This is a genomic window from Micrococcus terreus, assembly GCF_900116905.1.
Taxonomy (GTDB): domain Bacteria; phylum Actinomycetota; class Actinomycetes; order Actinomycetales; family Micrococcaceae; genus Citricoccus; species Citricoccus terreus.
The window spans coordinates 114,768-172,240 of sequence record NZ_FPCG01000007.1; the positions used below are offsets into that span (position 1 = coordinate 114,768).

Here is a 57,473-nt window from a genome sequence, read left to right on the forward strand (position 1 = left end):
TCGCGGCGCTGGTTGTCATGCACGTCCCAGGTGACCACGGGGTTGTCCGGGTCTCCGGTGTAGTAGTCCTGCGTGTAGATCTCCACGCGGTGCCCGTCCGGGTCACGCAGGTAGAGGTAGAACGCGTTGGACACACCGTGACGGCCGGGGCCGCGCTCGATCATGTCCGAGCGGCGCAGGGCACCGAGCTTGTCGCAGATGGCCAGGATGTTGTGCTTCTCATGGGTGGAGAAGGCCACGTGGTGCATGCGGGGGCCGTCGCCACCGGTCATGGCGGTGTCATGCACGGTGGGCTTGCGGCGCATCCAGGCGGCGTAGACGGTGCCCTCGTCGTCCTGGATGTCCTCGGTGACGCGGAAGCCCAGGTCCTGCATGAACTTGGTGGCGCGCGGCACGTCCGGGGTCACCTGGTTGAAGTGGTCCAGGCGGACCAGGGCCCCGGGGGTGTAGAGGTCGTAGCGCCAGGCCAGACGCTCCACGTGCTCCACGTCGTAGAAGAACTCGTAGGGGAAGCCCAGCGGGTCCTCCACACGCACGGAGTCGCCGATGCCCTTGGTGAAGCCCTCGGCCTTGCGCTCCACGCGGCAGCCGAGCTCCTCGTAGAAGGCCACGGCCTTGTCCAGGTCCTCGGGGCTGCGCACGCGGTAGGAGAACGCGGCGACAGCGGCCACATCGCCCTGGCGCAGCACCAGGTTGTGGTGGATGAACTCCTCGATGGAGCGCAGGTAGACGGTGTTCTCGTCCTCCTCGGTCACGGTCAGGCCGAGCACGTCCACATAGAACTCACGGGACTTGGCCAGATCGGTGACCACCAGCTCCATGTAGGCACAGCGCAGGATGTCCGGCGCCGGTGCCGACGGGGTCTGGATGGGGTTGTCCGTCTCGATGGGCGCCTCCTGGGAGACATAGAAGCCCGAGGACGTCTTCGTCCGGTCAGCGGGGTTCGTCATGATGATGTCCTTCTCAACGAGGGGGGTGGGTACGGGGTGATGGGGGCGGCTGGAGCCAGTGGCTCAGGCGTCCATCTTGGCGGCGGCGTCTTCCTGCTTGCCGAAGACCGGGTTGTGGACCTCGCCGAGGTTGATGTGCACGGCCTGCTGATCGGTGTAGAAGTCGATCGAGCGGTAGCCGCCCTCGTGGCCCAGGCCGGAGGCCTTCACGCCGCCGAACGGAGTGCGCAGGTCACGCACGTTGTTGGAGTTCAGCCACACCATGCCGGCCTCCACGTCCTGGGCGAAGTTGTGCGCACGCTTGAGGTCGTTGGTCCAGATGTAGGCGGCCAGGCCGTACTTGGTGTTGTTGGCCAGCTCCAGGGCCTCCTCGTCCGTGTCGAACGGGGTGATGGCCACGACCGGACCGAAGATCTCCTCCTGGAAGATTCGGGCGTCCGGGGAGACGTCGGCGAAGACGGTCGGCTGGACGAAGTTGCCCTCCGGGAACTCCTCCGGACGGCCGCCGCCGGCGGTCAGACGAGCCTCGGACTTGCCGATCTCCACGTAGGACATGACCTTCTCGAAGTGCTCCGGGTGCACCAGGGCGCCCACCTCGGTGGTCTCGTCCTGCGGCAGGCCCATCTTCACGCGCTTGGCCTGAGCGGAGTAGCGCTCCACGAACTCGTCGTAGATGTCCCGCTGGACCAGGATGCGCGAGCCGGCGGTGCAGCGCTCGCCGTTGAGGGAGAAGACGCCGAAGATGGTGGCGTCGATGGCGGCGTCCAGGTCGGCATCGGCGAAGACCACGGCCGGGGACTTGCCGCCCAGCTCCATGGACAGGCCCTTCAGGTACGGGGCGGCGTTGCCGAAGATGATCTGGCCGGTGCGGGACTCACCGGTGAAGGAGATCAGCGGGACGTCCGGGTGCTTGACCAGGGAGTCCCCGGCGAAGCCCTCCTCGCCGTAGCCGTGGACGATGTTGAACACGCCCTTCGGCAGCCCGGCCTCCTCGAAGATCTCCGGCCACAGTGAGGCCGAGAGCGGGGTGAACTCGGCCGGCTTGAGCACGACGGTGTTGCCGGTGGCCAGGGCCGGGCCCAGCTTCCAGGACTCCAGCATGAACGGGGTGTTCCACGGGGTGATGAGCCCGGCCACGCCGATCGGCTTGCGGTTGACGTAGTTGGCCTGGCGACCCGGAACCTTGAAGGCGTCGTCATGCTGGGCGACGATCAGGTCCGCGAAGAAGCGGAAGTTCTCGGCGGCGCGGCGGGCCTGGCCCAGGGCCTGCTTGATCGGCAGGCCGGTGTCGAAGCACTCCATCTCGGCCAGGTCGTCACCGCGGGACTCCACGATGTCGGCGATCTTGTGCAGGATGCGGGAGCGCTCGCGCGGCAGCATCTTCGGCCACGGGCCGTTCTCGAAGGCGTCCTTGGCGGCGGCCACAGCGGCGTCGATGTCCGCGACCTTGCCGGAGGCGGCCTGGATGTAGGCCTCGTTGGTGACGGGGTTCAGGACGTCGAAGGTGTCGCCGTCGATCGAGTCGACGTGCTCACCGTTGATGTAGTGCTGGATCTTCTCCGGCAGGTTCTTGGGACGGAAGCTCTCGGTCTTCTGCTCGCTCACAGTGTGTCCTTTCGGTGGAGGCTGGTCAGTACGGGTAGGTCAGGAAGGGTCAGTGGGTCAGTGTCCGGTGCCGGAGGCGTGCTCCGGTCCGGACTCCACGGAGTCGATGTAGGCGGTCAGGGTATTGGCGCGGTGCTGGCGAGCCGCAGACTCGATCACCTCGAAGGGGGCGCGGTCCCGGATCAGCTCGAGCAAGTGATCGTGCTCGTCCACCGAGGCCGCGGCCCGTCCGGGGACGTAGGCGAAGGTGGAGGAGCGCAGGGCGGCCAGGCGGTTCCAGCCTCGGTGCACCAGGTCCAGCACATGCGGGTTCTGATGGTGTTCGAACAGCACCGAGTGGAACTGCTTGTTCAACGCGGTGAACTCCACCGGATCGAAGTCCTCGAGCAGCTCACGCATGCGCTCGTTGATCTGCCGGGCCCGTTCCAGGTCCTCGGCGGTGACCAGCGGGGCGCACTGGGCGGTGGAGAAGCCCTCCACCAGGGCGAGGGTCTCCATGGTGTGCAGGTACTCGATGGGGTCGATCCCCACCACGGTGGCCCCCACGTTGCGTTCGTACGCCACCAGGTTGTCCTGCTGGAGCCGGCGCACGGCCTCGCGCACCGGGACCACGGACATCCCCAGCTCCTCGGCCAGCTGGGCCAGCACCAGGCGACTGCCCGGGGCGAAACGGCCCTGCTGGATGCCGCTGAGGATGGTCTGGTAGGCCAGATCCGCCTTGGAGGTGACCGGGCCCACCTCCTCCGCCCGCCGGTCCTGCTGGGTCATGGTCATGGGATCAGGCCGTCCCCTGGCCGTCCTGCTGGGCCCGGTACTCGGCGTACTTGGCCTTCCACTCGGCGTTGGGCGGGAACAGCCCGTCCACCGGGTGCCCCTCGGCCACGCGGTCGTAGACCCAGGCGTCCTGCTGCTCCTGCTCGTAGGCGGCCTCGACCACCTCGTGCAGCAGGGCCGGGGGGACCACGACCACGCCGTCGTCGTCGCCGATGATGATGTCGCCGGGCTGGACGGTGGTGCCGCCGCAGGCGATGGTCCCGCCGACCTCCCAGGGCACGTGGCGACGGCCGAGGACCGCCGGGTGGGCACCGTTGGAGTAGACCTGGATCCCGACGCCGGCCACGGCCTCCGAGTCCCGGACGCCGCCGTCGGTGATGACCGCGTTGGCGCCGTTGACCTGGGCGCGCAGGGCCAGAACGTCCCCGAGGGTGCCGGTGCCCTTCTCCCCGCGGGCCTCCATGACCACCACGTCGTCCTGCTGGACGGAGTCCATGGCACGCTTCTGGGCGTTGAACCCGCCGCCGAAGGCCTTGAACAGGTCCTCACGGTTGGGCACGTAGCGCAGGGTCTTGGCGTAGCCGAGGATCCGGCGGCCCGGGTGGGTGGGGCGCACGCCGTCGATGGTCGCGTTGTTGATCCCCTGTTTGCGCAGCTGGGCGGTGATGGTGGCCACCGCGGTCTCGTTGATCTTGGCCTTGAGCTCCTCGGTCAGCAGGGAGCGGTCCGCCACCGGAGCCGAGGGGACGTAATGGTCACTGACCTGCTCAGGTGCGGGGCCGTCGTCGTTGGCCTTCTCCGGAGCGGCCGACAGGCCAGCGGCCTCACGCGAGCCCCAGGCCTCCTCGCGCTGGGTGTCGTCCACCTGCGGCTGGGCGCCATAGGGGGCCATCTCGTGCTCGCCGGCCACCACGCGGGTGACCAGTCGGCCGGTGCTGGGGGCGCCGGGAGCGGTGGGGGCGTCCACCTCCACCTCGACGACGTCGCCCGGCTGGGCCACGGAGGATCCGGCGGGGGTGCCGGTCAGGATGACATCGCCCTCTTCGAGGGTCATCAGCTGCGAGAGGTCGGCGACGAGCTGGCCGAAGGGGAAGACCAGGCCCTCGGTGGTGTCGTCCTGGACGAGCTCGCCGTTGACCCAGGTGCGCACGCGCAGGGCCTTCGGGTCCAGGCCCGCGGCCGGCAGCACGGCCGGGCCGAGCGGGGTGTAGCCGTCACCGGACTTGTTCTTCACGTTCGAGCCCTTGTCCGCGTGGCGGAGGTCGTACAGGCCCCAGTCATTGGCGGCGGTGATGCCGGAGACCTTGGACCAGCCCTCCTCCGGGGAGACCCGGCGGCAGGTCTCACCGATGATCAGGGCGATCTCGCCCTCGTAGGCCAGCAGCTCGGTGCCGGCGGGGCGCTCGATGGAGTCGCCGGTGTTGGCGATGGAGGTGCCGGCCTTGATGAAGTAGCCGGGGAACTTCGGCGAGCGGCCACGCTGCTCGATCCGGGAGGGGTAGTTCAGGTGGAGTGCCACGACCTTGCCGGGGCGACTGGCGCGCTCGGTGAAGTCGACGGGCTGGGGGACGATCTGCTCTGACGCGGAGGTCATGTCTGGTGTGCCTGCTTCCCTGATGGCGGAGTGCGGACCTGCGGCTGTGACACCGCTCACCGACGATCGTATACGATCCTGACTCGCTCGCCTAGGGGTGTGGTGCAGGCAAGGTCAGAGCCTCAGTCGACATCGCCGTCGCGGTAGAGCCAGACCCCAGCCCGCTTCACGAACTGGGAGCGCTCCCGCTGCTGGCGGGTGCCGCCTGGGGTCTGGAAGTGGGCGGTGAAGGTGACGGAGCCGTCGTCGTGGAAGGGACCGCCGCCCTCCACCTGCTCGATGTCCAGACGGACCCAGTCCAGCGCCTCGTCCGGCCCCTGGCCGGGCGCGTCCAGGGCCAGCTCCCGCGGCCGGGTCTCCGGGGTCCAGGTGGCCAGCAGATACTGCTCCGCCTGGGCGAACGTGCCGTGCGAGGCGAGCGCGAAGGCGGTGTACCGCGAGCGCATCAGCGCCTCCGCGGTGGGAGCGGTCAGCTCCTGGGACTGAGCGAAGGTGCCGTGGAAGCGACCGCAGCACGAGCTGTAGACCTCACCGGTGCCGCAGGGACAACGCTCGTCCTGGGGTGCGCTCATGAGGAGGCCCCAGTGCCCTTCGCGGGCGGGACAGCGCTCAGCTGCGAGGTCTGGGTGTCCTGGGGCAGCTTCTCGGCCGAGATCCGGGCGACATCGCGCCCGTTGCCGGGACGGCGGATGCCGGCTGCGCGGTCCTCGCGGACGGAGCGGCTGATGGCCACCACGCCGGCCAGCACGGCCCCGGCCATCAGGGGCAGCAGGACGGAGAAACCGGTGGCACCGGTGGGGCGAGAGGAGTTCTTGGCTGACATGGACCCAGCCTAAGTGCCGCCGGCTCACAGGGCACGGGGTGTCCGGCGCCGCCGGTAGACTGGACGGGCAAGCTCGCGGAGCGTCCGAACAGACCGGGAACGGTGTGCGTTCGGCGTGAGACGGCACCGGGCACCGGATGCCCCTCCCCCCTCCTCCACGGGCTGCACACCACCCATACATCGGTCTGCCAGAGACTGTTCTTCCACACCAGGAGCGCTGGATGCCCACGATCGTCGTCGACGTCATGCCCAAGCCCGAGATCCTTGACCCGCAGGGCAAGGCGATCGCCGGAGCACTGCCCCGACTCGGCTTCTCCGCCTTCTCCGGAGTGCGCCAGGGCAAGCGCTTCGAGCTCACCGTGGAGGGCGAGGTCACCGAGGACGTGCTGCGCCAGGCCCGGGAGGCCGCCGAGCAGATGCTCTCCAACCCCGTGATCGAGGACGTGGTGAACGTCGAGGTCCAGTCCTGATGACCGCCCGTTCCGACCTGCCCCTGATCGGGGACTACTCCTCGCCCGAAACCCCGCTGTCCGGTGCCCGCATCGGCGTGGTCACCTTCCCCGGCACCCTGGACGACCGTGACGCCGCCCGCGCTGTGCGCCTGGCCGGCGGTCAGCCCGTCTCCCTCTGGCATGCCGAGCCCGACGCCGCCGCTGCGCTGGGAGCGCTGGACGCCGTCGTGATCCCCGGTGGCTTCTCCTACGGCGACTACCTGCGCGCCGGGGCGATCGCCCGCTTCGCCCCCGTGATGGACGAGATCGTCCAGGCCGCCGGCGGCCGCGACGGCTCCTCCGGCTCCGGTGCAGGACTGCCCGTGCTGGGCATCTGCAACGGCTTCCAGATACTCACCGAGGCCCACCTGCTGCCCGGCTCGATGATCAAGAACGACCACCTCAAGTTCCTCTGCCGCGACCAGGTGCTGCGCGTGGAGAACAACACCACCGCCTGGACCCGGGACTACGCCGCCGGCGAGGAGATCACCGTGGTGCTCAAGAACCAGGACGGCCAGTACGTGGCCGATGAGAAGACCCTGGACGAGCTCGAGGGCGAGGGCCGCGTGGTGTTCCGCTACGTGGGCTGGAACCCCAACGGCTCACGGCGGAACATCGCCGGGATCTCCAACGCAGCCGGCAACGTGGTCGGCCTGATGCCGCACCCCGAGCACGCCGTGGAGGCCGGATTCGGTCCCGACTCGGCCGAGGGCATGCGCCTGGGCACCGACGGGCTGGGCGTGTTCACCTCCGTGCTGGCAGGACTGGCCGGAGCAGAAGCAGGAGCGAACGCAGGAGTGAGCAAGTGAGCGAGCAGTTCAACATCGACACCGTGGAGAACGCCGCCGCCACCCCGGATGTCGAGCTGCCCTGGGCCGAACTGGGCCTGAAGCAGAACGAGTACGAGGAGATCCTGACGATCCTCGGCCGCCGCCCCACCGCGGCCGAGCTGGCCATGTACTCGGTCATGTGGTCCGAGCACTGCTCCTACAAGTCCACCAAGGTCCACCTGCGCCAGTTCGGGCAGAAGCTGACCGAGGAGATGAAGAAGGACATGCTCGTGGGCATCGGCGAGAACGCCGGCGTCACCGACCTCGGCGACGGCTGGGCCGTGACCTTCAAGATCGAGTCCCACAACTCCCCCTCCTTCGTGGAGCCCCACCAGGGCGCGGCCACCGGGATCGGCGGGATCGTCCGGGACATCATCTCCATGGGCGCCCGCCCCGTGGCCGTGATGGACCCGCTGCGCTTCGGGGCGATCGACCACCCCGACTCCCAGCGCGTGGTGCACGGCGTGGTCTCCGGGATCGGCTCCTACGGCAACTCCCTGGGCCTGCCGAACATCGGCGGCGAGACGATCTTCGACCCCGTGTACCAGGGCAACCCGCTGGTGAACGCGCTGGCCGTGGGTGTGCTGCGCCATGAGGACCTGCGCCTGGCCAACGCCTCGGGTGTGGGCAACCGGATCGTGCTCTTCGGCGCACGCACCGGTGGGGACGGGATCGGCGGTGCCTCCGTGCTGGCCTCCGAGTCCTTCGACGACACCAAGCCCTCCAAGCGTCCCGCCGTCCAGGTGGGTGACCCCTTCGCCGAGAAGGTGCTGATCGAGTGCTGCCTGGAGCTGTTCAAGAACTCCCTGGTGGAGGGCATCCAGGACCTGGGCGCCGCCGGCATCTCCTGCGCCACCTCCGAACTGGCCTCCAACGGCGAGGGCGGCATGCAGGTGGAGCTGACCGACGTGCTGCTGCGTGACCCCACCCTGACCCCGGGCGAGATCCTGATGTCCGAGTCCCAGGAGCGCATGATGGCCGTGGTCCGCCCGGACAACGTCGAGGCGTTCGAAGCGTTCATGGCCCACTGGGGCGTGGAGTACTCCTGGCTGGGCGAGGTCACCGACACCAACCGGCTGATCATCACCTGGAAGGGCGAGGTGATCGTGGACGTGGACCCCAAGACCGTCGCCCACGACGGCCCCGTCTACGACCGCCCGTACCATCGCCCCTCCTACCAGGACGCTCTGGTGGCCGATCGCTTCCGTGACTCTGCCGCGGGAGCCGACCTGCCGTCGTCGGGAGAGGACCTGCGCGCCGCGGTGCTGGAGCTGATGGCCGCACCCAATATGTGCGACAAGTCCTGGATCACCCGCCAGTACGACCGGTACGTGGGCGGCAACACCGCCCTGGCCGCACCGGACGACGCCGGCGTGATCCGCGTGGACGAGGAGACCGGGATGGGCGTGGGCCTGGCCACCGACGCCAACGGCCGCTACGCCTACCTGGACCCCTACGCCGGCGCCCAGTTGGCCCTGGCCGAGTCCTACCGCAATGTGGCGACCACCGGCGCCGTGCCGATGGCCGTCTCCGACTGCCTGAACTACGGCTCGCCCGAGGACCCGGAGGTCATGTGGCAGCTGGCCGAGGGCATCCGCGGGCTCTCCGACGCCTGCATGGAGCTGGGCGTGCCCGTCACCGGCGGCAACGTCTCCCTGTACAACTCCACCGGGTCCACCGCCATCCACCCCACCCCGGTGGTGGCCACCCTGGGCCGATTCGACGATGTCTCCCGCCGCACCCCCTCCGGCTTCACCGCGGACGCGGACGGGCAGGCCGTCTACCTGATGGGTGTCACGCGTGATGAGCTGGACGGCTCTGAGTTCGCCCACCTGCGCGGGCACCTGGGGGGAGTTCCCCCGAAGGTGGACCTGGCCGCGGAGAAGCTGCTCGGCGACCTGCTGATCAACGCCTCCCGGGACGGGATGATCGACGCCGCGCATGACCTCTCCGAGGGCGGCCTGGCCGCGACCCTGTCCGAGATGGTGCTGCGCTTCGGCGTGGGCGCCCGGGTCTCGCTGGACGAGGTGCTCGAGCGGGACGGCGTGGACCTGTTCACGGCCCTGTTCTCCGAGTCCCAGGCCCGCGCCGTGGTGGCTGTGCCGCGCACCGAGGAGGTCCGGTTCAAGGACATGACCTCCGCGCGGAACTTCCCGGTGGCCCGGATCGGCGTTGTGGACCGGGCGTCCGAGGCGCTCGACGTCCAGGGCGCGTTCAGCCTGCCGATCGCCGAGCTGCGTGAGGCATGGGAGTCGACCCTGCCGACGCACTTCGGCTGAGTCCGGCCGCTCACCGACCCGTGGATCCGTTCAGTCCCTGCTGAGCGGCTCCACGGAGCGCACCGCGGACACCGGGACGGGCCCGCCGTACACGTGCGGGAACAGCTCGCTGTCCGGGTCCTGCGGGTCGCCCGGCTCCAGGAGCACCCGCAGCCCGTGCGCCGCCAGCTCGCCCTCGTCCAGGGTGAGCAGCACCAGCGGCTCGGTGACGTCCGCGTAGACGAATCCCAGCACGCTGCGCACCTGGTCCATGGTGGCGCTGCCGTGCAGGTATCCCACCTGGGCGATGCTCGCCCCACGGGTGGAGCGGTCGTAGACGCCGGTCTGCTGGGCGGCCTCCCAGTCGGACTGTTCGGCGATGTGCAGCAGTGCCATCAGCGCCTCGCCTCGATCACGGGGCAGGTGTCCATCACCACGCCCAGCCCGGCGTCCCGGGCGCGTTGCGCGGCGGCCTCGTCCACCACGCCCACCTGCAGCCACACGGCCTTCGCCCCCACCTCGATCGCCTGATCGACGATCGCCCCCACCTTCTGGGAGTTCACGAAGCAGTCCACCACGTCGATCTCCCCGGGCACGTCCGCCAGCCTCCGGTAGCCGGTCTCCCCGTGCACCTCCTGAGCGCCCAGATTTACCGGGATGATCTCCATCCCCAGGGTGTCCCGCACGAACAGGGAGACGCCCACCGCGGCACGCCGCGGATTGGGGGCCCTTCACAGATGAGCATGGGTAGGGGTCTTGCGCCACGGCCGGTGTCCGCCGGCGGCGAGCAGGGCGCGTAGGCGGTAGTTGCCGAAGTTCCGGAAGCCGCGGGCGACCCGGCGCATCGTCTCGATCACCCCGTTCACGGCCTCGGTGGGCCCGTTGGAGGCCCCGGCGGTGTCGAAGTAGGCCAGGATCGCGGCCTTCCACCGGCGCAGGGTCCGCCCGAGGCGGGCGATCTCCGGGATCGGGCAGGACGGGAAGGCGGCAAGGATCTCGGCGACCAGCCGGCGGCTGTCCCCATCCACGCTCCTAAAGAGCGTCGGCAGGGGTGGACAGCCCAGATTCCGCTAGAGGTAAGGCACCCAGCGCCAGAAATTTCTGGTGGACGGGGAACGCCTCGATGTCGACACCCACGGCCGGTTGAAAACCGATCCATACCCTGCCTTTGCGCGCTTCCCACGACCCTTATTGAACGGTGACGGGAATCACCAGGCCGGTCGGCTCCACATGACCAGGGAACCGTATTTCCGCTGGCCACGGGTCTAAAATTGTGGGGAGAAGGGTCTCACACCGGAGCGACACTCGGAGGCAGAAATGTCCGGCCATCAGGTTGATTCCACCCACGAATCCAGAGCCATGAGTCGGGACACCGTCTCCATGCTCTGGAAGTTCGGACTGATGGTGCTGGTGGGAGCGGTGATCTTCTTCATCCCCGCGCCGGAGGGCGTGGACCCCCGCGGCATGCACATGCTCGGGATCTTCGTCGCGACCATCCTGGGGCTCATCCTGCAGCCCCTGCCCACCCCCTCGGTGGCGCTGATCGGTCTGGCCACCGCCATGATCACCGGCGCCATGGACGTCAAGAGCGGGGAGGCCCTGAGCGGGTTCTCCAATTCCGCGGTGCTGCTGATCGTCGCGGCATTCTTCATCGCGGACGGCTTTCTGCTCACCGGGCTGGGGCGCCGCGTGGCCCTGATGTTCCTCACGATCCTGGGCAAATCACCCCTGGGCATCGCCTACGGCATGGCCGTCACGGACCTCCTGCTCGCCCCGGCCACCCCGTCCAACACGGCCCGCGCGGGTGGTGTGATCTACCCGATCGTCCGCTCCGTCGCGGAGGTGCAGGGCTCCACCCCGGACACCGACGAGTCCCGCAGGAAGCTCGGCTCCTACCTCACGTTCACCGCCGCCCACGTCAACGTGATCACCAGCGCCATGTTCATCACCGCGATGGCCGGCAACCCGCTGGCCGTGGCCTCCGCCGAGAAGCTCGGCGTGCACATCTCCTGGGGCCAGTGGGCCCTGGCCGCGCTGATCCCCGGCCTCGTGAGCCTGGCGGTGGTCCCGTGGCTGCTCATGAAGGTCTACCCGCCCACGCTGAAGAGCACTCCGGAAGCACCCACCATGGCCCGCAGCGAGCTGCAGAAGATGGGGTCCATGACTCGCGGTGAGATCATCATGGCGGCCACGTTCGTGCTGCTCCTGCTGCTGTGGGTCTTCGGCACGGCCATCGGTGTCAACGCCACCACGGCGGCCTTCGTCGGCATCGCGGTGCTGCTGGTGACCAAGGTGCTCACCTGGAACGACATGGCCAAGAACGGCTCCGCCTGGAACACCCTGATCTTCTTCGCGGTCCTGGTGGGCATGGCGGAGAACCTGAACAACCTGGGCGTCATCACCTGGATCGGCTCGGTGGTTTCCGGCGCCGTCGGCGGCATGCCCTGGGCTGTTGCCTTTGCCATCCTGGCGCTCGTCTACTTCTACGCGCACTACTTGTTCGCCTCGAACACCGCGCAGATCGTCGCGATGTACGGCGTCTTCCTGGGTGCGGCCATCACCGCGGGTGCCCCGCCGATGTTCGCGGCCCTCGCCCTCGGCTACATCGGCAACCTGTTCGGCGCCATCAGCCACTACGCCTCGGGCCCGTCCGGGGTGGTCTACGGTTCCGGGTACGTCAAGGTCTCCGAGTGGTTCAAGGTCGCCTTCATCATGTCCGTGGCCATCATCATCATCTGGACCGTGGTGGGCAGCGGCTGGATGTGGATCCTCGGCGACCTCGCCATGTAGTCCGCCCGGCAAACCCTCCCCGCACGACGACGCTCGGTGCCCTCCCAGGGGCACCGAGCGTCGTCGTCTGTCGACGGGGGAGCGGGTCAGTCGTCCTTGTTGCGCAGCACCTGCCGCAGCTTCTCCTTGTTGAGACCGGCAATCGCGGTCAACGGGATCCCAGCGGGGCACACCTCCGCGCACTCGCCGTAGACCGAGCACGGACCGAACTCCTCCTCGGCCGCGCGCGTGATGCCTTTGGCCCGGCGGCCACGCTCCTTCTGGCTGGAGGGCAGCGTGGCCAGGTGCATCGTCTTGGACCCGGCGAACAGCTGCGCGGAACCGTTGGGGCACGCGGCAACGCACGCACCGCAGCCGATGCACGCTGCCAGGTCCAGCGCCCACTCCGCGGCCTCGTGCGAGACCGGGATGGCGTCCGCGTCCGGCGCCGTGCCCACGGAGGTGGAGACGAACCCGCCGGCCTCGATCACCCGGTCCAGCGCGCTGCGGTTCACCGCGAGGTCCTTGACCACGGGGAACGCTCCGCTGCGGAACGGTTCGAGCTGCACGGTCGCGCCGTCCTCGAAGGACCGCAGGTGCTGCCGGCACGACGGCGTGTTCTTCTGGGGGCCGTGCGGAGTGCCGTCCACGGTCACGCCGCACGCCCCGCAGATGCCTTCGCGGCAGTCCGAGTCGAACGCGATCGGCTCCTCACCACGGGCAACGAGGTCGTCGTTGAGCTTGTCGAGCGCCTCCAGGAGGGAGAACTCGGGTCCGACCTCCTCCAGCAGGTACTCCTCGAAGTGCCCTTCCTCGGCGCCGGACTCCTGACGCCAGACTTTCAACGTGAGTTTCATGAGGATGGTCCTCTCATCGGTAGTCGCGGGTCTCGGGCGGGACGCTGGGGAACTCCAGGGGCTCCTGGTGCCTGATGTAGCGCGGCCCCGTTTCGCCGGTCTCGCCGGAATCAGCACGCTCCCACGCGGACGCGAACAGCCAGTGCTCGTCGTCGCGCTGGGCCTCGCCGCCCTCGGTCTGGTGCTCCTCGCGGAAGTGCGCGCCGGCGGACTCGTCCCGGTCCAGCGCGTCCAGGCACATGAGCTCTGCCATGTCCAGGTAGTCGGCCACGCGGCCGGCGCGCTCGAGCTCCTGGTTGAAGCCGTCCGGGCGCCCCTGCACCCGCAGGTCGCTCCAGAACTCCCTGCGCAGCTTCCGGATGCCTCGCAGACCCTCGGCCAGCCCCTCGGCGGTGCGCGTCACCCCGCACTTCTCGTACAGCAGGTCGCCCAGCCGGCGGTGGAAGCGCTCCGGGCCCTGCGTACCGCCGATGTCGACCAGCGCCTGCACGCCCGCCTCGGCCTCGGCAACCGCGGCCCGCACGACGCCGTCGTCCGGTGAGAGCTTCGACCTGCCCAGCAGCGGCGCCAGGTAGTTGGGCACCGAGTAGGGGAGCGTGAACCACCCGTCCACGCACGCGGAGAGCAGCGAGTTGGCGCCCAGGCGGTTGGCGCCGTGGTAGCCCCAGCCGGCCTCGCCGCCCACGAACAGCCCGGGGATCGACGTCATCATGTCGTAGTCGCTCCACAGCCCGCCCATGGCGAAGTGCGCGCCGGGTGCAATGCGCATGGGCTCCTCGTACGGGTCCTCGCCGGTGGCGTCCGAGTACATCTCGAAAAGGTTGCCGTAACGCTCCGCGATCACCTTGCGGCCCAGACGCTCGATGGCGTCCCGGAAGTCGAGGTAGACGGAGTTCTTCAGCGGCCCGACGCCGCGCCCCGCGTCGATCTCGGTGCGCGCGGCCCGGCTGGCGACGTCGCGCGGTGTGAGGTTGCCGAAGGCCGGGTACCGGCGTTCGAGGTAGTAGTCGCGCTCGTCCTCGGGAATCTCGTTCGGGGGCCGGTGGTCCCCGGCCTTCACGGGAACCCAGATTCGGCCGTCGTTGCGCAGGGACTCGCTCATGAGAGTGGTCTTCGACTGCCACTCGCTGGAGACCGGCAGGGCCGTGGGGTGGAACTGGATGAAGCACGGGTTGGCGAACAGCGCGCCGCGCCGGTGGGCCCGGAATGCGGCGGTGACGTTCGAGTTCTTGGCCAGCGTGGAGCGGTAGTAGACGTTGCCGTAGCCGCCGGTGGCGAGCACCACGGCGTCCCCGGTGACCGCCGAGATCTTCCCGGTCACGAGGTCGCGCACCACGATGCCCTGGGCGCGGCCCTCCACGACGATGAGGTCCAGCATCTCGGTGCGAGTGTGCAGGTTCACCTGTCCCGTGGAGACCTGCCGCAGCAGCGCCTGGGCGGCGGCAACCTGCAGCTGCTGACCGGTCTGCCCGCGCGTGTAGTAGGTCCGGGAGACCTGCACGCCGCCGAACGAGCGGGTGGCCAGCCCGCCCCCGTACTCGCGGGCGAAGGGCGCGCCGATCGCGTTCATGTGGTCGATGACCCGGATGCTCTCCTCGGCCAGCCGCCAGGCATCGGCCTCGCGGCCGCGGAAGTCGCCGCCCTTGACGGTGTCCTTCACGAACCGGGCGATCGAGTCGTTGTCCACCGTGCGGGCGCGTGCGGCGTTGATGCCGCCCTGGGCGGCCACCGAGTGGGCGCGGCGCGGGGCGTCGTGGAAGGTGAACGACTCCACGTTGTAGCCGAGTTCGCCCAGGGCCGCCGCCGCACCTGCACCGGCGAGTCCGGTGCCCACGACGACCACGGTGAACTTCCGACGGTTGAGCGGGCCCACCATGCGGTAGTGCAGCCGCCGGTCCGCCCACGTCTGGGACGGGGGCACGTCCGAGCCCAGACCAGGGAGGTCCGAGCCCACGGTGCGCAGCTCGTCCAGCAGGGCGTGCGGCTGGGTGGTCGAGGATGCCGTCATCACTGAATCACTCCCAGGAGAACCAAGACGGGGATCGAGATGTTGCCCAGGCAGATGGCCATGGCGACCAGTCCCGCCACCCACGCGGCGAGCTGCCGCAGCCGCCTGCCGGTGGCGCCGAGGTCGTTGGCGGCGGTCCACGTCCCGTGGGCCACGTGCACGGTGAGCACCAGCATGGTGAGCATGTAGAAGAGGGCCACGACGGGCCGCTGGAAACTGGCGACCAGATTGGCGTACGCCGATCCGCTCTCGAACGCCCCGGATGCGGCCGGCTGGACACCCAGCGTGAGGTCCAGGATGTGGAAGATCACGAACAGCAGGATCACCAGGCCGGTCCCGAGCATCGAGCGCGCCATCAGGGCGTCGCCGCGGCGCAGCCCGGTGCGTTTGAACGGCCCGCGGGCTCGACGGGCGCGCGTCCACAGCAGGAGCCCGCAGCCCACGTGCAGCACCAGGCTGATCAGCAGCACGACGCGCAGCACCCACAGGACACCCGCGTAGGGCATGAGCGGCATCAGGATCTCGCGCAGCCAGTGCGCGTAGTGGTCGAACTCCTCCTGGCCGCGGAAGATGTGCAGATTGCCGTACATGTGCACGAACACAAATCCGACGAAAATGAGACCGGTGACGGCCATGGTGGTTTTCGCGGCGAAGTTCGACACCGGCAGCCGTGTGCGCGGCGGGGCTGACGTGCGTTGTTTTCGCTGAATGGTTGCCGTCATCGTTGCCCCTCGTCAGTGGGTGAACCGAGTGCTGAACTCCGGGAGTTCATCATCCTCAATTCTACGCCGGGAGGGGCATTGCAAGACGCGTTCCGGGGCGTTTCCGGTACTGCCGCCAGAAAGGGTTGCGGGCCCTTCACAGATGAGCATGGGTAGGGGTCTTGCGCCACGGCCGGTGTCCGCCGGCGGCGAGCAGGGCGCGTAGGCGGTAGTTGCCGAAGTTCCGGAAGCCGCGGGCGACCCGGCGCATCGTCTCGATCACCCCGTTCACGGCCTCGGTGGGCCCGTTGGAGGCCCCGGCGGTGTCGAAGTAGGCCAGGATCGCGGCCTTCCACCGGCGCAGGGTCCGCCCGAGCCGGGCGATCTCCGGGATCGGGCAGGACGGGAAGGCGGCAAGGATCTCGGCGACCAGCCGGCGGCCGGTCTCGGGGCGGGCGTGGTAGATCGCACGCAGCTTCTGATAGCAGTGCCAGGCCAGGGTCACCGCGTGGTGCGGGTCTCCGGCCTCGAGCTTGGTGTTGAGCCGGGTGATCTGTTTGGCGGTGAGGTGCTCGGCGCCGATCTGCAAGGTGCGGCGGATCCCGTAGAGCGGGTCCCCGGCCCGGCCCCGGTGGCCCAGGGTGTCCTGCTGCACCCGACGACGCACCTCGTCCACGACCTGCCCACCGAGTTTCACCACGTGGAAGGCGTCCAGGACGGTGATCGCCTCAGGGAGTTCGTCGCGGATGGCGTTGGCGTAGCCGTGGAACGGGTCCAGCGTCGCCGTGCGGATCCCGCTCGTGAACGCCGGACCCTGCTCGGTGAGCCAGTCGCCGTAGGCCGCCCCCGTGCGCCCCTTGACCAGGTCCAGCAGTCGCGCCCGGGGCCGGCCGTCCTCGCCGCGGGAGTGGTCCACGATCCCGGTGACCAGCCCGGTGCCGGGTGGACCCACGTGGCGCCACACGTGCTCGTCGACACCGAGGGCGTCCACCCCGGCCAGCCGATCCTCCGCGGCCAGCTGGCCTTCGATGACCGGGGCCACGGCGTGCCAGACGGTGTTCCAGGCGACTCCGAGCATGTCCGCCAGGGCGGAGACCGCGATGTCGTGGGAGCGCAGCTGCGTCACCGCCCAGGCGATCGCGCGGGTGGTGAGCTTGGCCCGCGGCGCGGCCAGCTCGTGGACCTCGCTGAACGTCACGACCTCGCAGGCGTCCTCCCGGCACCTGAAGATCCGCTTGCGCCACACCACCCGCACGGTCACCCCAGCGCAGGGCAGATCGTGGAGCACGACCTCCCGGCGGCCGTGGCCGGTGGCGAGCACCCCGCAGGACGGGCACCCCACCAGCGTCGGAGAAGCCTCCACCACCACGGTGAACGAGCGTGGTCCGCGTTCCACGGCCCTGACATGGACGTCGGGCAGGTCGAAGAGCGCGCACGCGGGCGCGCAGATAGCAGGAGACACGTCGAGGCCTTCATGGATCGGGTTGCTTGGTCGCTACCCATCCTGGAGGCCTCGACCTCTACCCAGACCTCACAACACACCCCTCGAGACGCCCACGCGCACACCGCTACCCATGCTCATCTGTGAAGGGCCGGATTGGGGGTCAGCCCGACGACGGCCCAGCGGCTTCCGCGGGCGTCCATCAGTCGGCGGATGGTCGCCGGATCGTTGGTGTGCGGTGCTCCGGCGGTGCCGGTCGAGTCGTCCATGGGACCACGGTAGCGCGCGGCCCAGACAGCGTCAGGGGTCAGTCCCCGGTGATGATCAGGGCCACCAGCTCGTCCTCGGTGACGGTCTCGTCCTCGTCCGGCATGGGGACCGGCTCCACGGCGTTCCACTCGGAGAAGGCGAACCAGGCGTCCAGGGTGTCGGCGTCCGGCCGCGCGCTGCCCGCCCCCTCAGAGCCCACGGCGGACTCCCCCTGCCGCAGCCCGGCCAGGGACCGGTCCTGCGCATCGAAGAGGATCACGCCGCGCCGCTCGGTGTCCGGATAGCTGTAGAGCGTGCGCCCGTCCTCCTCCACCACGGTGGCCTCGGTGTACTCTCCGTCCCAGGTCTCGCCCTCGGGCAGGTTCTGGGTGATGTCCTGGAACAGGATCTCCACGCCCACGCCCAGGCTGGACTCCGGCTGCTGGACACGCTGGCCGTCCAACATCTCCTTCACCCTGCCGGGAGGGCCCATCCGGTCCAGGGCGGAGTCGGGCAGGTGCGCGTGGGCGATCTCGCCGTCGCTGATTACATCCACCACATCTCCTCCCTCGGTCTTCACCACGGTGTGATAGTTGCTGCCGTCCAGCTGGCCCCGGTAGTCGATGTCCGCGTGGTCCCGCCCGGAGGGCATCCTCCCGGTGATCCGCACGCTGGTGGCCTCATCCAGCTGCTGCCGCGCCTCCGGCCAGACCTCGGACAGCCGGGGCGCCTGGTCAGCGTCCGACTCCGACTCCGGGGACGGCGTGGGAGCTGCCGCAGCCGAGCTGTCCGTGCCGGACGGCGAGGCACCCCCGCCAGCATCCTGACCGCCGTCGCCGCCGGCCCCGCAGGCCGTCAGCCCCAGGGCCAGCACGGCGGCCGCACCCCATCCGATCGGTCGAGTCCACACGGTCTGCTCCATGACGTCCCTCCACTCCAGGCGACGTCCCGGCGGCCGCTCCGCCGGTCCCTCCCGTCCACCTGCATCCGCTCCCACTCTGCCAGAGGGATCAGATCACCGCCCGGGAGTCCCCAGCCTGTCCTGGCGGCGGCGCGCGGCCTGCTCGGCCGGGCCCGGCCGGGGCAGCACCCGCCCGATCACCCGCAGGGTCACCCTGCCCATCAGCCGGGTGAGTGCCGGGGCCGGGGTCCCGCGCAGTCCGGTCAGCTCCCGGTGCCGTGCCGGAAGGGAGTCGACGACTGCCAGGAACAGTGCCCGGTACCCGGGCTTCAGGTTCGCCTCCAACGGCGGGTCCTTCAGGAAGCCGACCACCTCCTGCACCCGCGCGCCCCCGGCCAGCTGCCGGTCGTCGTCGTGGTCCTGCAGGCGCTGCCTCAGCGCCGCCCGGGTACGCGGCGGATCCTGCACCCCCATCAGCTCGCCGGCCACCGCCCACTCGGCCACATAGGCGTCCGCACCGGAGACGCCCTCCGGCGTTCCCGGCGGGGCAGGGACCGGCCCCACGAAGTGCTCGTAGCTGGACAGGAACGCGTCCGTGAACGCCAGGTGCACCCACTCCGAGAGCCCCGGATCGTTGGCGGAGTACCGCCGCCGGCTGCCGTCGCCGGCGGTGTACTCGCCCCGGACCGGCACGTGCAGCCGCCGCACGTGCTCGCAGGCCTGACGCGCCTGCTCGCGGGAGCCGTAGGTGACGGTGAAGATCCAGCGGATGGTCCCGGCCAGCCGGGCGAAGGGATCGGCCCGGTAGTCCGAGTGCTCGGCCACGCCGGCGAGCGCCCCGGGGTGCAGCGCCTGGACCAGCAGCGCCCGAATGCCCGCCGGGATGGTGGACATCCCGCCGTGCACCGTCCACACCGCCGAGTCCGGTCCGAAGTGCCCGGGATCCCCTCCCTGGGCGAGCTCCAGCTGCCAGGCGGGCACCTGACCAGACCGGTCCCCGGAGAAGGTGTAGAGCAGGCTGCCGCGGAGCCGCTCCAGTGGTGCCGAGAACAGTCCGGTGGTCAGCCGCATGTCTCGAGGGTACCGGCCGCCCGCTGCTCGAACAGGACCAGCTGTCTCAGTCGGTGCGGATCATGCACCAGGCGTGGTCGAAGCGGCGCTGGGCCAGGTCCGAGGCGCGCATCCACACCTCCAGGCTGGACGCGTCCCCAAACCACCCGTTCAGCGTGGTCCACGACTCGATCTCCAACACCAGCCGGTGTTCGTCCTCCCCCTCCAGGGGCAGTGCCTCCGGCAGAACCTCGTCCAGGGGCACGGCGGATCCGGAGGAGCTGTGCCCGTAGACGTGCGTGAACGGGATCGTCCACCCCGGGGTGGGCTCCAGTCCGCGCTGGACCTGCCAGCTGCCGGCCAGTTCCTCGACCAGCTCGTCATGCTGTTCGAAGGAATGCGCCTGATCGTCGCGGTGCTCCAAGGACGAGGGCAGGGTGAACCCGGGCATGAACAGCCCGGGCTGGCACACCTCGCTGGGAACCTCCACATCCTCCGGCGGACGGACCAGCGGCCGGCGAGAGGCATCCTGCTCGGGACCGGGCAGCCACTGGACGAGCCAGCCGCGGGCCTGGCTGTCCTCGAGCTCGTACCCGTAGGTCTGCAGATCGTGGAACACCTGGAGCACCCCCTCCGTGGGCAGGCCCTCCTGGATCTGCTCCTGCGGCCAGGCGCGGCGGCTCTCCACATGCAGGGCGTCCACGCCGCCCAGATGGAACGTGGCCACATGGGCCAGTGGCCGCCCCTCGGCGTTGCATGGCCACCCACCCGGGTCCACCGCCGGGCCACCGAGCCAGCTGATCCAGGCACCGGTCTCCCAGAACTCGGCCAACTCCTGGGTGCCCGGTGCCAGGCTCTGCTCGGAGAAGACCGCGCTGTACCGCAGGTCCGGTGCCAGCCCCTCGGCGCCACGCTGGGTCAGCCAGGCAGCCACCTCAGGGAACATCGAGTGGATCGGGGCGGGAATCGATGAACTCACCGCGCTGGACCTCGTGCTCTGGATCAGAAGGAGGGGACCAGGGTGTTGTTGGCCTCGAGGAACTCCTTGACCTCGTCCGAGGTGAAGGCGTCCTTGAGCACCTGGATCTTCTCCGAGTCCACGTTGTCCTCGCGGGCCACCAGGGAGATGGAGAAGCGCTGGTCCACGTTCTCCTCCAGCACCACGGCGTCATCCGGGGTCAGCCCCACCTTGGCGATGTACGAGGGGTAGCTGTAGACCAGGGCGATCCCGTCCTCCTCGTAGGCGCTGGGCAGGTTCAGCAGGTCCACCTGGACCCACTCGAGGTCCTTGGGGTTCTCCTCCACATCGCCCACGCGGCCCTCGAAGCCCACGCCCTCCTTCAAGGTGATCAGCCCGTGGTCGTCCAGGATCGCCAGGGCGCGGCCCTCGTTGGAGACGTCGTTGGGGATGGCCACCTTGGCGCCCTGCGGGATCTCCTCCAGAGAGGTGTAGTCCTTCGAGTAGTAGCCGACCTTGGCGTCGTAGATCGGCGCTACGTGCACCAGGTCCGCGTCATTCTCCTGGTTGTACTTCTCCATGAACGGCTTGTGCTGGGCGAAGGAGGCATCGGCCTCACCGTCGGCCACCAGGCGGTTGTACTGGACGTTGTCGCTGACCTGGACCAGCTCCACGGTGTAGCCCTCCTCGGCGGCGACCTCACCGGCCTTCTTGACCACATCGGTCATGGGCGGCAGGTGCGAGGCCACCTTGATGACCGTGTCCTGACCACCGCCGGAGCCGCCTTCGCCTGCAGACCCTGCGGCGCCGTCGTCGTTGGCTCCACCGCCGCAGGCGGTCACGGCCAGCAGCGAACCGGCCAGCACCGTGGCGGCCAGAGCTCGGGCGCGCAGCGGGGCGCGGCGGGAGTACGAGCCGGCAGATCCGGAGGAGCGGTCAGAACGGGAGAACAGCACGGGGGTTACCTCTTTCAGGGATGTGAATGATGCGGTCGAGTGATTCAGGGGAAACGGTCAGCGGCGGCGCCGGTCCAGTCCGCGGGCGATCGTGCTGCCCAGCAGCTGCACCAGCATCACCAGCACGATCATGATGAGGATGGTCAGGTACATGATCTCCTCCTCGTAGGTCTGGTAGCCGTAGCGGATGGCGAAGTCGCCCACACCGCCGCCGCCCACCACGCCCATGATGGTCGAGTAGGAGATCAGGGAGATGGTCACCGTGGTCAGGCTCAGCACCAGACCGGACCTGGCCTCAGGGTAGAGGAAGCGCGTGACGAGCTGGCCGGTGGTGGCGCCCAGCGAGTCGGCCAGCTCCACCGTCTGCTCGGGCACGTCCAGCAGGGTCTGCTCCACCCACCGGGCGTAGAGCGCCACCGCAATGAACGCCAGCGGGACCGAGGCCGCCGTGGTCCCGAACGAGGTCCCCACCAGCCACCGGGTGAACGGGATCAGTGCCACCACGAACAGCAGGAACGGGACCGAGCGCACCACGTTCACGAACCCGTTGGCCACCGCGTACACGGTGCGGCGCGGCTGCGGCCCGTCCGGGCGGGTCAGGTACATCAGCGTGCCCAGCGGCAGCCCGATCAGCACCGCGGCCAGCAGCGCGTTGCCCAGCATCACCCCGGTCTCCAGGATGGATCCGAGCATCTCCGACTGGTAGCGGTCCAGCTGGTCGCGCAGGTTCTGCAGGATCTGTTCCATCAGCCCTCACCTTCCGGGGCGGCTGGGGCCTCGGCGGCCGGGGTGTGCGGGCCGAGGAACCGCTGGGCGCGCTCGGCGTAGGAGTCGAAGGCCTCGCGGGCGTCCGGCGGGGCCACGTCCACCAGCGCGGTGAGCCGCCCGCCCTCCAGCACCGCGGCCCGGTCACAGATCCCCTTGATCACGTCCAGCTCGTGGCTGACCAGCAGGATGGTGGTGCCCAGCTCGGTCCGCACCCGGCTGAGGATCCCCATGACCTCCTCCGTGTGATGCCCGTCCAGCGCGGACGTGGGCTCATCACACAGCAGCACGTCCGGTTTGGTCACCAGCGCCCGGGCGATCGCCACCCGCTGCCGCTCCCCACCGGAGAGCTGACTCGGATGCTTGTCCGCATGCGAGGACATCCGCACGAAGTCCAGCAGCTCCATCACGCGCGCTCGCTCAGCGTCCCGGCGTGAGGGTGCGCTCAGCGCCTGCGGCGCTGTCTCCCGACGACGGCCGCTCACCTCACTGCCTCGCTTCGCCAGGCGCAGGGGCATGGCGGCATTGGCGTACACGGTCTGGTTGGCCAGGAGGTTGAACTGCTGGAAGACCATGCCGATCCGGCGGCGGCGAGCCCGGGTGGCGGCGGCGGAGAGCGTGGCGAGGTCGGTGCCGTCCACCAGGACGCTGCCCTGCGTGGGGGTCTCCAGGCGGTTGACCAGGCGCAGCAGGGTCGACTTGCCGGAGCCTGATTCGCCCACCACCCCGAAGACCTCGCCCGGAGCGATCTGCAGGTCGATGCCCTGCAGCGCGTGCACGGTCCCGGCCCGGCGCCGTGCGGGGTAGGTCTTGGAGACCCCGCGGAACTCGATGAACGGGGTGGTGTTCGGCGCTGCGGCGGGCTGCGGGGCTGCGGTGTCGGGCTGGTCGGCAGATGCGGGCTGCGCGCTCACCGAGCCTCCCCTGCGCCATCGGATGCGGGGCCGGACTGCTCCGACCCCCTTCCCGGGACAGATCCGCCCGTCCCCGAGGTCCGCCCTGTCCCGGGAAGGGGGTCATCGACCTGAGCGCGCGTGTCCGTCACCGTTCCTGTGACCGTTTCAGTACTCTCCGGGCCCTCTCCGGTCACACGAACAGGGTCGCCCACGCGGTGAGCTCCTCCCTCGGCGTCCTCGGCGTCCTCGGCGCCCTCGGCCCCCTCGTCCCAGGCAGCCGCCCGGACCACCACCGGATCCCCGCGTCCGGTCAGCAGCTTGGACACCGGGCACCGCGCATGCGCCGCCTGCGCCACGTCCTGCAGCTCGCCTTCGGACAGGCCGGCCGACTCCTCCACGGACACGGTCGCCTCCGGGACGAACGCGTACTCCCCACCGGGCTCGCGGATCAGGCTGAGCTGCACGCTCACCCGGCTGCGCACCGGAGCACCGTCCGCCCCCAGCACGCCGCGGTCACGCAGCACGGCCTCCACGGTCGCATTCAGGCAGGTGCTCCACGCCATGCCCAGGAACTGCTCCGGATTCACCCCCTGCGAGGGATCGCTCGGCGGACCGGTCTGCACCTGCGGACCGTCACTGACCCGTACCCACCCGGCGGTGCCGCCGTCGTTGGTCACGGTGGTGCTGTAGATCCGCTGGGCCATCCGGCCAGGCTACTCCGTCCCGCGCGGAGCCGGCGTCCACCCAGGTCCCCGTGCGTCATCCTCAGGGATGACCCGGGCGTGCCCCGGATTCGCCCCGGAGAGGGAGGGCGCGGCGCTTCCCTGGCCACTACTCTCGAGGGTGGGCCGCACCGCGCTGTGCCCGCATCGCATCCACCCGCCGGCACGGCACCCGCACCGGGTTGCACCGGCACCACTGACGACCGACAGCAGCACCAGGGGGACATCGCACGTGAGGCGCCGACAGGACAGCGAGCCGGACCGTGACGTGCCCCCCGGAGTGACGGACCTGCGCACCGCTGACGCCTCCCCCCTCGGCGCCCACGCCGAACACGAGGACGGCGCCGACCTGCACCCCCACGAACAGAAGCGCCGCCACCACCTGGGTCGGCGCGGAGTGCACGGCCTGACCCGGCCCGGGGACCACGTCCTGGCCGGACGCGGACTGGACGGGGCCGACATCGTGGTCCGTGAAGAGGCCGGACTGACCAACCGTCAGCCCAAGGACACCTCCCGCTCGATCTGGAAGATCCTGCGGGTGCACGTGCTGACCCTGTTCAACCTGGCGATCGGGGCCTGCGCGGTGGCGATCATCGTGCTGGGGCGCTGGTTCGACCTCGTGTTCTGCCTGGCCGCCGTGGCCAATGTGGTGATCGGCGTGATCCAGGAGTACTCGGCCAAGCGGAAGCTGGACCGGATCGCGCTGCTGCACCAGGACGCCGCACACGTGCTGCGGGACGGCGCCGAGACGGACGTGCGCCTGGAGGAGATCCTGCTGGACGACGCCGTGGTGCTGCGCCGCGGCGACCAGGTCCCGGCGGACGGGATCGTGCTGACCAGCGACGGACTGGACATCGACGAGTCCCTGCTGACCGGCGAGTCCGATCCGGTGGCCAAGTCCGTGGGGGACGGCGTGCTCTCCGGCTCGGCGGTGCTCTCCGGGTACGGGATCTTCCGGGTGACCGCAGTGGGCGCGGACTCCCATGCCTCCCAGCTGGCGATCGAGGCGCGCAAGTTCTCCAAGATCCACTCCGAGCTGCGCGGCGCCCTGGACACCGTGGCCAAGTGGCTGACCATCGCCCTGGTGCCGATCGTGGCGATCATCGTGCACGGTCAGGTCCAGGCCGTGGGCGGCTGGGCGTACGTGCTGGAGAACGACGCCTTCGAGCCCGCCGTGGTCGCAGCCGTCGCCTCCATCACCTCGATGATCCCGCAGGGCCTGGCCCTGATGACCACCATCTCCTTCGCGGTGGCGGCCCTGAAGCTGGCGCAGGAGAAGGTGCTGATCCAGGAGCAGCCCGCCGTGGAAATCCTGGCCCGCGTGGACACCGTCTGCCTGGACAAGACCGGCACGCTGACCGAGGGCGGGATCGTCTTCGACACCGTCACCCCGGCCCACCCCGGCGTGGTCATGGACGCCGGTTCCGACGCCGCCGAGCCCGCCGAGCCCCAGCCCTGGCGGCAGGTGCTCGCCTGGTTCGGCGCCGACCCCAACGCCAACCCCACCACGCTGGCCCTGCGTGAGGCCTTCACCCAGCGTCCCGCTGAGCGCTCCACGGCGCAGGTGGCCTTCTCCTCCGCCCGCCGGTGGAGCGCGGTCGCCTTCGGCACCCCCACCTCTCCAGGCCTTCCCGACGACGGCCCGTCACCTTCCGCTGCCACGTCCGGTTCCGCCGCCCCCTCCGCTCCTGCGTCAGCCCCAGCGGACAGTCTCCGAGGCGCCTGGGTGCTGGCCGCACCCGAAGTGGTGTTGGACGCCGCAGGCGACCACCTGGATCCGGACCACGTGCAGCGGCTCGAGCGGCAGTGCCAGTCCAGCGCGTCCCAGGGACTGCGCACCATGGTGCTGGCCCGCTCCCTGTCTCCCGCCGCCGTCGGGAATGCCGTGCCGGAGGAGGCCGGAACCTGGTTCGGTGCCGGCGAGGACCTGCCCGCAGCGCTGATGCCGGAGGCCGTGCTGACCTTCCGGGAGAACGTGCGCAGTGACGCGCACGAGACCCTGGAGTTCTTCCGCGAACAGGGCGTGGCGCTGAAGGTCATCTCCGGGGACAACCCGCGCACCGTGGCCGCCGTGGCCCGCGAGGTCGGGATGGAGCTGGTGGGCGACGGCTATGACGCGCGGCGACTGCCCGAGGACCCCGAGGAGCTGGCCCGGGTGCTGGAGGAGCACTCGGTGTTCGGGCGAGTCTCCCCGGACCAGAAGAAGTCGATGGTGCAGGCGCTGCAGTCCCGCGGGCACGTGGTGGCGATGACCGGCGACGGCATCAACGACGCCCTGGCGCTGAAGACCGCGGACCTGGGGATCGCCATGGGCAACGGAGCGCCGGCCACCAAGGCGGTGTCCCGGATGGTGCTGCTGGACGGGAAATTCGCGCGGCTGCCCTCCGTGCTGGCCGAGGGGCGCAAGGTGATCGCGAACATGGAGCGGCTGGCGCACATGTTCCTGACCAAGACCTCCTACGCCGTGCTGTTCGGCGTGGTGTTCTCCCTGTTCGCCTGGCAGTTCCCGCTGCTGCCGAGGCAGGCCTCCACCGTGGACTTCCTGATGATCGGACTGCCCACGTTCTTCCTGGCCCTGATGCCCAACCCGCGGCGGTATGTGCCCGGGTTCCTGGGCCGGGCCCTGACGTTCGCCATCCCCTCCGGTGTGGTGATCCTGCTGGGCATGCTCGCGGTGAACGCGTACGCGCGGTGGTTCGTGGAGGACCCGGCGACGGTGTCCGTGCAGCAGATCCAGACCTCCTCGGTGATGACGCTGACCCTGATGGGCCTGTGGGTGCTGAACCTGATCTCGCGTCCGCTCAACCGGTGGAAGCTGCTGTTGATCGGGTCCATGTACGTGCTGCTGTTCCTGGTGCTGACCGTGCCGATCTCCCAGCAGTTCCACCAGTTCGAGCTGCCGCCGCTGGACCTGGGGCTGGCCGCCGTGGCGATCGGTGCCGTGGCCTGCCTGCTGCTGGAGGGCATCCACCGCTGGCACCACGCCCGGCTGAGCCTGGCCCCGGAGGACCCGCGGCCCGCAGCCTGAGCTGACTCTCCTCCAGGGCCGGTCTGCCGGTGCTGGCCTCCAGATTCCCCGCTGTTCCGTCACATCGTGGAGTTCCACTTCCACGGCTTGACATTGCGAGTGTGAGGCAGTTCAACCCTGCTCCTCGGGGCCGAGCCGGGCCAGCAGGTCCAGCCGGACGGTGTTCCAGTGGCGCTTGGACATGTGCCACCCGGGTTCGACGAACTCCTGCGCGGCACGCAGCCGGACGGCCAGTTCCGGCTCGCACTTGAGGTTCAGGCGGTGCCCCGAGATCAGCGCGAACATGCGGGCCGGACCCTGCGGACGGCCACGGACCTTCGCCACGGGCGTCTGCGGGTCGAAGGGCCAGTCCAACCAGGTGCCCGGCTGGTCAGAGCACCGCTGAAGGGCCCACTGGGTCCAGTCCGCCCATGCGTCCCCACCGCCTGCTCGCTGCTGATCTATGCTCACCGTCCCCAGTCTGGCACCCTGGTCTCATGCCACCCCGCCCCGCCGCAGAGCGCCCACTCCATCAGACCGTCCAGGCCGCCCAGTCCGTGGCGGATCACCCCTGGCTGGAGCGCCTGGCACGGGTGGGGTTCGTGGCCAACGGCGTGCTGCACCTGGTGATCGGGTTCCTGGCGCTGCGCGTGGTGGCCGGCGACGAACAGGAGCAGACCGACACCACCGGCGCCCTGGAGACCCTCTCCGGGATGCCCTGGGGGATCGTGCTGATCTGGATCTGCCTGGTCGGCTGTGTGGCCCTGGCCCTGTGGAACGCCGGACAGGTGCTGCTGCCTGCCTCCGGGTCCGGTGCCGGTTCTGACGCCGACCGTGCCGACCGATGGAAGACCCGGGGCAAGGCGGCCGGTCAGGCGATCGTGTTTACGGCACTGGCTGTGGTCTTCGGCACCTACGCGTTCGGCGGCAGCAATGACTCCGCCGAGTCCACCCGATCGCTCACCGCCACCCTGATGGCCCACCCGGCGGGCGTCGTCGTGCTCTATCTGGTGGGTGCGGGACTGCTGGTGATGGCCGGCTACTACATCTACAAGGGCACCACCCGGCGGTTCGGCACAGACCTGCGGCACTCCTCCGAGCAGAAGGTGAACACCGCGGTGACCACCCTGGGGACCGTGGGGTACATCGCCAAGGGAGCCGCACTGGCCGCACTGGGGACCCTGTTCATCCTCTCCACCGCCACCTCCGAGCCGGAGGAGTCCACGGGACTGGACGGCGCCCTGCAGGGGCTGGCCGCCCAGCCCTTCGGCGAGGTTGCCCTGGGGGCGTTGGGTGCGGGGCTGATGCTCTACGGCGTCTATCAGATGGTGCGCAGCCGTTACGACGTGATGTGAGCCACGAGTTGCCTGGATGTTCGCTGGGAGTAAGTTGACCGGCGGGGCCAGCAGGACAAGACTTCTCTCAGGACACCCCACCGGCGGAGTCCACTGAGTCCCCGCCACGATAGGAGACATCACCATGCGACTGATCACCCTCGGCATCGGCGCCGCTCTCGGCTACCTTCTGGGCAGCCAGGAGGGCCGCCGCAACCTCGAGAAGATGAGCAACAACGCCAAGAACTTCTGGCAGGACCCCAAGACCCAGCAGAAGGTCCACGAGGCCACGGAGACCGTCAAGGCCAAGGCACCCGTGGTGGCCGAGCAGGTCACCACCACAGCGAAGGATGTGACCGAGAAGGTGACGGACAAGGTGAACGAGATCAAGGACAACCAGGACGCCAAGGGCCAGAAGGACGCCGCTGGCGCTGACCTGACCCAGGGCAACGTCAAGGCTGGCTCGGAGAAGATCACCGTCGGCACCGACACCGTCTCCGACCCCTCGCAGTCCCTCGAGAACGAGGGCGGCGGACCCGACCGCTACTGAGTCGCCCCGCCCCGGAGCGTCACCTCCCCCGGTGAGCTGACGCCCTGAGAGCACGACGACGGCACCCCAGGTTCCCTGTGCAGGGAACCTGGGGTGCCGTCGTCGTGGGGTGGGGCCGGTGGCGCGGGCTGAGGCTGGCGGGCCAGGCTGGGCCGGCCAGCCTGTCAGCCGACCAGCCCGTCAGCCGACCAGCTGGCGGTTCCGCAGGGCGAACCGAGAGCCGTAGTGGTTCTCCGGCAGGTGGTCACCCTTGCCGAAGAGCTTGTTGCGCATGGTGCCCTCGCGGTACTCGGTCTTGTAGCGGCCGAGCTTCTGCAGCTCCGGCACCACGTACTCCACGATGTCCTCAAAGGTGCCCGGGGTGATGTGGTAGGCCAGGTTGAAGCCGTCGATGTCGGTCTCGTCCTGGATCTCGGCCAGGCGGCGAGCCACAGTTTCACCGGAGCCGATGATCACCGGGCCGAAGCCGCCCACACCGCACCACTCGGCGATGCGGCGCACGGTCCAGGGGTTCTCGTCGTCGCCGGATGCCTTCTTGAAGGTCTCGATGGTCGACTGGATCGCGTTGGACTCCACGTCGCCCAGCGGCTCATCCAGGTCGAACTGAGACAGGTCGATGCCCATCCAGCCGCTCATCAGCACCAGGCCGCCCTCGACGTCGGTGTAGCTGGCCAGCTCTTCGTACTTGGCCTGCGCCTCCTCGTCGGTGGCACCGGTGACGATGGTCTGCATGGACATGATCCGGATGTCGTACGGGTCGCGACCTGCCTCCACCGCAGCCTGGCGCAGCTTGGTGGTGGTGGCCTTGATCAGGTCCGGGGTCGGCGGGTTGATGAACACGGCCTCAGCGTGCTTGCCGGCGAAGGCGCGGCCACGGGTGGAGGCACCGGCCTGGTAGATCACCGGGGTGCGCTGCTTGCTGGGCTCGGTGAAGGCAATGCCGGGGGTCTTGAAGTACTTGCCCTCGTGCTCGATGCGGTGGACCTTGGTCGGGTCGATGAAGACACCGTTCTCACGGTCCTCGACGACGGCGTCGTCCTCCCAGGAGCCCTCGAGCAGCTTATAGACCACATCGAGGTACTCGTCGGCGTGGTTGTAGCGCTCGTCGTGCTCCATCTGGTCGTCGTGACCGAAGTTGCGGGCTGCCGAGGGCAGGTAGCCGGTCACCACGTTCCAGCCCACGCGGCCCTCGGTGAGGTGGTCCAGCGTGGCCAGACGGCGGGCGAAGGAGTAAGGGTGCTCGTAGGCGGTTCCGGCGGTGACGCCGAAGGTGAGGTTCTCGGTGACGGCGGCCATCGGTGGCACCACGAGGATCGGGTCATTGGTGGGCACCTGGGTGCCGGCCTTCAGAGTCGCCTCGTCCGAGTTGCCGTAGACGTCATAGGGACCGAGCACGTCGGCGATGAACAGTCCATCGAATAGGCCACGCTCCAGGGTCTGGGCCAGGTTGGTCCAGTAGCCCAGGGTGTTGTAGGTGCGCGACTTGTCCTCCGGGTGACGCCACAGACCCGGTGACTGGTGGGCCACGCAGTTCATGTCGAAGGCGTTGAAGAGGATCTCCCGCTGACCGGAGGCGGTGGTGGGGAAAGTGGATTCAGACACGATGATGCTCCTTCCATCGGTCCTGGCGGTAGCACCGATCCGTCTGTGCGGGGGTTGCTGCGGCGTCGTCGATCCAGGTCTCTCGGCCGCTCTTGATGGGTACGTGGTTCATTCGAGCACACCGCGGGCACCGGGTCGAACCAAGTGTCGTCCCATGACAGGTGCCTCAGGTGAACTCCCTTCATGAGCCGACGGGAAGTGGTTCCACTTCAGTCTGCTCCCGGGGGCGTTCAGTGGCTGCTGCGGAGTACTCAACGAACGCGCCGCGGTATGTTGCTCCGGGGTGGCCCTCGGGCAAACGGTCGCCTTGTCCGGTGAGCTTCTGGCGCAGTGTGCCCGGCGCGTACTCGACTTGCGCAAGCCCCCGGCGTCTCAGTTCGGGCAGTAGCCCCTGGATGATGTCGGTATATGTGCCGGGCAGAGTGGAATTGATGATGTTGATGCCATCGATGCCTGCGTCTTGCCACTGTTCCAAGACATCGGCGATCTGCTCGGGTGTTCCGGCCAGTCGGTTGTTGATGGACCGGTAGCGCACGAAGTCCTCCAGTGTGGGGTCCTCGGTATTCGCCGCACGGCGGACAGCCGCCAAGTGTCCTTGGCCGCCCTCGGTGGTGAGGTCCTTCATTTTGGTGTCCAAGGGGAGCCCGCCGAAGTCCACTCCGAGGTTTCCTCCTATGTGGCTCAACAGGGAGTCCATGTCCAGAGTCTGCTCCAGGTCATCACTCTTGCGCTGCACTTCTGCCTCCGTGGACCCCACGATGATGTGGAAGCCTTGGAGGAACTTGATGCTGTCGCGCGCGCGGCCTAAGGATTCGGCACGGTCCCGCACCTTGGCGGTGTACTCGGCCGCATGGGAAGGATCCACCAGCGCCGTGAACGTGGCTTCGGCGTGTGTGGCACAGAACTCCTGGCCTCGCGGGGAGGCTCCAGCCTGAAACAGTAGAGGGGTCCGCTGCGGGGAAGGGCTGGACAGGTGCGGCCCTTCGACAGAGTAGCGAACACCCTGGTGGTGGATCTTGGCAACCCGCTCTGGGTCGGAGAAGACACTTCCGGCCTTGTCCTGCAGCAGTGCCCCGTCGTCCCAGGATCCTTCCCAGAGCTTGTAGACCACGTCCATGTATTCATCAGCCCAGGCGTAGCGGTCATCGTGCTTCTCCAGACCAGCTGCACCGAAGTTCCGATGGGAGTTTTCCAGGGCCGACGTCACAATGTTCCATCCCACCCGGCCGCCGGAAAGATGGTCCAAGGTCGACATCTGACGGGCGAACTGGAAGGGGTGGGACTGGATGATCGAGCTGGTGGCGGCCAGGCCGATGTTCTCCGTCGTCGCCGCCAGCGCAGAGAGCAGCACGACCGGGTCGTTCGAGGGAATCTGCAGTCCATGGCGCAGGTGCTCAGCCCATCCGCCGTCGTGATTCCCATAGAGGCCGACGACGTCGGCGAAGAACATTGCGTCAAACTTGGCGTCTTCAAGTTCCCGCGCCAGCTCCTGCCACATGCTCAGCTCATTGAATCGGTGCTGTTGGGCTTCCGGGCGTCGCCACTGGCCGCCCTGGATGTGGCTGCCAGTATTCATGAGGAAAGCGTTGATGATCAGTCGCGGGCGAGTCCCCTGTGCACCGCCTGTGGCGGTAGTGGAGTGGTTCGTCATGAGCTGTGTCCTCCTAGTGGACCGGGGTGAGCTCGCGCAGCAGGTTCCCGGGGTTCGCTGCTAGCAGCGCCTGGGTGTGGTGCTCGCGAGGAGAGTCAAAGATCTCGCGCACGGTTCCGCTCTCCACAAGGCGGCCGGCCTGCATGACACCGACGCGGTCGGAGATCTGCTCCACGATGTGCAGGTCGTGGGAGATGAAGATGTACGTCAAGCCCAAATCACGCTGCAGCGCATCAAGTAGGTCCAGGACCTGCGCTTGGGTGAGTACGTCCAGAGCCGAGAGCGCTTCATCCAACACGATGGTGCGGGCACCCAGAACCAGGGCTCGAGCGATTGCGACGCGTTGACGCTGCCCTCCGGAGAGTTCAGCCGGCCGAGCGGCTGCCACCCGAGGAGGCAGGTTGACCTGCTCCAGGAGTTCGGCGACCTTCGCCTTGCGTTCGGCGCGGGTGCCGATCCGATGGTTGTCCAGGGGTTCGGAGACGATCTTCTCGATGCTCATCCGAGGGTCGAGCGCAGAATCGGGGTTCTGGTAGACCAACTGCAGGTCTTTCCAGAGGTCACGCCGCTGCCGACCTGTCAGGTCGCTGACGTCCTGACCGTGGACGTGCACGGTTCCCACGTCCTGGTGCAGCAGTCGCAAGATCAGTCGTGCCGTGGTGGACTTGCCCGAGCCGGACTCTCCCACCAAGGAGAAAGTCGTTCCCGCGGGCACCGAGAAGGACACATCGTCGACGGCGCGCCGTGCCGCCTCGCCCGTGCCGAAGACCTTGGTCAGTCCGTGGACTTCCACAGCGGGCAACAGCTGAGCCTCCAGATCCGGCACCGGATCCTTGATCCCGGCGGCGGCCAGAGCGCGCTCCAGGAGATCATCGGCCGGTGTGCGCTGCCCTGCAGCATCAACGAGCAGCTTGGTGTACTCATGCTGCGGGTCGGTCGCGATGGCCCGGACATCACGGTCCTCCACAATGCGACCGTTTTGCAACACCACAATTCGGCTGGCATGGTCCGTGGCCAGCGCCAGATCATGAGTCACGAACAGCACCGCTGTCCCGGTCTGTTTGGCCAACCGGTCAAAGACCTCCAGCACACGCTTCTGCACGGTGACGTCGAGGGCCGAGGTCGGCTCATCGGCAATCAGCAGATCGGGCTTGAGCGCGAAGGCCATGGCGATCAGCACACGCTGCTTCAGTCCGCCCGACAGCTCGTGGGGGAACTGACGCAGGCGCTGCTCAGGACGGTCGACGCCCACCAAGTCCAGCAGGCGTGCAGCTTCGGCAAGCTGGGATTCCTTGGATCGCAGCTCCTTCTGCGGGTGAATGCGAAACACCTCGGTGAGTTGATATCCGATGGTGCGGACCGGGTCGAGCGAGGCCCCAGGGTCCTGAGGCACCAACCCGATCCTGGTTCCCCGGACCCTGCGGAACTCCGCAGTGGAGGCGTTCACCAGGTCTTGACCGTCGAAGGTCAGAGTGCCGCCGGTGACACGACCGCTACCCGAGAGCAGCCCAATGATGGCCTTGGTCAGGGTGGACTTTCCGGACCCAGACTCGCCGACCAAGGCGACGACCTCGCCGGGGCGGATCGTTAGGTCGACTCCGTCCAGGGCGGGCGAGCTGTCCCCGTAGGTGACCTGAAGGTCCTGGATATCGACAAGAACTGGGGCGGAATCCGCCGTCGTGTGTGCGGGACTGTGTGTGTGAATGGTCATGAGAGTCTCCTAGAACCGCAGCTGCTTCTGTACGCATCGTCCGAAGATGCCCAGCAGGACGACGGTGAGGACAATGACAAGACCGGGCAGTGTGGTCATCCACCAGGCGGCACCCAAGTATTGGCGCCCCTCGGCGATGATCAGTCCCCATTCCGGGGTGGGTGGCGGGGCGCCGAAGCCCAGGAATCCGAGGCTGGAGATCGCCAGGATGGCGACGCCGAAGTCGACGACCAGCAGGGACAGGATCTGCCCGGCCGCGTTCGGCACAACATGTCGACGCGCCACAGACCAGGCGTTGCCGCCGTTGAGGTGTGCCGCTTCGACGTAGTCCAAGGCACGGATGCGCATGACCTCGGTGCGGGTCAGCCGGGCAAAGGTCGCGATCGACCCGATACCGACGCCGATGCCCAAGGAGATCGGTCCAGGCTCGCTGGCGGTGACGATGATCAGCGCGATGAGGAAGGACGGGATGGCCAACAGCACGTCGATCAGGCGCATGATGACCGGGTCCACCCAGCGGCCCAGCGTTGCCGAGGCCAATCCGAGCGCACTGCCGACCACGAGCCCGACCAAGACAGCCAACCCGGCGGTCAGGAAGGTCTGCGAGGTCCCGTAGACCACACGAGCGAAGACATCTCGGCCTAGGTGGTCGGTGCCAAACCAATGCTCACCCGAGGGGCCCTGCATCACCTGCGTGGCAATGCCGTTCAACGGATCCTGCGAGGTGAAGACCCCCGGAAAGAACGCAAAGCCCAGAATCAGCAGCAGCGGCAGACCGGACAACAGCAGTGCCCAGTCCACGCGGCGCCGACGGCGAGCGCGGGCCGGTTCCAGATCGTTGGCATCATGGGGTCCAGCAGCGGGCCCAGCGGTTGGGCCGGGCTGGTGAGCGACCACATCTTCTACGATTCCCAGTGCCATTACCGTGTCCTTCCCGCAGCAGCCGGATGAGCCTTCAAGACCCGGGGGTCCAGCAGCGGGTGCAGCAGATCGACAATGAGGTTGAAGACCACGAACGCTGTGGCCGTGATCAGGACCAGCCCTTGGACCAGGGGGATGTCCTGGGCGGTGACGCCCTGGAGGACGATCTGGCCCAGCCCGGAGCGGGAGAACACCGTCTCGGTAATGACCGATCCGGCCAGCAGCGCACCGACGGCCATCGCCATGACGGTGAAGGCTGGCGCGACCGAGTTCTTGAGGATGTGCGCGAAGAAGATCCGCGTTTCTGAGGCACCCTTGGCTCGCAGCACGTCGACGAAGGGCTGGGCGTAGGTCTGCTCGATCGCCTTGAACAGCACCTGCGCGATCGGTGCGGAGACGTAAGCACCCAACAGCACCACCGGAACCGTCAGCGAGAGGAACGATCCATCAGGGAATATCGACATCACGCCCAGCTGGAACGAGAGGACCTGCAACGCGATCAGACCGACCCAGAACACCGGGACCGAGGAGAACAACGGCGGCAAAGCCTCCAGCACGGCACGCACCCAGCGCACCTTCACCAAGCTCGCCACACTCACCAAGACAAAGGAGAGGACGACGGCGAAGACGAACGCCCAGCCCGCCAATTCCAGGGTGGAACCGATGACGCCGCCAATGCGTTCGACCACCGTTTGCCCGGCGCTCAAGGCATAGCCGAAGTCACCGACGAACAGTCCGGCCAGTTGACCGAGGTACTGCACGATCAGTGGCTGGTCGTAGCCGTACTGCGCTTGCATCGCGGCCACCACCGCCGGATCCGGGGCAGCGTCAGCTGAGAGGAAAATCGTCACCGGGTCGCTGGGCAGCAGCTGCACCGACAGGAACACGACGGTGTAGGCCAACCAGATCACGATCAGCGCCTGGCCGACACGACCGAGGGCATACCGTGCCATCTGCTTACTCTCCTTCCTTCCAGGCACCCTGGAAGATCGGAGCCGCACCGGTGGTGAACTCCACATGCGTGCCCGAGTGAGCGCCATAGACCTGAACTTCGTCCCACAGCACGATGGCGTGGGCCTGCTCGTTGACGATGTAGTCCTGCTGCTCGGCAAGGATCTCGTTGCGGGCGTCCTCGTCGGCCTCGGCGTTAGCGCGGTCCACCAGCTCGTCGAACTCGGGATCGTCGGCCAAGGTCAGGGTTCCACCGGAGCCGTAGAGCGGACCGAGCCCGCCGTAGCTGAAGGCGCGGGTGCCATAGAGCGGCACCGTCTCGTCGGTCTGGGCCTGCAAGAAGAAGGTGTTGTCACCGGCGCGGCTGGTCAACTTCACACCGAGCTCCGCCCACTGCTGGACCATCAGGTCGAACACTGGCTTGATGACCACCGAGTTCGAGCTGGCGGAAACCGTCAGCTCCAGTCGCTGGCCGTCCTTCTCACGGATACCGTCCGAGCCGACAGTCCACCCGGCTTCATCAAGCAGTTCCTTGGCCCGCTCTGGGTCGTAGGCGAAGTCCTCCGAGAGGTCCACGAAGCCCGGGGCACCGTGGTTCAAGATCGATCCGGAGAGCTGGTAGCTGTCCGAGAGCACGGTCTGCTTGATGGCTTCGCGGTTGGTGCCGATCTGCAGGGCCTGACGCACGCGTGCGTCGGAGACTTCCTCATTCTCGAAGCGGACGGCCATGTGGTTGGAGGACAGGTCCGTCCCGGCTGCTGCATAGACGCTGTGGCCAGCGGCTTCCAGGGTGGCTTCGTCCACCGGCTGGATGCCGCGCACCAGGTCCGCCTGACCCGTCGAGACGGAGCCGGCACGGTGGCCGACCTCGGGCAGGTAGCGCAGCGTGAAGCCGTCCAGATAGGGCGCACCCTGGTTCTCCGCGGTCTCGGGAGCCCAGGCGTAGTCCTCACGGGCGGTGAAGACGATCTCCTGATCGGGCACCTGCGATTCGAAGGTGAAAGGACCGGACCCGATGACCTGGGCAATGTCGTTCTGACCGGCATTGTCGAGTTCGAAGACCGAGGGTGCAACCAGGCCGCTGGTCACCGAGGAGGTGGCGCGGACGAAGTTCGCGTTGGGCTCGGAGAGGGTCACGGTGACCTGATCGTCGCCGGTGACCTCTGCCGAGACGAAGTTCTTGTAGTCCTGGTTGGGCTGGATCTGCGCGTCAGTGATGCCCTCGCCAAAGACCTGGAGATTCCGTGCCACGGCCTCTGCGTCCAGAGGAGTGCCGTCAGAGAAGGTCACGCCCTCGCGAATGGTGAAGGTCCACTCGGTCAGGTCGTCATTGGGCGACCAATCCGTGGCGATCCACGGCACCAGTGTCTCGGTCTCGGCGTCGTAGTAGGTCAGGCGGTCCAGCACCGAATTCAGCACGTTCGCCTGGCGGTAGTCGGTGGCCGACTGGGTCTGCCAGCGCGGTGCGGGCACGACGTCGGCAAATACCAGGTGGCCGCCTTCGACCGGCTCACCCGAGGCGGCAGCGGACTCAGGGCCAGTGGTGGGGTTCTGTGCTTGGGCACCGTTTCCGCAGGCGGAGAGGGTCAGGGCGATGGCGACCAGGCCGACGGTGAAGGCTCCGCGCTGGCGAGATCCCGGGCTGCGAGTGATGATCTTGCTCATGTGATGCTCCTCGGTTCATGACCTCGGAAGCCCACACAACGTCTTGGCGAAGAGCCCGCGAGCGCGTCCCGTCAGGGCTCTTCCGTGGGATCGTCGCGTGACTGCTCCATCGGTCCTGGCGGTAGCACCCTGGCCCCGTAATGGGCGGGTTGCTGCGGCGTCATCGAGCCAGATCTCTCGGCCGCTCTGGATGGGTGGTCACAACTTAGCACCCTGATGCCCGGGTCGCGCCAGCTCCGAAACGTCGCTCAAGTCACACATCGTCATGAATCCGGCCACCACCGCCCCCTCACCGCCCCCTCACCGCCTGCTCACATGGGCTGACGATTTCGTCCCCGTCTCGACCGACAACTCGTCCAGACTTTCCGCGACATCTCCCGTGACCGCGCATGACGCCAACAGGCCCGCAGAAATTGACAGTTCCGCGCAAAATCAGGCCTACTGGAAAGACGAACCATCCAGAGCGGCTGAGAGATCTGGCTCCGTGACGCCGCAGCAACCCCCCACTCACCCCGTGGGCGAGGGTGCTACCGCCAGGACCGATGGAGTGTGATTCACCATGACTGCAGTCACCACTGCCCCCTCCCTGTCCAGCCCGGCCTCCTCCGCCGCTCCCGGACAGTCCACCGCTCACGACGACGGCGCCCGCACCTCAGCGGGCACCTCCAGCAGCCTTCCGGTCACCTTCAGCGGCGTGGGCCGGTCCTTCCCCGTGGACGGTGGGACGCGGACCGTCCTGCGTGACGTGGACCTGACGGTCGCCCCCGGCGAGATCCTGGCGATCGTCGGCGCCTCCGGCTGCGGCAAGTCCACACTGCTGCGCGCGGCGGCAGGACTGGACCAGGGGTTCTCCGGCAGCGTGCTGATCGGCGAGGAGCCGGTCCGTCCGCATGACCACCGCACGGCCATGGGCTTCCAAGAGCCGCGCCTGATGCCGTGGCGCACCATCCACCAGAACGTCGCCCTGGGGCTGCCCTCCCGGACCAGCCGCAGTGCCGGCGCCGAGCAGGTGGACCTCCTGCTGGAGCTGGTGGGACTCTCGGCCGCAGCCGGACGCCGGCCCCGAGAGGTCTCCGGCGGCATGGCCCAGCGCGCATCCCTGGCCCGAGCACTGGCCCGGCGTCCTGGGGTGCTGCTGCTGGACGAGCCGTTCGGGGCACTGGATGCCCTGACGCGGCTGAAGATGCAGGACCTGCTGCTGGACATCCACGCCCAGACCGGAACCACGGTCCTGCTGGTCACCCACGATGTGGACGAGGCCCTGCAGCTGGCCGACCGCATCCTGCTGCTGGGCGCGGATCCGTCCGACCCGGACCGTCCAGGGGCCACCACGCGGCAGGTGCTCACCGTCCCGGGCAGCCGCCCGCGCGACCGGGGCTCGGCCGAACTGGCCGCCCTGCGCTCCTCCCTGCTCGAGGGGCTCGGCGTGGACTCCCACCGACACTGACCCACTGACCTCGGGCCGCCTGCAGGCCAAGAGCCGGGTCCACCCCCGGTGGACCTGGTCCCGGCTGCGGCCTCACCTCATCCCCCTGTCATGCTCGTCAGTTCTGACAGCACTGACACGTGGCACCATCTCGCGGTCATCGACCGTCTGACTCGACTCACCTGAACGCTTCGTCTCGAAAGGCCACTCATGCGCATCGCCCCCTCTGTCCCCACCCGACGAGCCGGTCGGCCCCGCCGTGCCCGCGCCCTGACCGGGCTGGCCGTCGTCGCCGTGTCCGCCCTGGCCCTGACCGGCTGCGTGGCCGGTGAGAACTCCGCGTCCGGCGGCACCGGCGCCGGAGGGGACGCCGGGGGCGGCTCCTCCGCGGACACGCTGTCCATCGACTTCGCCACCTACAACCCGCTCTCCCTCGTCATCAAGGAGAAGGGGTGGCTGGAGGAGGAACTGACGGACGAGGGCGTCGAGGTGGAATGGGTCCAGTCAGCCGGTTCGAACAAGGCCAATGAGGCCCTGCGCGCGGAGGCGATCGACATCGGCTCCACCGCCGGTTCGGCCGCGCTGCTGGCCCGCGCCAACGGCTCGCCCATCAAGACGATCAGCCTGTACTCCCAGCCCGAGTGGTCCGCCCTGGTGGTGCCCGCCGACTCGGAGATCACCGAGGTGTCCCAGCTCGAGGGCAAGAACGTGGCGGCCACCAAAGGCACTGACCCCTACTTCTTCCTCATCCAGGCGCTGGAAGAGGCCGGTGTGGATCCCGCCGACGTGACGGTGCAGAACCTGCAGCATGCCGACGGCCGCTCCGCGCTGGAGAACGGCTCCGTGGACGCCTGGTCCGGTCTGGATCCGATCATGGCCGGCGCCGAGCAGGCCGGGGCCACGCTGTTCTACCGCAACGTGGACTTCAACACCTACGGGTTCCTCAACGCCACCGAGTCGTTCCTGGAGGAGTCCCCCGAGCTGGCTCAGACCGTGGTGGACGTGTACGAGCAGGCCCGCACCTGGGCCCTGGAGAACCCCGAGGAGACCGCCCAGATCCTTGCCGATGTGGCCGGACTGGACCTCGAGGTGGCCACCACCGTGATCGAGGAACGCTCGAACCTCGACGTGGACCCAGTGCCCGGCCAGGCGCAGCTGGACGTGCTGGAGAAGGTCGGCCCGATCTTCGTGGAGACCGGCGATGTCCGCGACCAGGCTGCCGTGGACCAGGCGCTGTCCGAGCTCCTGGAGCCCTCCTTCGCCGAGAAGGCCGTCCAGTGACCGCGTCCACCGCCGCCGAGCGCACCGAGCAGACCCCGCCCCCCGCACCCGCCCGCCCCTCCGGCGACCCGGCGCGCAGTCCGCTTTCCCGCCCAGGTACCCGAGCCGTCGTCGCGCTGGTGGTGCCCGTCCTGCTGGTGGTCCTCTGGTGGGCGGTGACCGCCGCCGGCCTGTTCTCCCCCGTGCAGCTGCCCTCGCCGCTGTCCGTCCTGGAGGCCGGCACGGACCTGGCCGCCCGCGGGGAGCTGGGGCACCACATCGCCATCTCCGCGCAGCGCGTGCTGCTGGGCTTCCTCTCCGGCGGGCTTCTGGGCCTGGCCGTCGGCTCCCTGCTGGGCCTGTCCCGGTGGGCCGACGCGCTGCTGGCGCCGGTGGTGGGAGCCCTGCGGGCGGTCCCCTCCCTGGCCTGGGTGCCGCTGCTGATCCTGTGGCTGAAGATCGGCGAGGAGTCCAAGATCACGCTGATCGCGATCGGCGCGTTCTTCCCGGTGTTCACCACCGTCTACTACGCACTGCGGCACGTGGACCCGCACCTCGTGGAGGCCGGACGGGCCTTCGGCTACCACGGCCTGCGCCTGCTGCGCACGGTCCAGCTGCCGGCCGTCATCCCGGCGGTGTTCTCCGGACTGCGGCTGGCCCTGGCCCAAGCCTGGCTGTTCCTGGTGGCGGCAGAGCTGATCGCCTCGTCCATGGGGCTGGGCTTCCTGCTGACCGACTCCCAGAACAACGGCCGCACCGACCGGCTCATCCTGGCGATCATCCTGCTCGCCGTGATCGGCAAGCTCTCGGACGCACTGCTCGGCCTCGTGGAGCGCTGGGCCGTCCGCCGCTGGGCCTGACCCACGACCCCCACCATCGATCCCCGTCACCCATCACCGGGAGGAACCACCCATGCTCTCCACTTCCCATGACCGCTTCCCCGAGGCCCCTCGGGAGGACGCGTCGAAGACGCTGCGGGCCGCCGGCACCTGGACCGGGCGCCAACAGACCCGGGTGGCGGTCCGAGACTTCACCTTCACCGTAGACGAGCCGGAGCGGATCGGCGGCCGCGATGAGGGGCCCACGCCCATGGAGTACCTCGCCGGCTCGGTGGGGGCGTGCATTACCGTGGTGATCGACCAGCTCGCGCAGCGGCGCGGCCTGGAGCTCACCGGGGTGCACACCTACGCCCTCGCCCGCCAGGACCAGCGCGGACTGGCCGGAACCGCCGACGTCCAGCCCTACTTCCACACCTTCCGGCTCCAGGTCTGCATCGGCACCCCGCAGACCGATCCGGCCGTCCTGCGGCAGTTCGCCGCGGACGTCGAGCACTCCTGTCCGGCCGTCAACCTGCTCCGCGACGCGCACGTGGACCTGGAGGTCGCATGGTCCTTCGCGGAGCGCACCGTGGAGCACGACGCCGAGGGCGCCTGCAATTCCGCCTGCGGATACGAGCCGCAGCGGCTCCCCCAGGACGCGCCGGAGCCGGTCCTGACCCTGGTCAACGCCGATGCACCCTCCACCGGATCCACCGGGCCGACCGTCACGATCGGAGCGCGCGCATGACCGCCGTGGGACTGTGGACGATCGGCCTGGCCGTGGTCTACACCGCCTGGCTGGTGGTCGGGGGACGGATCGCCGTGCGCCGGCAGGAGACCGGCCAGGGCGGGTTCTTCGTGGGCGGACGCACCTTCAGCCCGTGGACGGTGGCGTTCTGCATCACCGGACTGTTCTCCGGATCCTCCTACATCGCGATCGTGGAGCTGAGCTACCGCACCGGGGTGTCCGCTGTCTGGTACGGGGTGGCCGAGACCGTCCAGGTGCTGCTGATCGCGCTGCTGCTGGTGAAGCCGCTGCGCGAGAAGCTCGTGGTCACGGTGACCGGGATCATCGGCGATCGGTTCGGCCGCGGCGCCAAGGCCATCGGCTCGATCATCACCGGCCTGACGTTCCCCATGTACTCCGTGGCCACCACCATCGCCTTCGCCTCGGCGCTGCACGTGGTCACCGGACTGTCCCTGCCGCTGGCCGTGGCCGCCACCGCCGTGGTGCTGCTGGCCTTCCTGACCACCGGCGGCATGCGGTCGGTGGCCTTCAGCCAGACCATGAACGTCCTGATGATCGGGCTGATGTTCGTGGTCGGCGTGTGGGCGCTGGCGGTCTCACCCGGAGCCGGGGGGATCGCCGCCTTCAGCGACACGCGCCCGGAGATGTTCCAGCTGTCCAATGCGGGGGTCTCGCTGATCGTGGCCTGGTTCGGCACCTTCATCGTCAACGTCCCCCTGGCACAGGCGGCCTTCCAGATGTCCATGTCCGCCCGGACGCCGGAGGACGGCCAGCGAGGGCTGTACCGAGCCGCGGTCATGGGCATCCCCCTGATCCTGCTGGGCGTGTTCATCGGCGTGGCCGCGGCCATGGTGGTCCCCGGGGCGCCCCTGCCGCTCGTGGCGATCCCGGAGTACATCACCGGTGTGTTGCCCGCCTGGGCCGCCGGGGTGTTCTTCGTGGGCCTGTGGGCCTGCGCCCTGGGCTGGGCCGGGCCATGCCAGTTCTCCGGGGCCACGTCCCTGGGGCGCGACCTTGGCTCGGCCGTGAACCCCCGGGCAACCGAGGCGCAGCTGGTCCGCTACACGCGGTGGGCCCTGGTGGGCCTGACCGTGGTCATGGTCCTCTTCGCCCTGCTGCGCACCGAACAGTCGGCATGGTGGAACGTGATGGCCTGGACCCTGCGCAACGGGGCCACCTTCGCCCCCGTGATGGCCGCGTTCTTCTGGCCGCTGGCCACCCGGTCCGCCGCTATCACGGCCCTGCTGGCCGGATTCGGCGCCGGCCTGGGCTGGTACACCGCCTCCGGATTCAGCCCCCAGCAGTTCTTCCTGGGCGTGCACCCGGTGTGGGTCGGGATGATCGCCAACCTCGCGGGACTGGTGGTGGTCACCCTCGTGCAGCGACGGTGGACGGTGGTGGGAGCCGGACGCCGTCGGCAGCGGGGCGTGACCGCCCTGATCGTCGCGGGCGCGCTGCTCGCGGCCACCGTGACCCTCTGGCCCTGGCTGGCCGGATTCGGACTGACCGGCCTCAGCCTGTTCCTGGTGGTGTTCGCGCTCTTCGTGGGTGCGGCCGCCCTGACCCGTCAGATCACGTCCCCGCACCCCGCCGGAACCCCTCCCGAGCAAACGGAGGACCTGGCGCACCGAGACCACCACGGCCTCACCCCGGCCGCCGGAGGCCACCGGGACGGCGCCGCCAGGACCGATGGAATCGAGGTCTAAGCCATGTCCCCTGAGCACGCACCTGAGGCGGCACTCCCCGCCGCACCCGAGGCAGCGTTTGCCCCCTCCTCCGCACCCAGCACCCCGGAGCCCTCCCCCGCCCCCCGCGCGCCGGAGCCCGCCCCCGGTCCCCTGCCGGCCGCCGTCGTCCACGCCGCCGACCCGGACGTCCACCCGGGCCGCCCCGCCCACCTGCTCCACGGCGGGCGTGGTGACGGCCAGCCCGTCGAGGAGGCCGACCGGATCGCGTTCTGGGAGGCGGCCGCCCGGCGGCTGGACTGGCGCACCCCGTGGCACACCGCCCACTCCCGCACCGCACCGGACCCGCAGACCCGGCGCGGTCCGGACATCCGCTGGTTCGAGGGCGGCGAGCTGAACGTGGCGGAGAACTGCGTGGACCGGCACGTCGCCGCCGGACGCGGGGACAAGGTGGCCCTGCACTTCGAGGGCGAGCCCGGCGACCGCCTCACGGTGACCTACGCCGACCTGCAGCGCCGCGTGGCCCAGGCCGCGAACGCGCTCGAGGAGCTCGGCATCACCCAGGGCGACCGCGTGGTGGTCTACCTGCCCGTGCTGGTGGAGACGATCGTCATCACCCTGGCCTGCGCCCGGATCGGGGCGGTGCACTCGCTGGTGTTCGGCGGGTTCTCCGCGGAGGCGCTGAAGTTCCGCGTGGAGGACACCGGCGCCAAGCTCCTGGTCACCACGGACGGTCAGTTCCGCCGCGGCAAGGCCGTTCCGGTCAAAGCCAACGCGGACGAGGCGGTGTCCGGTCAGAACGGCATCGAGCACGTCCTGGTGATCGACCGCACCGGCCACAGCGCCCCCACCACGCCCGAGGCCGAGCAGATCCCCTGGACCCCCGGACGCGACCTCTGGTGGCACGAGCTGGTGGACCGCCAGCCGCAGACCCACACCGCGCGCGCCTTCCCCGCCGAGACGCCGCTGTTCATCATGTACACCTCCGGCACCACCGGGAAGCCCAAGGGACTGGTCCACACCTCCGGCGGCTACCTCACGCAGGCCAGCTGGTCCTACGACCTGCTCTTCTCCCACCCGGACCCGGCGCAGCGCGAGCAGGACGTCCACTGGTGCACCGCGGATCTGGCCTGGGTCACCGCGCACACCTATGAGATCTACGGGCCGCTCTCCAACGGCGTCACCCAGGTCATCTACGAGGGGGTGCCGAACGCGCCGCACCCCGGCCGGCACTTCGAGGTGATCGAGCGCTACGGCGTCACCACGTACTACACCGCACCCACGCTGATCCGCTCACTGATGGGCTGGTTCCCGGAGGGCATCCCCACCCCGGAGCAGGGCGGCTGGGACCTGTCCAGCATCCGTCTGATCGGGACCGTGGGTGAGGCCGTCAATCCGGAGGCGTGGACCTGGGCGCGGACCCAGATCGGCCGGGATGCCCTGGCCTGCGGCGGCGCCGGCGTGCCCATGGTGGACACCTGGTGGCAGTCCGAGACCGGCGCCACCGTCCTCTCCCCCCGCCCCACGGACACCCGCTTCAAGCCGGGGTGCGGGTCCCGTCCCCTTCCCGGGGTGGAGACGGCGGTGGTGGACGACGACGGCCGGCCGGTTCCGCAGGGACAGCAGGGGTACATCGTGGTCACCCGGACCGGCCCGGCCATAGCCCGGACCGTGTGGGGCGATCCGGAGCGGTACTACACCTCCTATTGGGAGAAGTACGCGGACCGCGGCTGGTTCCTGGCGGGAGACGGCGCGAAGACCGATGAGGACGGGGACATCTGGATCCTGGGCCGGATCGACGATGTCATCAACATCTCCGGGCACCGCCTCTCCACCATCGAGATCGAGTCGGCCCTGGTGGCCCATCCGGCCGTCGTGGAGGCCGGGGTCTGCCCGGTGCCGGATGCCAAGACGGGCCATGCCGCCGTCGCGTTCGTGGTGGTCCGCGAGGACGCCCTGCCCCAGGGCGCCGACCACACTGAGCTCACCGAGGCCCTGCGCGGCCACGTCGGCAGGGTGATCGGGCCCGTGGCCAAGCCGCGTGACGTCGTCGTGGTCCCTGATGTGCCCAAGACGCGCTCCGGGAAGATCATGCGGCGTCTGCTCACCCAGCTCTACGAGGGCAGCACCCTGGGCGACACCACCAGCCTGCAGAACGAGCCGTGCGTGGCACAGATCGCCGAGGTCATGACGGGCCGGCGCTGAGCCACCGGCTGAGGAACCTGCTGAGGAACGGATCTCGATTCGGGATCGTCAGGTCCGAATGGTTGTGAACCGGGTCACTTTCGTGCATAGTGTCTCTACATGACCGATCGGTCGGTCACTAATTCGACCGTCGCACCCCGCACCGACCGCGTCATCATTCGCCCAGGCCTCGGCCCGGACACCGCACCGTCATCCCCGCTGTCCGCCCGTCATTCGTTGACGAGCTGAATCATCCTGGAGGCTCCATGGCCCACCCATCCACCACCGCGATGCCCCCGGCACGTCGCACTCGCGAGGAGAAGAAGGTCCTCGCGGGCACGCTCGTGGGCACCACTATCGAGTGGTACGACTTCTTCATCTACGCCCAGGCCGCCGCCCTGGTGCTCGCTCCCCTGTTCTTCGCCCCCATGGGTGAGACCGGTGCGCAGATCGCCTCCTGGGCCTCCCTGGGCATCTCCTTCCTGGTCCGTCCGCTGGGCGCCATCATCGCCGGTCACATCGGCGACAGGTTCGGCCGCAAGGTCGTGCTGGTCTTCACCCTGGTCGGCATGGGCGCTGCCACTGCCCTGATCGGCCTGCTGCCCACCTACGCCGTCATCGGCTTCTGGGCCCCGGTCCTGCTGATCCTGCTCCGCCTGATCCAGGGCTTCTCGGCCGGTGGCGAGTGGGGCGGCGCCGCCCTGATGTCCGTGGAGCACGCCCCCGTGGGCAAGCGCGGCTTCTTCGGCTCCTACCCGCAGATCGGCGTGCCGCTGGGCATGATCATGGCCACGCTGTTCATGTTCGGCCTGTCCACCTTCATGTCCGACGAGCAGTTCCTGGAGTGGGGCTGGCGCGTGCCGTTCCTGTTCTCCGTGGTGCTGATCGTGGTCGGCTACTGGATCCGCCGCTCCGTGGAGGAGTCCCCGGTCTTCAAGGAGATGCAGAACCTGAAGGCCGAGGCCTCGGCCCCGCTCGGCGATCTGTTCCGCGGCCACACCAAGGAGGTCATCCTCGCCGCGCTGATCTTCGCCGCCAACAACGCCGCCGGCTACCTGGTGATCGCGTTCTTCAGCTCCTACGGCACCCGTGAACTGGGCATGGCTCGCACCGAGACGCTCGTCGCCGCCCTGATCGGCGGACTGGGCTGGCTGGTGTTCACCATGTTCGGCGGGTGGATCTCGGACAAGATCGGCCGTGTGCTGACCTTCCAGATCGGCTACGGCATCATCGTGCTCTGGGCCATCCCCATGTGGTTCCTGCTGGACACCGCCAACCTGGTGCTGTTCACCCTGGCCATCGTGGTCCTGACGCTCGGCCTGGGCCCGTCCTACGGCCCGCAGTCGGCGCTCTACGCGGAGATGTTCCCCGCGAAGATCCGCTTCTCGGGCGTGTCCATCGGCTACGCACTGGGCTCCATCATCGGCGGCGCGTTCGCCCCGCTGATCGCCCAGCTGCTGCTGGACAACACCGGGGTCTCCTGGTCGATCGGCGTCTACATCGCCGTGCTGGCCCTGATCTCCCTCATCGCCGTGTCCATGGTCCCCAAGTCCATCCAGGACCGAGACCTGCACACCCATGATCGCGAGCACGACGAGGCCCCCCTCGACACAGCTCTCTGATCCCTGCCCGACGACGGCCCGGCCACCTTCCGCTGGAAGGTGACCGGGCCGTCGTCGTCCCCTCCCCCTCTCTCCCTCTTTCCCTCCCTCGCTCGGATCACGTGAACGATCCAGACAGGGACACGCCGGTGAAACCTGTCTCCGCCGTACACGTGATCAGGGGCGGGAAGCGGCTTCCTCGAGCAGACCGGCCAGGCGCAGCGGCATGATCTCCTGCAGCGAGATGCTGGTGCTGGTGCGCAGCACGCCCGGTGCGTCCACGATCCGATTGGTCACCTGGTAGAGGTCCGTGGTGTCCCGGGCGACCACCCGCACGCGCAGATCGGCGTCGCCGGTGGTGGCGTGGATCTCGATGATCTGCGGGATCGCACGCAGGCCGGCCAGGGCGTCGTCGTGCTGGCCCTGGCGGATGGAGACGGTGAGGAAGGCGGTCAGACTGAAGCCCAGCGCCTCCGGGGTGACGCGGCGGGTGACCTCGGCGAGCGCCCCACTGGCCTCGAGGCGGCGCAGCCGGGTCTGCACGGTGTTGCGGGCCACGCCCAGCCGTTGAGCCAGGGCCACCACTGTGGCGAAGGGGTCGGCGTCCAGGGCGAGCAGCAGGCGCGCGTCGAGGGCATCGATCCGGGCTTCAGGAGTGCTCATAGGTGACATCTTGACACCCTCATGGCCCATCGCACAGCATTCTGCGCACCCACCACGAGTTCACTTGCCCTCCTGCACCCCTGACCACCACCATCGGAGCATGCCTGAATCCCCCGCAGCGCCCGAGACCACTCCGGACACCGCCGTCACCGCCACCGCCCCCGTGGACGGCATGGCCCCCGCTCCCACCCCGGACCACGCGCCGCGCACCGTCTCCACGGCCGTGGCGGATGTGATCGCCGAGCGCGCCGACCACCTGTTCGGGCTGATGGGCAACGGCAACGCCCACCTGGTGAGCTCCCTGACCGAGCGGGGCTTTCCCTTCACCTCGGCCCGGCACGAGTCGGCCACCGTGACCATGGCGGACGCGTTCCACCGTGCCGGCGGCGGCGTGGGCGTGGCCACCACCACGTACGGCGCCGGATTCACCAACACCTACACCGCCCTGGCCGAGGCCCGGCTGGCGCGCATCCCGCTGGTCCTGGTGGTCGGCGACGCCCCGTCCACCGGGCCCCGGTTCTTCGACATCGACCAGGTCCAGGCAGTCTCGGCCGTGGGCGTCACCACGCTGACCGCCACCCCGCAGAACGCCGAGGCGATGGCCCACCGCGCCTTCGACCTCGCCGCGCAGACCGTCCAGCCGGTGGTGCTCTCCCTCCCCTATGACCACTCCACCGCACCCCTGACCGACCCCGTCCCCCTCGAGCCGCTCGCCCCCAAGCCGCAGCACCCGCCGGTCCCGCCGCAGGTGCAAGCTGTGGCGGAGCGACTCCTCGCCGCCGAGCGCCCGCTGCTGATGGTCGGCCGCGGCGTGCCCATGTCCGGTACGGGAGAGACCGTCCAGCGCATCGGCGACCTGCTGGGCGGACTGTTCGTCACCACCGTGATGGCCTCGAACACCGTGGACTCCCCCTGGAACCTGGGGATCGCCGGCGGCTTCATGCGCACGCACCGCTGGGAGGTGGCGCACACGGCGGACGTGGTCCTGGTGGCCGGCGCCTCGCTGAACCCGTTCCAGATGCGCCACGGCACCCTGTTCGGCCCGGACGCCCACGTGATCCGCGTGGACAACGAGCCCGGCCTGCACCACGAGCGCGTGGACGAGCACGTCAACGCTGACCTGGGCACCTTCCTGGAGGCGCTGCTGGAGGCAGTGGAGCAGTCTGTGCAGACAGTGCAGGAGAAGACAGACCGTCCCGACGCCGGCTCCCTCACCTGGCGTGAGCAGGTCCCGGAGGTCGCCTCGGCGGACTTCCGCGGGGCGGAGCCGGTGGAGGATCCCACCGAGTTCGGTCCAGACGGACGGCTCAACCCCCGCGCCGTGGTGGCCGCCCTGGAGCAGATCCTGCCTCAGGACCGGTCCGTGGTGATGGACGGGGGTCACTTCCTGGGCTGGGCGCCGATGTACCTCTCCGTCCCGGATCCGCACGCCCTGGTCATGGTGGGCACCGCGTTCCAGTCCATCGGCCTGGGGCTGGGCTCGGCGGCCGGGGTCTCCGTGGCTCGCCCGGACCGGCTGACCGTGCACATCACCGGAGACGGCGGCGGACTGATGGGCCTGGCGGACCTGGAGACCTTCATCCGCACCACCCGCCGGGGCGTGATGGTGGCCCTGAACGACTCCGCCTACGGCGCCGAGCTGCACCAGTACGCCTCCAAGGGCCTGCATGATGCGGCCATGCTGATCGACGAGGTCGACTTCTCCGCGCTCGGCAGGGCCCTGGGCGCCGAGGGAGTGAAGGCCACCACCCTGGCTGACCTGCAGCACCTGACCGACTGGCTGGCCACCGATCAGGACAGCGTGTTCGTGCTGGACGTGGCGATCTCGCAGAAGGTCGTGGCCGAGTTCATGCAGGGAATGGTGAATCAGGGCAAGAGCCTCTGAGGGGCGCACCGCACCAGTCGACCAGCTCGGACCACCCCTGATTCATACCGGATCAATTATCAGTGATGACTCATTGGTACTGGACTCGGCGAGGGTCTCGACGGAGGATGGACTCCAGAAGCGCACCGGGCCCTGACTGCGGTCCGGTCAGATGATGACGCGGTCCTGCCATGGATTGACCCGGATCACATCCGCGCGGAATACTGATTCCTGAACACTCGGTCAGTAAATCGTGCGGTCTCCCCTGCTGCCGCACTTAAGGAGTCACCTCATGTCCTCACAGCCCCAGGCCTTCCTCGTCGGAGGAACCCGCACCCCCGTCGGACGCTACGGCGGTGCCCTGTCCTCCGTCCGTCCGGACGATCTGGCCGCCCTGGTGGTGAAGCAGGTGGTGACCGATGCCGGAATCGATCCGGCCGACGTCGACGAGGTGATCCTGGGCAACGCGAACGGTGCCGGCGAGGAGAACCGCAACGTGGCGCGCATGGCCTGGCTGCTGGCCGGCTTCCCGGACACCGTCCCGGGCATCACCGTGAACCGACTGTGCGCCTCGGGCATGAGCGCCATCGCCATGGCCACCTTCATGATCAAGGCCGGCGCGGCGGACATCGTGGTCGCCGGCGGCGTGGAGTCCATGTCCCGCGCCCCCTGGGTGACGGCCAAGCCCACCACCGCCTTCGCCAGGCCCGGAGAGACCTTCGACACCTCCATCGGCTGGCGCTTCGTGAACCCGCGCTTCACCAGCGAGGAGTTCGGGGACAAGTTCACCTTCTCCATGCCGGAGACCGCCGAGGAGGTGGCCCGCGTGGACAACATCTCCCGTGAGGACGCGGACGAATTCGCCGTGAGCTCTCACGCCAAGGCCCTGGCCGCGATCGCCGAGGGCCGCCTGGCCCAGGAGATCACCCCCGTGACGGTGACCGGCAAGAAGGGCGCCACCTCCGTGGTGGACACCGATGAGGGTCCGCGCGAGGGCACCACCCCCGAGGTGCTGGCCAAGCTGCGCCCCGTGGTCAAGGGCGGCTCCGTGGTCACCGCCGGCAACTCCTCCTCCCTGAACGACGGCGCCTCCGCGATCCTGGTGGTCTCCGAGCGCGCCGCCGAGAAGTACGGCCTGAAGGCCCGCGCCCGCGTGGTCGAGGCCACCAGCGCCGGCCTGGCCCCGGAGATCATGGGCCTGGGCCCGGTCCCGGCCACGGAGAAGGCCTTCGCCCGCAGTGGCTGGACCGCAGACCAGCTCGGCGCGGTCGAGCTCAATGAGGCCTTCGCCACGCAGTCGCTGGGCAGCATGCGTCGCCTGGGCCTGGACCCGAGCATCGTGAACAACGACGGCGGCGCCATCGCCTTGGGCCATCCGCTCGGCTCCTCCGGTTCTCGCCTCCTGGTCACCCTGCTGCGCCGCATGGAGGCCGAGGGCGCGGACAAGGGCCTGGCGACCCTGTGCATCGGCGTGGGCCAGGGTGCCGCGATGCTGGTGGAGAAGGTCTGAGCATGTCCGACCAGCCAGAGCAGACCCCTGACCAGCACTTCCCCGGCCTGGCCGAACTGACCGAGGGCTTCTCCGCCCTGCGGATCGAGGCCACGGCCGACCGCCCGGACCGTGTGGTCGCGTTCATGGACCGCCCGGGCGTGCGCAATGCGATCGACCAGACCATGGTCGATGAGTTCCATGCCCTGTGCGGATGGCTGGAGCGCAACCCGCGCGTGCTGGTCATCACCGGCACCGAGGTGGAGAACAGGAAGAGCGGGACGATGCAGGGCATCTTCGCCTCCGGCGCGGACATCGGCCAGCTGCGCGAGCGCCGCCGGGACGATGCCCTGCGCGGCGTGAACTCCCAGATCTTCGACCGCATCCACCGCCTGCCGCTGCCGGTGATCGCAGCGATCGACGGCTACGCCCTGGGCGGCGGTGCCGAGCTGGCCTACGCCGCGGACTTCCGCCTGGCCACCCCCACCCTGAAGATGGGACAGCCCGAGGCCGGACTGGGCATCACCGCGGCCGCCGGTGCCATGTGGCGGCTGAAGGAGCTGATCGGCGAGCCGGTGGCCCTGGAGCTGCTGATGACCGGACGGATCCTCTCCGCCCAAGAGGCCCTGGACCTGCACCTGGTCACCGAGCTGCACGAGTCCGCCGAGCTGCTGGACGGCGCGCACGCCCTGGCTGACCGGATCGGCGCGCAGGACCCGCTGGCCGTGCGGATCACCAAGCGGGTGTTCCACATGCCCCGCGAGGCCCACCCCCACGTGGATGAGCTGGCCCAGGCGATCCTGTTCGAGTCCGAGGCCAAGTTCGATCGCATGCAGGCCTTCCTCGACCGCAGCGCCAAGAAGTGACCCCCGACCCCGTGACCCCAGGAGAACCGATGAGCACCGATTCGACCTCGACCACCGCCTCACCTGCACCGAAGCCAGGGACCGTCCCGGCCGTCGTCGGGGTCCTGGGAGGCGGCCGCATGGGGGCGGGCATCGCCCACGCCTTCCTGATCTCCGGCTCGCGCGTCACCGTGGTGGAGCGCGATCCGCAGGCCGCCGAGTCCGCCAAGGAGCGGATCGAGCGCGACCTGGCCAAGTCCCTGGAGCGCGGGGCGATCGACGGCAACCTGGACGTGTGGGCGCAGAACCTCACGCTCTCGCTGGACCAGGCCGACTTCGCCCAGTGCGACCTGGTGATCGAGGCGGTGCCGGAGGACTTCGACCTCAAGGTCTCCTCGCTGACCTCGGTGGAGTCGCACCTGCGCGAGGACGCCTGGCTGGCCTCGAACACCTCGTCCCTGTCGATCGACCGGATCGCCGAGAAGCTCTCCCGCCCGGAGCGGTTCTGCGGTCTGCACTTCTTCAACCCGGTGCCGGCCTCCAAGCTGGTGGAGATCGTCAACGGCGAGAAGACCGGGCAGGAGCTGCGGGACCTGGCCGTGCAGTGGGTGGCGGGCATCTCCAAGACCCCCGTCTCGGTCAACGACGCCCCGGGCTTCGCCTCATCGCGCCTGGGGGTGGCCCTGGGACTGGAGGCCATCCGCATGGTCGAGGAGGGCGTGGCCGCGCCGGAGGACATCGACAACGCCATGGTCCTGGGCTACAAGCACCCGGTGGGCCCGCTGGCGCTGAACGACATCGTGGGCCTGGACGTGCGCCTGGGGATCGCCGAGTACCTGGCCTCCGAGCTGGGCGAGCGCTTCGACCCACCGCAGCTGATGCGTGACATGGTGGCGCGCGGAGAGCTGGGCCGCAAGACCGGCAAGGGCTTCTACGACTACGGCGACCAGGGCTGAACCACTCCCCTGAACCCCCCATAGATCTGGCGGTCAGTTATCACCGGCATCCCCTCGAATCTGAGGGAATGAGAGTGATGACCGACCGCCAGTTGCGTGCGGGGTCCGGGGTCCGGGGTCCGGACTCAGAGGTCGGCCTGGGCCTCATCCAGTCGGCGAGACTGCGGCGGGCGGGCCACGCCGTCCAGCAGCCCCTCGGCCGGATCAGAGCCCAGCTCCACGATCCGGTTCTGTGCGTCCACGTGCACCACTGAGGGCTGAAAGGTGCGCGCCTCGGCGTCCTCCATCTGGGCGTAGGCGATCAGGATGACGATGTCCCCGGGGTGGATCAACCGCGCGGCAGCGCCGTTGATGCCGAGCACACCGGTGCCGCGCTCCCCCGCGATCGTGTAGGTCTCCAGTCGTGCCCCGTTGGTGACGTCCACGATGCTCACCAGCTCTCCCGGCAGGATCCCGGCGGCGTCGAGCAGGTCCTGGTCCACCGTCACCGACCCCACGTAGTGCAGATCGGCCTGGGTGACGGTAGCGCGGTGGATCATGGCGTGGAACATGGTCCGGAGCATGCCCCCCGGGTAGTCACTGTGCCCGGAGCACTGACAGGGGGCTGTGATCTGCGTTATGGTGGACCACAAATACTGACCGATCGGTCAGGCATCTCAGACACGTCGTCTCTCCACGCAGCTGTGGATCGAAGGAGCACCCGTGACCACCACCGCTTCCAGCCCTGCCCAGACCGCCTCGGACCAGATCCTGCCCAGCTTCATCGCCGGCCAGTGGTGGAGCCCGCAGGACCCCCAGAAGGTCACCGAGGTCACGGACGCCTCCACGGGCGAGGTCGTGGCGCGGGTGAGCACGGACGGGATCGACATCGCCGCCGCCGTGGAGCACGCTCGCACCGTCGGCCAGAAGGCGCTGGGCGAGCTGACCATCCATCAGCGCGCCCTCAAGCTCAAGGAGCTGGCCACCTACCTCACCGAGCACAAGCAGGAGCTGTACGACCTCTCCTTCGCCACGGGTGCCACCCAGCGGGACCACGCCATCGACACCGACGGCGGCATCGGCACCCTGTTCACCTTCTCCTCCAAGGGTCGGCGCGAGCTGCCCAACGCCAACGTGATCGTGGACGGGGACGTGGAGATGCTCTCCCGGGACGGCTCGTTCATCGGCGAGCACGTGTACTCCCGGATGCCCGGTGTGGCCGTGCAGATCAACGCCTTCAACTTCCCGGTCTGGGGGATGCTGGAGAAGTTCGCGCCCTCGTTCATCGCCGGCATGCCCACCATCGTCAAGCCCGCCACCCCCACCGGCTATGTCACCGAGCTGTGCGTGCGCCTGATGCTGGACTCCGGCATCCTGCCCGAGGGCTCCCTGCAGCTGATCTCCGGCTCGGCCCGGGATCTGCTGGATCACCTGGACTACCGCGACCACGTGGCGTTCACCGGTTCGGCCGGCACCGCCGCCACGCTGCGCCGCCACCCCTCCGTGCAGGAGGGCGGTCTGCGCTTCACCGCCGAGACCGATTCGCTCAACGCGGCCATCCTCGGCCCGGACGCCACGAAGGACACCCCGGAGTTCGAGGCGTTCATCAAGGCCGTGTTCGTGGAGATCACCGCCAAGGCCGGTCAGAAGTGCACCGCCGTGCGCCGGGTGATCGTCCCCCAGGATCGGGTCGACGACGTCGTCACCGCCGTGGCCGCGCGCGTCACCGAGAAGGTGGTGCTGGGCGATCCGCGCACCGAGGGTGCCACCATGGGCCCGCTGGCCTCCAAGGACCAGCAGCGGGAGGTGGGAGCCGCCGTCGAGAAGCTCATGCAGGCCGGCGGCACCGTCCGCCTGGGCGGGCCCGAGGCCGCAGGCCAGGCCGATCCTGCCCTGGACGCCGGTGCGTTCTACCCGGTCACGCTGCTCTCCTTCGAGGATTCGGACACCCCCGAGGTCCACATGGTCGAGGCCTTCGGTCCGGTCACCTCGGTGATCGGCTACACGGACATCGACGACGCCGTGCGTCTGGCCGCCCTGGGCTCAGGCTCCCTGGTGGCCACGGTGTGCACGAACGACGGCGAGGTCGCCTCCCAGTTCCTCGCCGGCATCGGCGCCCACCACGGCCGCGTGCACGTGCTGAACCGGCAGACCGCCCAGACCTCCACCGGGCACGGCTCCCCCGTCCCGCACCTGGTCCACGGTGGTCCGGGCCGGGCCGGCGGCGGCGAGGAGCTCGGCGGCGTGCGCGCCGTGAAGCACTACATGCAGCGCACCGCCGTCCAGGGTTCCCCGGACATGCTGACCTCCATCACCGGCATCTGGCACCGGGGCGCGGAGGCGAACACCGTCACGCGAGAGGACGTGGAGGCAGGCCGCGGTGAGCACCCGTTCTACAAGTCGCTGGAGACCCTGCGGATCGGTGACCAGTTCGCCTCCGAGCTGCGCACCGTCACCCTGCAGGACATCACCGACTTCGCCGAGGAGACCGGGGACAAGTTCTACGCGCACACGGACGAGGAGGCCGCCATGGCCAACCCGTTCTTCCCTCGCCGGGTGGCCCACGGCTACCTGCTCGTCTCCTGGGCGGCCGGCCTGTTCGTGGCCCCGGATCCGGGCCCGGTGCTGGCCAACTACGGTTTGGAGAGCCTGCGCTTCATCACCCCGGTGACCTACGACGACGCCATCCGCGTCACGCTGACCGCCAAGAAGATCACCCCGCGCGTCACCGACGAGTACGGCGAGGTGGCCTGGGACTGCCAGATCCACAACCAGAAGGACGAGCTTTGCGCCCAGTACGACGTGCTGACGCTCGTGTCCAAGACCTGGCCGATGGCCTCGTCCGAGGCCTCCCAGGGCTGAGTGTCCCTGCCCCGACGGGCCGTCCCGTGCGTACCCCGCGCACCGGGCGGCCCGTCGTCACGTCGGGGAACAAGGAGCGCGCCTGGGGCGTTCTCCTGCATGTCCCATCCAGACCGCGAGAGAAGAAGGTCGACACACATGTCCGATTTCACACGTTTTGAGCAGGTTGCCGTACTGGGGACCGGCGTGCTGGGTTCCCAGATCATCATGCAGGCCGCGTACCACGGCAAGAAGGTCATGGCCTACGACGCCGTCCCTGCCGCCATCGAGGGGATCGACCGGCGCTGGGCCTGGATCCGTCAGGGCTACGAAGCGGACCTCGGGGAGGGCTACGACCCGCAGCGCTTCGACGACGCCCTCGCCCGCATCACGCCGACCTCGGACCTCGGCGAGGCCCTGGCGAATGCGGACATCGTGATCGAGGCCGTCCCGGAGAACCTGGAGCTCAAGCGCAAGGTGTGGGCCCAGGTGGGCGAGCTCGCCCCCGCCACGACCCTGTTCGCCACGAACACCTCCTCCCTGCTGCCCTCGGACTTCGCCGACGCCAGCGGCCATCCGGAGCGCTTCCTGGCCCTGCACTACGCCAACCGCATCTGGGCGCAGAACACCGCCGAGGTCATGGGCACCGCCGCGACCTCGCCGGAGGCCGTCGCGGGAGCCCTGCAGTTCGCCGAGGAGACCGGCATGGTCCCCGTGCACGTGCGCAAGGAGATCCCGGGCTACTTCCTCAACTCCCTGCTCATCCCGTGGCTGCAGGCCGGCTCCAAGCTGTACATGCACGGAGTGGGCAACCCGGCGGACATCGACCGCACCTGGCGCGTGGCCACCGGCAACGAGCGCGGCCCGTTCCAGACCTACGACGTCGTGGGCTTCCACGTGGCCGCCAACGTCTCCCGCAACACGGGCGTCGACTGGCAGCGCGGCTTCGCTGAGCTGCTCGAGAAGAGCATCGCCGAGGGCCACAGCGGTGTGGCCGACGGCCAGGGCTTCTACCGCTACGGGCCGGACGGGGAGAACCTCGGCCCGGTGGAGGACTGGAACCTGGACGACAAGGACACCCCGCTCGGCTGACCTCCTCCACTGACGGATCAGGGGCCGCCCGGTGCGCACCGCGCATCGGGCGGCCCTGACGCATACCCCCGCCACCGACGGTTCCACGGAGAGCACGGGCGGCGCCTCCGCCTCCACCGGCGGCGGGCCCACCTCGAAGCCGGTGCCCCCTTCACTGCGTACATGCCGCTCCCGGCTCAGGAGGGGTCCGTCTAAGCCCACCTGACAGCCGTGCAGGACGGCGCCCGGACGGTGGTCGTGGCCCCGTCCGACGCGGACGGCGGGTGTCTGCGGAAGCGGAGGGCTGTGCGGCCGCGATCGTGGCCGACGTGCTCGCCGCGCTCGACGCCGAGGACTGAGGATCCTCAGCCCCGCAGGCCCCCGAGCACCACGCCGGTGACGGCGTCGATCATCTTGCCCGCGCCCTGCTCGCCGGGGACGCCACGGCCCGGGCGGTACCAGTCCACGATCGAGTTGATCATCCCGAGCGCGAGGCGGGCGAGGTTGTGCGAGGTCACGTCGGTACGCACCGCACCGGTGGCCTGGGCGGCCTCGAGTAGGTCACCTAGTCTCCGGGTGAGCTCACGGCGGCGCTCGACGGCGGCCAGCTCGACCGCCGAGTTCCCGCGCAGGCGCAGCAGCAGGGTCACCTCGGGCTGCTTCTCCACCAGCACACTGAGCGTGCCGCGGATGCCCTCCTCGACCTGCGCGCCAGCGTCGGCCCCGTTGCCCGCCACGCCGTCCAGGCATGCCTCGAGGGCGTCCAGTGCGTCCGTCACCGCGTGGTCGAGGATCGCCTCCTTGGAGTCCACGTGGTGGTAGATCGCGGACTTGGAGATGCCCAGGTGCTTGGCGAGCATCCCCATGGAGGTGGCGTCGTAGCCGTGGACGTTGAAGACCTCCACGCAGACGCGGATCAGGGTCTCTCGGTCATAGCCGGGTCGGCCGCGCCGGGGGGAGTCCGTGCTGTCAGGGGGTGTGGCAGTGGCGGTCATCGGGGGTTCGGTCCTCTGGTCTTAGGGCAGACGTCCCTGTATATCACTCAGTGGGCCA

49 protein-coding genes, 2 pseudogenes and 3 riboswitches (1 of these 54 only partly in view) are annotated in these 57,473 nt (G+C 69.1%); of the genes and pseudogenes, 20 read left to right on the forward strand and 31 right to left on the reverse strand.

Going from position 1 to position 57,473, the window contains the following annotated elements; genetic code table 11:
* From hpaD to BM355_RS09545, 6 genes are all read right to left on the reverse strand, one after another.
* Positions 1-950: the 5' portion of a 3,4-dihydroxyphenylacetate 2,3-dioxygenase gene (gene hpaD, locus BM355_RS09520; RefSeq protein WP_091697734.1), read on the reverse strand. 217 nt of this gene lie to the left of the window's left edge; the window shows 950 of its 1,167 coding nt (coding positions 1-950); its start codon is at positions 948-950; its stop codon lies off the left edge, out of view.
* A 63-nt stretch (positions 951-1,013) separates the two neighbouring features.
* The gene (gene hpaE, locus BM355_RS09525) at positions 1,014-2,555 is read right to left on the reverse strand and encodes a 5-carboxymethyl-2-hydroxymuconate semialdehyde dehydrogenase (protein WP_091697737.1); all 1,542 of its coding nucleotides are present in this window, start codon (positions 2,553-2,555) and stop codon (positions 1,014-1,016) included.
* A gap of 57 nt (positions 2,556-2,612) precedes the next feature.
* Positions 2,613-3,323 carry a GntR family transcriptional regulator gene (locus BM355_RS09530; protein ID WP_091697884.1) on the reverse strand — a complete coding sequence of 237 codons (711 nt, stop codon included), beginning with the start codon at positions 3,321-3,323 and terminating at the stop codon, positions 2,613-2,615.
* A 10-nt stretch (positions 3,324-3,333) separates the two neighbouring features.
* Complete coding sequence (locus BM355_RS09535; RefSeq protein ID WP_091697740.1) at positions 3,334-4,923, reverse strand: fumarylacetoacetate hydrolase family protein; 1,590 nt, start codon at positions 4,921-4,923, stop codon at positions 3,334-3,336.
* 122 nt (positions 4,924-5,045) lie between these two features.
* A complete protein-coding gene (locus BM355_RS09540; protein ID WP_091697742.1) occupies positions 5,046-5,495 on the reverse strand; it encodes a YchJ family protein in 450 nt (149 codons plus the stop codon).
* Positions 5,492-5,746, reverse strand: a complete 255-nt coding sequence (locus BM355_RS09545; RefSeq protein WP_091697745.1) for a hypothetical protein — start codon at positions 5,744-5,746, stop codon at positions 5,492-5,494. Before BM355_RS09545 ends, BM355_RS09540 begins: the two co-directional genes overlap by 4 nt.
* A gap of 221 nt (positions 5,747-5,967) precedes the next feature.
* Between BM355_RS09545 and purS the strand changes: the two genes are divergently transcribed.
* Genes purS through purL form a run of 3 tightly spaced genes read left to right on the forward strand, consistent with a single transcriptional unit; the run spans position 5,968 to position 9,346 of the window.
* Positions 5,968-6,216, forward strand: a complete 249-nt coding sequence (gene purS, locus BM355_RS09550; protein WP_091697748.1) for a phosphoribosylformylglycinamidine synthase subunit PurS — start codon at positions 5,968-5,970, stop codon at positions 6,214-6,216.
* Positions 6,216-7,046: a phosphoribosylformylglycinamidine synthase subunit PurQ gene (gene purQ, locus BM355_RS09555; RefSeq protein WP_091697751.1), complete on the forward strand. Its 831-nt coding sequence runs from the start codon at positions 6,216-6,218 to the stop codon at positions 7,044-7,046. Before purS ends, purQ begins: the two co-directional genes overlap by 1 nt.
* Entirely contained in the window at positions 7,043-9,346 is a 2,304-nt protein-coding gene (gene purL / locus BM355_RS09560; protein WP_091697754.1) for a phosphoribosylformylglycinamidine synthase subunit PurL, read from the forward strand. The genes purQ and purL overlap by 4 nt, the downstream gene beginning before the upstream one ends.
* Positions 9,347-9,376: 30 nt before the next feature.
* Here purL and BM355_RS09565 read toward each other — a convergent pair whose 3' ends face one another.
* The 3 genes and pseudogenes from BM355_RS09565 to BM355_RS09575 all read right to left on the reverse strand — a co-directional run.
* Complete coding sequence (locus BM355_RS09565) at positions 9,377-9,721, reverse strand: DUF952 domain-containing protein (protein WP_091697756.1); 345 nt, start codon at positions 9,719-9,721, stop codon at positions 9,377-9,379.
* Positions 9,721-10,047 (reverse strand): annotated as a pseudogene (locus BM355_RS09570) (CoA-binding protein); the annotation flags it as partial. The pseudogene BM355_RS09570 and the gene BM355_RS09565, both read right to left, overlap by 1 nt.
* Before the next feature lie 9 nt (positions 10,048-10,056).
* Positions 10,057-10,341: pseudogene (locus BM355_RS09575) on the reverse strand (transposase); the annotation flags it as partial.
* A gap of 343 nt (positions 10,342-10,684) precedes the next feature.
* Between BM355_RS09575 and BM355_RS09580 the strand changes: the two are divergent.
* The gene (locus tag BM355_RS09580) at positions 10,685-12,115 is read left to right on the forward strand and encodes an anion permease (RefSeq protein ID WP_091697760.1); all 1,431 of its coding nucleotides are present in this window, start codon (positions 10,685-10,687) and stop codon (positions 12,113-12,115) included.
* Between the two features lie 86 nt (positions 12,116-12,201).
* Here the strand turns inward: BM355_RS09580 and BM355_RS09585 are convergent, their stop codons facing one another.
* The 12 genes from BM355_RS09585 to BM355_RS09635 form a co-directional block, all read right to left on the reverse strand.
* Entirely contained in the window at positions 12,202-12,951 is a 750-nt protein-coding gene (locus BM355_RS09585) for a succinate dehydrogenase/fumarate reductase iron-sulfur subunit (RefSeq protein ID WP_091697762.1), read from the reverse strand.
* Positions 12,952-12,964: 13 nt separating this feature from the next.
* A complete protein-coding gene (locus BM355_RS09590; RefSeq protein ID WP_091697763.1) occupies positions 12,965-14,959 on the reverse strand; it encodes a fumarate reductase/succinate dehydrogenase flavoprotein subunit in 1,995 nt (664 codons plus the stop codon).
* Positions 14,959-15,681 carry a succinate dehydrogenase cytochrome b subunit gene (locus tag BM355_RS09595; RefSeq protein WP_091697765.1) on the reverse strand — a complete coding sequence of 241 codons (723 nt, stop codon included), beginning with the start codon at positions 15,679-15,681 and terminating at the stop codon, positions 14,959-14,961. The genes BM355_RS09590 and BM355_RS09595 overlap by 1 nt, the downstream gene beginning before the upstream one ends.
* Before the next feature lie 136 nt (positions 15,682-15,817).
* Positions 15,818-17,122 carry an ISL3 family transposase gene (locus tag BM355_RS09600; protein ID WP_245760715.1) on the reverse strand — a complete coding sequence of 435 codons (1,305 nt, stop codon included), beginning with the start codon at positions 17,120-17,122 and terminating at the stop codon, positions 15,818-15,820.
* Positions 17,123-17,238: 116 nt separating this feature from the next.
* On the reverse strand, positions 17,239-17,370 hold the full coding sequence (locus tag BM355_RS14815; RefSeq protein WP_281247574.1) for a hypothetical protein: 132 nt from the start codon (positions 17,368-17,370) through the stop codon (positions 17,239-17,241).
* Between the two features lie 38 nt (positions 17,371-17,408).
* Complete coding sequence (locus BM355_RS09605; RefSeq protein ID WP_091697770.1) at positions 17,409-18,272, reverse strand: hypothetical protein; 864 nt, start codon at positions 18,270-18,272, stop codon at positions 17,409-17,411.
* Positions 18,273-18,365: 93 nt separating this feature from the next.
* Positions 18,366-19,322, reverse strand: a complete 957-nt coding sequence (locus BM355_RS09610) for an oxygenase MpaB family protein (RefSeq protein ID WP_091697773.1) — start codon at positions 19,320-19,322, stop codon at positions 18,366-18,368.
* A gap of 46 nt (positions 19,323-19,368) precedes the next feature.
* Positions 19,369-20,280 (reverse strand): DUF1963 domain-containing protein, encoded by a 912-nt coding sequence (locus BM355_RS09615; protein ID WP_143109469.1) that lies wholly within the window; start codon positions 20,278-20,280, stop codon positions 19,369-19,371.
* A gap of 23 nt (positions 20,281-20,303) precedes the next feature.
* A complete protein-coding gene (locus BM355_RS09620) occupies positions 20,304-21,215 on the reverse strand; it encodes a MetQ/NlpA family ABC transporter substrate-binding protein (protein WP_245760716.1) in 912 nt (303 codons plus the stop codon).
* Positions 21,216-21,272: 57 nt separating this feature from the next.
* Positions 21,273-21,962 carry a methionine ABC transporter permease gene (locus BM355_RS09625; RefSeq protein ID WP_091697779.1) on the reverse strand — a complete coding sequence of 230 codons (690 nt, stop codon included), beginning with the start codon at positions 21,960-21,962 and terminating at the stop codon, positions 21,273-21,275.
* Positions 21,962-22,894, reverse strand: coding sequence for a methionine ABC transporter ATP-binding protein (locus BM355_RS09630; RefSeq protein WP_245760717.1), 933 nt, complete (start codon positions 22,892-22,894; stop codon positions 21,962-21,964). Before BM355_RS09630 ends, BM355_RS09625 begins: the two co-directional genes overlap by 1 nt.
* Entirely contained in the window at positions 22,891-23,580 is a 690-nt protein-coding gene (locus BM355_RS09635) for an OsmC family protein (protein WP_091697782.1), read from the reverse strand. Before BM355_RS09635 ends, BM355_RS09630 begins: the two co-directional genes overlap by 4 nt.
* Before the next feature lie 286 nt (positions 23,581-23,866).
* On the opposite strand from BM355_RS09635, the gene BM355_RS09640 reads away from it, so the two are divergent.
* Positions 23,867-26,626, forward strand: coding sequence for an HAD-IC family P-type ATPase (locus tag BM355_RS09640; RefSeq protein ID WP_245760718.1), 2,760 nt, complete (start codon positions 23,867-23,869; stop codon positions 26,624-26,626).
* Positions 26,627-26,737: 111 nt separating this feature from the next.
* On the opposite strand, the gene BM355_RS09645 is transcribed toward BM355_RS09640, so the two are convergent.
* Positions 26,738-27,076 carry an MmcQ/YjbR family DNA-binding protein gene (locus tag BM355_RS09645; protein WP_091697891.1) on the reverse strand — a complete coding sequence of 113 codons (339 nt, stop codon included), beginning with the start codon at positions 27,074-27,076 and terminating at the stop codon, positions 26,738-26,740.
* A 26-nt stretch (positions 27,077-27,102) separates the two neighbouring features.
* Here BM355_RS09645 and BM355_RS09650 point away from each other — a divergent pair, with 26 nt between their 5' ends.
* Entirely contained in the window at positions 27,103-27,960 is an 858-nt protein-coding gene (locus BM355_RS09650) for a DUF1206 domain-containing protein (RefSeq protein ID WP_177227910.1), read from the forward strand.
* Positions 27,961-28,084: 124 nt separating this feature from the next.
* On the forward strand, positions 28,085-28,489 hold the full coding sequence (locus tag BM355_RS09655; RefSeq protein WP_091697789.1) for a YtxH domain-containing protein: 405 nt from the start codon (positions 28,085-28,087) through the stop codon (positions 28,487-28,489).
* Positions 28,490-28,669: 180 nt separating this feature from the next.
* On the opposite strand, the gene BM355_RS09660 is transcribed toward BM355_RS09655, so the two are convergent.
* The 6 genes from BM355_RS09660 to BM355_RS09685 form a co-directional block, all read right to left on the reverse strand.
* Entirely contained in the window at positions 28,670-30,091 is a 1,422-nt protein-coding gene (locus BM355_RS09660) for an LLM class flavin-dependent oxidoreductase (RefSeq protein WP_281247575.1), read from the reverse strand.
* Positions 30,092-30,101: 10 nt separating this feature from the next.
* Positions 30,102-30,193, reverse strand: a riboswitch (SAM riboswitch).
* A 79-nt stretch (positions 30,194-30,272) separates the two neighbouring features.
* Positions 30,273-31,667 (reverse strand): LLM class flavin-dependent oxidoreductase, encoded by a 1,395-nt coding sequence (locus tag BM355_RS09665; RefSeq protein WP_245760719.1) that lies wholly within the window; start codon positions 31,665-31,667, stop codon positions 30,273-30,275.
* 88 nt (positions 31,668-31,755) lie between these two features.
* Positions 31,756-33,453, reverse strand: a complete 1,698-nt coding sequence (locus tag BM355_RS09670; protein ID WP_091697797.1) for a dipeptide ABC transporter ATP-binding protein — start codon at positions 33,451-33,453, stop codon at positions 31,756-31,758.
* A 9-nt stretch (positions 33,454-33,462) separates the two neighbouring features.
* A complete protein-coding gene (locus BM355_RS09675) occupies positions 33,463-34,254 on the reverse strand; it encodes an ABC transporter permease (protein ID WP_245760720.1) in 792 nt (263 codons plus the stop codon).
* A gap of 119 nt (positions 34,255-34,373) precedes the next feature.
* Complete coding sequence (locus tag BM355_RS09680) at positions 34,374-35,414, reverse strand: ABC transporter permease (RefSeq protein WP_245760721.1); 1,041 nt, start codon at positions 35,412-35,414, stop codon at positions 34,374-34,376.
* Complete coding sequence (locus tag BM355_RS09685; RefSeq protein WP_091697804.1) at positions 35,332-36,990, reverse strand: ABC transporter substrate-binding protein; 1,659 nt, start codon at positions 36,988-36,990, stop codon at positions 35,332-35,334. Before BM355_RS09685 ends, BM355_RS09680 begins: the two co-directional genes overlap by 83 nt.
* 103 nt (positions 36,991-37,093) lie before the next feature.
* Positions 37,094-37,187, reverse strand: a riboswitch (SAM riboswitch).
* Positions 37,188-37,441: 254 nt separating this feature from the next.
* Positions 37,442-37,539, forward strand: a riboswitch (SAM riboswitch).
* 10 nt (positions 37,540-37,549) lie between these two features.
* Between BM355_RS09685 and BM355_RS09690 the strand changes: the two genes are divergently transcribed.
* The 7 genes from BM355_RS09690 (at position 37,550) to BM355_RS09720 (ending at position 46,733) form a co-directional block, all read left to right on the forward strand.
* Entirely contained in the window at positions 37,550-38,437 is an 888-nt protein-coding gene (locus tag BM355_RS09690; protein ID WP_091697807.1) for an ABC transporter ATP-binding protein, read from the forward strand.
* Positions 38,438-38,626: 189 nt separating this feature from the next.
* Positions 38,627-39,697, forward strand: a complete 1,071-nt coding sequence (locus BM355_RS09695) for an aliphatic sulfonate ABC transporter substrate-binding protein (RefSeq protein WP_091697810.1) — start codon at positions 38,627-38,629, stop codon at positions 39,695-39,697.
* Positions 39,694-40,536: an ABC transporter permease gene (locus BM355_RS09700; protein WP_091697812.1), complete on the forward strand. Its 843-nt coding sequence runs from the start codon at positions 39,694-39,696 to the stop codon at positions 40,534-40,536. The genes BM355_RS09695 and BM355_RS09700 overlap by 4 nt, the downstream gene beginning before the upstream one ends.
* 52 nt (positions 40,537-40,588) lie before the next feature.
* Entirely contained in the window at positions 40,589-41,242 is a 654-nt protein-coding gene (locus tag BM355_RS09705) for an OsmC family protein (RefSeq protein ID WP_091697813.1), read from the forward strand.
* Positions 41,239-42,948, forward strand: coding sequence for a sodium:solute symporter family protein (locus tag BM355_RS09710; RefSeq protein WP_091697816.1), 1,710 nt, complete (start codon positions 41,239-41,241; stop codon positions 42,946-42,948). Before BM355_RS09705 ends, BM355_RS09710 begins: the two co-directional genes overlap by 4 nt.
* A 3-nt stretch (positions 42,949-42,951) precedes the next feature.
* Positions 42,952-45,132, forward strand: a complete 2,181-nt coding sequence (acs, locus tag BM355_RS09715; protein WP_091697819.1) for an acetate--CoA ligase — start codon at positions 42,952-42,954, stop codon at positions 45,130-45,132.
* 245 nt (positions 45,133-45,377) lie between these two features.
* Positions 45,378-46,733 (forward strand): MFS transporter, encoded by a 1,356-nt coding sequence (locus BM355_RS09720; RefSeq protein ID WP_177227911.1) that lies wholly within the window; start codon positions 45,378-45,380, stop codon positions 46,731-46,733.
* A gap of 156 nt (positions 46,734-46,889) precedes the next feature.
* Here the strand turns inward: BM355_RS09720 and BM355_RS09725 are convergent, their stop codons facing one another.
* Complete coding sequence (locus tag BM355_RS09725; RefSeq protein WP_091697825.1) at positions 46,890-47,375, reverse strand: Lrp/AsnC family transcriptional regulator; 486 nt, start codon at positions 47,373-47,375, stop codon at positions 46,890-46,892.
* A gap of 100 nt (positions 47,376-47,475) precedes the next feature.
* On the opposite strand from BM355_RS09725, the gene BM355_RS09730 reads away from it, so the two are divergent.
* The 4 genes from BM355_RS09730 to BM355_RS09745 all read left to right on the forward strand — a co-directional run bounded on the left by BM355_RS09730 (position 47,476) and on the right by BM355_RS09745 (position 52,529).
* Positions 47,476-49,260, forward strand: a complete 1,785-nt coding sequence (locus BM355_RS09730; protein ID WP_245760722.1) for a thiamine pyrophosphate-binding protein — start codon at positions 47,476-47,478, stop codon at positions 49,258-49,260.
* Between the two features lie 271 nt (positions 49,261-49,531).
* On the forward strand, positions 49,532-50,749 hold the full coding sequence (locus tag BM355_RS09735; protein WP_091697827.1) for a thiolase family protein: 1,218 nt from the start codon (positions 49,532-49,534) through the stop codon (positions 50,747-50,749).
* 2 nt (positions 50,750-50,751) lie between these two features.
* Positions 50,752-51,594 (forward strand): enoyl-CoA hydratase/isomerase family protein, encoded by an 843-nt coding sequence (locus BM355_RS09740; RefSeq protein WP_091697829.1) that lies wholly within the window; start codon positions 50,752-50,754, stop codon positions 51,592-51,594.
* Between the two features lie 29 nt (positions 51,595-51,623).
* The gene (locus BM355_RS09745) at positions 51,624-52,529 is read left to right on the forward strand and encodes a 3-hydroxyacyl-CoA dehydrogenase family protein (protein ID WP_091697831.1); all 906 of its coding nucleotides are present in this window, start codon (positions 51,624-51,626) and stop codon (positions 52,527-52,529) included.
* A gap of 125 nt (positions 52,530-52,654) precedes the next feature.
* Here BM355_RS09745 and panD read toward each other — a convergent pair whose 3' ends face one another.
* On the reverse strand, positions 52,655-53,092 hold the full coding sequence (gene panD, locus BM355_RS09750) for an aspartate 1-decarboxylase (protein ID WP_091697833.1): 438 nt from the start codon (positions 53,090-53,092) through the stop codon (positions 52,655-52,657).
* Between the two features lie 139 nt (positions 53,093-53,231).
* On the opposite strand from panD, the gene paaZ reads away from it, so the two are divergent.
* Positions 53,232-55,370: a phenylacetic acid degradation bifunctional protein PaaZ gene (gene paaZ / locus BM355_RS09755; RefSeq protein ID WP_091697836.1), complete on the forward strand. Its 2,139-nt coding sequence runs from the start codon at positions 53,232-53,234 to the stop codon at positions 55,368-55,370.
* Between the two features lie 138 nt (positions 55,371-55,508).
* On the forward strand, positions 55,509-56,441 hold the full coding sequence (locus tag BM355_RS09760) for a 3-hydroxyacyl-CoA dehydrogenase (RefSeq protein WP_091697838.1): 933 nt from the start codon (positions 55,509-55,511) through the stop codon (positions 56,439-56,441).
* A 344-nt stretch (positions 56,442-56,785) separates the two neighbouring features.
* On the opposite strand, the gene BM355_RS09765 is transcribed toward BM355_RS09760, so the two are convergent.
* Positions 56,786-57,415: a TetR/AcrR family transcriptional regulator gene (locus BM355_RS09765; RefSeq protein ID WP_091697841.1), complete on the reverse strand. Its 630-nt coding sequence runs from the start codon at positions 57,413-57,415 to the stop codon at positions 56,786-56,788.
* Positions 57,416-57,473 lie beyond the last annotated feature (58 nt).

Coding starts and splice junctions, on each gene's coding strand:
- BM355_RS09745 (WP_091697831.1), top strand. CDS start 51,624: ATGAGCACCGATTCGACCTCGACCACCGCCTCACCTGCACCGAAGCCA.
- BM355_RS09650 (WP_177227910.1), top strand. CDS start 27,103: ATGCCACCCCGCCCCGCCGCAGAGCGCCCACTCCATCAGACCGTCCAG.
- BM355_RS09760 (WP_091697838.1), top strand. CDS start 55,509: ATGTCCGATTTCACACGTTTTGAGCAGGTTGCCGTACTGGGGACCGGC.
- BM355_RS09690 (WP_091697807.1), top strand. CDS start 37,550: ATGACTGCAGTCACCACTGCCCCCTCCCTGTCCAGCCCGGCCTCCTCC.
- BM355_RS09765 (WP_091697841.1), bottom strand. CDS start 57,415: ATGACCGCCACTGCCACACCCCCTGACAGCACGGACTCCCCCCGGCGC.
- BM355_RS09665 (WP_245760719.1), bottom strand. CDS start 31,667: ATGAATACTGGCAGCCACATCCAGGGCGGCCAGTGGCGACGCCCGGAA.
- BM355_RS09535 (WP_091697740.1), bottom strand. CDS start 4,923: ATGACCTCCGCGTCAGAGCAGATCGTCCCCCAGCCCGTCGACTTCACC.
- BM355_RS09585 (WP_091697762.1), bottom strand. CDS start 12,951: ATGAAACTCACGTTGAAAGTCTGGCGTCAGGAGTCCGGCGCCGAGGAA.
- BM355_RS09695 (WP_091697810.1), top strand. CDS start 38,627: ATGCGCATCGCCCCCTCTGTCCCCACCCGACGAGCCGGTCGGCCCCGC.
- acs (WP_091697819.1), top strand. CDS start 42,952: ATGTCCCCTGAGCACGCACCTGAGGCGGCACTCCCCGCCGCACCCGAG.
- BM355_RS09625 (WP_091697779.1), bottom strand. CDS start 21,962: ATGGAACAGATCCTGCAGAACCTGCGCGACCAGCTGGACCGCTACCAG.
- BM355_RS09565 (WP_091697756.1), bottom strand. CDS start 9,721: ATGGCACTGCTGCACATCGCCGAACAGTCCGACTGGGAGGCCGCCCAG.
- BM355_RS09595 (WP_091697765.1), bottom strand. CDS start 15,681: ATGACGGCAACCATTCAGCGAAAACAACGCACGTCAGCCCCGCCGCGC.
- purQ (WP_091697751.1), top strand. CDS start 6,216: ATGACCGCCCGTTCCGACCTGCCCCTGATCGGGGACTACTCCTCGCCC.
- BM355_RS09590 (WP_091697763.1), bottom strand. CDS start 14,959: ATGACGGCATCCTCGACCACCCAGCCGCACGCCCTGCTGGACGAGCTG.
- BM355_RS09540 (WP_091697742.1), bottom strand. CDS start 5,495: ATGAGCGCACCCCAGGACGAGCGTTGTCCCTGCGGCACCGGTGAGGTC.
- BM355_RS09530 (WP_091697884.1), bottom strand. CDS start 3,323: ATGACCCAGCAGGACCGGCGGGCGGAGGAGGTGGGCCCGGTCACCTCC.
- BM355_RS09545 (WP_091697745.1), bottom strand. CDS start 5,746: ATGTCAGCCAAGAACTCCTCTCGCCCCACCGGTGCCACCGGTTTCTCC.
- BM355_RS09725 (WP_091697825.1), bottom strand. CDS start 47,375: ATGAGCACTCCTGAAGCCCGGATCGATGCCCTCGACGCGCGCCTGCTG.
- BM355_RS09705 (WP_091697813.1), top strand. CDS start 40,589: ATGCTCTCCACTTCCCATGACCGCTTCCCCGAGGCCCCTCGGGAGGAC.
- BM355_RS09740 (WP_091697829.1), top strand. CDS start 50,752: ATGTCCGACCAGCCAGAGCAGACCCCTGACCAGCACTTCCCCGGCCTG.
- BM355_RS09610 (WP_091697773.1), bottom strand. CDS start 19,322: ATGCGGCTGACCACCGGACTGTTCTCGGCACCACTGGAGCGGCTCCGC.
- purS (WP_091697748.1), top strand. CDS start 5,968: ATGCCCACGATCGTCGTCGACGTCATGCCCAAGCCCGAGATCCTTGAC.
- BM355_RS09735 (WP_091697827.1), top strand. CDS start 49,532: ATGTCCTCACAGCCCCAGGCCTTCCTCGTCGGAGGAACCCGCACCCCC.
- BM355_RS14815 (WP_281247574.1), bottom strand. CDS start 17,370: ATGGACGACTCGACCGGCACCGCCGGAGCACCGCACACCAACGATCCG.
- BM355_RS09635 (WP_091697782.1), bottom strand. CDS start 23,580: ATGGCCCAGCGGATCTACAGCACCACCGTGACCAACGACGGCGGCACC.
- BM355_RS09580 (WP_091697760.1), top strand. CDS start 10,685: ATGAGTCGGGACACCGTCTCCATGCTCTGGAAGTTCGGACTGATGGTG.
- BM355_RS09680 (WP_245760721.1), bottom strand. CDS start 35,414: ATGGCGCTCACTCGGGCACGCATGTGGAGTTCACCACCGGTGCGGCTC.
- BM355_RS09655 (WP_091697789.1), top strand. CDS start 28,085: ATGCGACTGATCACCCTCGGCATCGGCGCCGCTCTCGGCTACCTTCTG.
- BM355_RS09605 (WP_091697770.1), bottom strand. CDS start 18,272: ATGGAGCAGACCGTGTGGACTCGACCGATCGGATGGGGTGCGGCCGCC.
- BM355_RS09710 (WP_091697816.1), top strand. CDS start 41,239: ATGACCGCCGTGGGACTGTGGACGATCGGCCTGGCCGTGGTCTACACC.
- BM355_RS09685 (WP_091697804.1), bottom strand. CDS start 36,990: ATGAGCAAGATCATCACTCGCAGCCCGGGATCTCGCCAGCGCGGAGCC.
- BM355_RS09720 (WP_177227911.1), top strand. CDS start 45,378: ATGGCCCACCCATCCACCACCGCGATGCCCCCGGCACGTCGCACTCGC.
- BM355_RS09670 (WP_091697797.1), bottom strand. CDS start 33,453: ATGACCATTCACACACACAGTCCCGCACACACGACGGCGGATTCCGCC.
- BM355_RS09730 (WP_245760722.1), top strand. CDS start 47,476: ATGCCTGAATCCCCCGCAGCGCCCGAGACCACTCCGGACACCGCCGTC.
- panD (WP_091697833.1), bottom strand. CDS start 53,092: ATGCTCCGGACCATGTTCCACGCCATGATCCACCGCGCTACCGTCACC.